Raw genomic sequence first — 57671 nt, 5'->3', positions numbered from 1 at the left:
GGCATCCACCGCCAGCGGCCGACCGCTGTGGCCGCTGGCCACGCGCGTGATCATGGCAATGAGCGTGCAGCCCAAATAGCCCATGGTCAAGGCATGCAGGGGCGCGAGGCCCAGGCCGTCCCAGCCGCTGAGTCGCAGCAGGTGACTGACGCCCATCAACAACAGGGCCGCGCCAAACCACACAAACCCGCCGTGCAGCATGGCCAGCAAGCGCAAGCTGGGGCCCCGCAGGCTGTCCACCAAGCCCCAGCGCACGGCCAGCCACAGCAACATCCCACCGGCAGGCAGTTGCACCAAGGCCTGCGCCCCCTGCAGGACCGCCGGCAGGGGCCCCCACAGGGCTTCCGCCACTTCGCCCAAACCCGTTACCGCCAGGGCTCCCACCATCAGACCGAGCAGCCAGTTGGGACGCCAGGCCTCCAAGTGGTTCAGCACCGCGGAAGTGAAGAACGGAATCATGCGGTGCGAGACGATGGCAAACACCGGCGCCAGAAACCCCCACAAGGCCAGATGAATGGCCGCCCGCACCAGGGCGCTGTTGTCCTGCAGCAGACCGAAGGCCGCCAACGCCAGCGCCAGCACCCCATAGACCGAGGCGCCCCCGACGCACTGGGCATGCAGGCGATCGGGTACGCGGCTCATGCGGACCAGACGCAAGAAGTCCCGCGTGATCCACGCCCAGCCGAGGCCCACCACGGCCACGCCCAGGGCCGCCAGGGCCGCGTGGGCATGGAACCCCAGCAGCGCCAAGGCCCAGCCGCCCTCGAGCATCACGACCGGACGCAGCAGGCTGCGCGCGTCCACCTCCCCCAAGCCCAGCCAGCGGGGCCCTGCGGTGAACAAAAAACCAACGATGAAGAGCGGCATGAAGCTCAGGGACAGCAGCAGCCCGTGCGCCAAACCCGGCTGCACCGCCCAAGGCAGGGCTTGCCCCGCTTCACGCGCCACCAGCACCCCGAGCCACCACAGGGCGCTGAGCGCCAACCACAGCGCGGCGCTGAAAAACCCCAGCCGGTGCGGCGCGCTGAGCAAGCGCGAGAGGCGCCACGCGCCCGAAGAAGGGTCGGGGGGCGGGGCAGCGGGGCGCAGCGGAATCGTGGCCATGGAGTCCTCGCGTCAATCAGGCGGCCGGCGCCGTACCGAGCGCAACCCCCGGGGTCAGGAGCCGCTCCATCAACTGGCGCACGCTGGCAATGTGCTCGCCAAAAGGCATGCCGCCCCGCCCGCGGAAAAAGAGCCCCTTGTCCGCGTCCCCGCGCAGGGCAGCCGCCAAGCGCTGGTCGATGCAGAACTGACCCCATCCCTTGAGCCCATCGCGCAGCCCGCACTGCTGCAAGCAATCGAACGCCAGGGTGCAGCGGCTCTTGAGCTGGGCGACGGCTTGCAAGCGGGGTTCAGCCTTCAAGTACTTGGCCAACCACGGCGTCAAGACCGCGCGCGCCGGCAAGCCCGCCACCGAGGTGATCTCCACCAGATCTTCTTCACGCGCACCGGCCAGCACCCGTTTGAATTCGGGGTGCGCGTCGCACTCGTCGGTGGCGACAAAGGCCGTACCCAACTGCGCCGCATCGGCGCCCAGGGCTTGCACACGCTGGATGTCTTCGCAGCGGCGAATGCCGCCCGCGGCGATCAAGGGCACTTGCCCCTCCACACCGGCCTCCCGCAAGAGCTGGCGCACCGCCGGCAGCACGGTCTCGAACTCAAAGCGCGGGTCGTCCAGGTCGGCGATCTTGGCCGCCCCCAAGTGGCCGGCGGCGTGGCGCGGATGCTCGATGACGATGGCATCGGGCAGGCGTTGCTGACGCTCCCATTTCTTCATCACCAGGGACACGCCCCGGGCGTCGCTCAGGATGGGGATCAGCGCCGTCTGGGGGTGGTCTTTGGCCAGCGTGGGCAGGTCCAGCGGCAGGCCGGCGCCCACCACCACGGCGTCAATGCCCTGTTCCAACGCCGTCTTGACCGAGGCCGCGTAGTCGGTCACGGCCCGCATGATGTTGACAGCCAGCAAGCCCATGCCGTCGGCCAGCCGGCGGGCCGCTTGAATCTCCCGCGCCAAGGCCTCTTGGTTGGCGGCTTGGATCGCGTCTTTCTTCTCTTGCGTGTCGGGCAAGCCTTCGCTGCGCGCCATCAGGTCGGGGTGGTGGCGGCGCAGGTCCACCGACGACAAAGTGCCCACGCCGCCGTGGGCCGCCACCGTGCCGGCCAAGCGGTGCGCCGACACGCCCACCCCCATGCCCCCCTGAACAATGGGCAACAACTGCCGCCCCGCCAGCGTCAGAGTACGCAAGCCGGCGCGGGCACGGGCAAATTCCAGGGAATCAAGTGGGTTCATGGGCATCTCGGTTGTGCGAGCGGCGAGCGTAGGGGGCAACGCCCGCGCTGTCCTTGACGCAATGCAAGACAAGGCGCGCGCAAGATTCGGGCCACCTCAGAGCCCATCGTCGCTGGGATCCCAAAAAGAGACAAAAACTCCACACGTGCCTCCTTCCGAATGGGGGCCACACCCTTCAAACCGCCGCCTCTTGACTCAAGTCAATTTTTTTACCCCCCCCCTCAGACTCACTTCTCCTTTTTCGCGCAAGTGGGTGGCTGCGATGGGTTTTTCTGCGTGGTTGAGTCGGCTTTCCCTGCGAGCAAAGTTTGCCGTCATTGCTCTTATTTCTGCGCCGCTGGCGCTGATTCCGACAGGCCGGATCCTGCAACAGGACTGGGCTCAGTATCAGAGCGCTCAAAGAGCCGATGATTCGATTGCCCCCTCCAGCAGTTTGCTGGAGTGGATTCGCCTCACCCAGCAGCATCGCGGCCTGTCGTCCGCCTTTTTGCAAGGCCAAAGCAGTGCAGCAGAAGCTCGAGGCAGCCGTGAAGCCGCCACGACGGCTGCGGCCGAAAAAGTGCTTCGATTGGCTGAGACACTGGACGCCACCGACCTGGGCAAAGCAACACGCGCCTTGCAGACGGATTGGAAAGATCTAGCCAAAGCGGTGGCCAGCCAACAAATCGACAGCAAGCAGAGCTTTGCTCGGCACAGCGCCTTGGTGAAAGGGCAGTTGGATCTGTTGGCACAGGTCGCTCGTTACAGCGGCGTCGCGACCGACCCCCGTCCCGTGGTTCAAGGGTTGCAGTCAGCGGCACTCGATGAGCTGCCGCGAGTGGCTGAAACTCTGGGGCAGCTTCGGGCTCAGGGCACGGCGGCGTTGAGCCGCGGCGCCGTCACCCCCGAGGAGAAGGGGCGTTTTGAGCTGCAGTTAACACTGTTAAGGGAGGTTAAAGAGCGTGCCGTCCGGTCCGTGGAGCAAGCCCGCCGGTTGGGTGGAAATGCACTCAAGGACCTGGGAGGTCCGCTTGAAAAGTCGAGCGCAGCCGCCGGATCGGCCCTCCAACTCGGTCAAGAGCAACTCGTCGCTAGCGCTGCAGAGCCCCTATCTGGGCCTGCTTTCTTTGACCAAATCACGCGCCACATCGATCCGCAGTACCAGCTCATCGACGTCACGCTCAAGAGCCTCAGCGAACAGCTCCACACACAAGCCCAGCAGGCTCAGCAGCGTTTTCTGGCGTTTTTGACGGGTCTGTTGGTTCTGGGCGCACTGGCAAGTTGGATCATGTGGGAAGTTTCCCGCCGAACGAGCCAGGCGCTGGGCTCGGCAGTGCAATTCGCCCAGGGCGTTGCCGCAGGAGACCTCAGTCAGCGGGTATCTGTTCAATCGCAAGATGAAGTCGGTCAGCTGCTGTTGGCGCTCAACCAGATGAGCGAACAGCTGGGTACCTTGGTCTCCGGGGTGCGCCAGAACGCCGACAGCGTGGCTACCGCGGCAGTTCAGATTGCACAGGGCAATCAGGACCTGTCTAACCGGACAGAGCAGCAAGCCAGTGCCCTGGAGCAAACAGCTGCCTCGATGGAGCAACTGGGCGCAACCGTGCGCCAGAACGCAGACCACGCCAAGAGTGCGAACACTTTGGCGCGCAATGCCACCGAGATTGCCGCGCGAAGCGGCGCCGTGATGGTGGAGGTCGTTCAAACCATGCAAGGCATCAACGAAAGTTCGCGCCGCATCGCGGACATCATCAGCGTCATCGATGGCATTGCGTTTCAAACCAATATCCTGGCACTGAACGCAGCGGTCGAAGCCGCCCGTGCCGGCGAGCAGGGGCGGGGATTCGCCGTGGTGGCCAGCGAAGTCCGGTCACTTGCACAACGCAGTGCCGAAGCGGCCAAAGAGATCAAAAGCTTGATCGGAAGCAGCGGCGCTCGCGTGGAGCAGGGTGCGGAACTCGTGTCCCGAGCCGGCGCCACGGTGGACCAAGTGGTGCAGTCCATCGTTCAGTTGTCCGACTTGATGGGGCAAATCAGCACGGCCACTCAGGAACAAAGCAGTGGCGTCCAGCAGGTTGGGCAAGCGGTGTCCGAGCTGGATCGCACCACGCAGCAAAACGCAGCCCTGGTTGAAGAGTCCGCTGCCGCTGCCGAGAGTCTTCAACAGCAAGCCCAGCAAATGGCTTCCGCGGTTTCGGTCTTTCAGGTACGCACTGACTGCTCCGCCGGTGAAGTAGCGTAGTCAATCACCTGTCGACGCAGCAGCGGCACGGATGGACCGATGGATCCATACTTCGCAAACGAGCCTGCCGGCGCACGCCACCTCCGTGCGCCTTCGCTTGCTGGTGCACCCGTGAGGCAAGGAGCTCCCGATGTCTTTCTTTGAATGGACACCCGACATGGAAATTGATGGCGGCGCAATCGATGACGATCATCGTCAACTCATTGCGTTGATCAATCAGCTGCACGAACACACGGTGGCAGGCCGGGGGCATGTGGTGGTGGGCCAAGTTCTGGAGAAACTGATTCGGTACACCCAAGAGCATTTCCAGCGTGAGGAGGCGGTGATGGCCACCGTGGATTACCCCTTGACGGCCGAGCACCACCACCAGCACGAACGGTTCGCCGATCGCATGCAGGAATTGCATCACCTGCACGCCTCCCACTCACTGGCCGTGTCCTCAATGCTCTCACTGGCGTGTCGCGATTGGCTGTCCTTGCACATTCGCCGCTCGGATCGGGATTTGGCCCAACACATTCAAGCGATCCGAAACCGCTCGGGTGACCCACGGTGAGCGGAAGCAAACCGGCTCGTTTCGAATGGGCGCTGCGAATAGGGATTCGCGGCGTCCAGGTTCTGTCGCTGCTCATCGGCGCATGCGCCGGCGCGCTGGCCGAGCCCGCACTCCGCGTGGGGGTGCTCGCAGTAGGGAGTCCGACGGAAGAAGGGGCCAAGTGGCAACCCTTGCTCACGCACCTCGCCAAGTCTCTCGCCGCCCCCGTTGAATTAACTGCATCAACCCATCAAGGGCTCAATGAGAAGCTGGCTGAGGGGGAGATTGATGTGCTCATTTCCCACCCGGGGCATGGCATTGAATTGCTCGAAAGCCGGGAGGCAATCGGCCCGATCGCAACGCGCCTCACGCGATGGGGGGGGAAACAGCGACTCCAATGCCATGAGCACGTTCGGTGGTGTGGTCTTTTCTCTTGAAGGACCCCATGCACCAACCTCGCTTGCCGACCTGAGCAAGTACGTCGTCGCCACCCCGGACACCCAGTGGCTGGGGGCCTACCAAATGCAGGCCTACGAGATGCTCGTTCAGGGGCTACAGCCCCCCGATGGCCGTGGCGTTCTGCGTGTCGGAGGGAATCAGCGTGATGTGGTGTATGCCGTACTCGACGGACGGGCTGCCGTGGGATTTGTTCGCACCGGATTGCTTGAGGAAATGGCGGCGCTGAAGCTGGTCGATCTCCAGAAGATCCGCATACTCAACGCCAAGACATGGCGAGGCTTTCATTTGCATGTTTCCACGACGCTATATCCGGAGTGACCGGTCTTGCTACACCCCAGCGTTTCAGCCGAGCGCGGGCGCCAGATCGCGACTGCGCTGTTGACCTTTACCCATGACGGCGATGCGGCGGTAACGGGGTTCACCATCCCAGCCGACTACCGAAGCGTTGCCACCGTATTGAAGGCCAACAACGCACCGCCGTTCGAAAACAAAGGCCAAGCCCTCCTGGCTGAAATTTGGCGGACCCACCAGGCGGGTGTCATCGGCGGGATATCCGCACTGGTACTGCTAATGACCGCAGGCGCCGTACTGGCATGGGAGCACCGGCGTCTGCGCCGCAGTTTTCAACGGCTCGGCATGCTGGCCAATGCTTCGCGCGACGCCGTCATCAGCTTGGATAGCCGGGGGGCCATCAAACTGTGGGGGCGAACCGCCGACAGGCTTTTCGGGCTACGCATGCGCCGGGGGGCGCGCTTCATTCAAGAGGCATTTCCGGACAACACCCACCCCACCCTTCTCAAACTACTTCGGCGCACCCTGGAGGAGCAAACGGCCGGGACTGAACAGCGATGCGAATCCCAGGCACTGGACGCCCAAGGACAGGCGTTCCCGGTGGAAGTGGTCCTGAAGCTGGTTCAGCCCAATGCCAAGGGACCGCAAACGGCGGCGCTGGCCTTTGTTCGCGACCTCAGACCCGAGCTCACGCAACTGCTGCGAACTCGCTTGATGACGAGTGTGTTCACCCATGCACGCGAGGGGATCACGATTACCGACCCCAAGGGAAACATCTTGGATGTCAACCCTGCATTTACAAGCATTACGGGATACGAACGCAGTGAAGTGCTGGGCCGAAACCCACGCGTTCTTCAGTCGGGGCGGCAGTCCGCTGAGTTCTTTCAAAACCTGTGGAACACCCTGCTCTCCGATGGACAGTGGAGCGGCGAAATTTGGAATCGACGCAAGTCCGGCGAGATTTACCCGGAAATTCTGAGCATCAGTGCTGTCCGAGACGAGCACGAAGAGCTGCACCATTTCGTTGCGGTTTTTACTGACATCACCGAACTCAAGCGTCACCAGCAACGGCTGGAGCAAGTCGCTCACTTTGACGCCCTCACCGGGTTGCCCAACCGGGCTTTGCTATCCGACAGGTTGAGCCAAGCCACGGCCCATGCCCACCGACAGGTTCGAACGCTTGGCGTGGATTTCGCGCTTGACGACTTTGGGACCGGCTATTCGTCCTTGGCTTACCTGAAGCATCTTCCGATTGGTACGCTCAAAATCGACCAGTCCTTTGTCCGCGGCATGGCGCACAGCGCGGGCGACCGGGCAATCGTTGAGGCGGTCATTAGCCTTGCCAAAGTCTTCGATCGAAGAGTGATTGCCGAGGGCGTGGAGAACGCGCACTTGGCGCAACTGCTAGTTGAACTGGGTTGCGAACTGGGCCAGGGCTATGCTTTTTCTAAGCCCATTCCTGCTGAGCAGATTCCCGGGTGGATCGCAGCTTTCGAGAACGCTGCCGCGCGAACTTAGGGGCAACGGGATCTGGACTTCGGTCCTTGACGTGCGTCAAGGCCAGCCCCGCCCTGATTAGAAAGAATCGTTTCCCCTCGCCAATTGGCCCGCACATGAGCCGCCTTCAACCCGCCACCGGCCGCGAGCACCGACTGCCCGACGGCCTGACCTTGGTCAGCGTGACCGACCTCAAGGGGCGGATCACCTACGCCAATCGCGCGTTCATCGAAGTCAGCGGGTACAGCGAGGCGGAATTGCTCGGCCAGCCCCACAACATCGTGCGACACCCGGACATGCCTGCCGCAGCGTTCAAAGATTTGTGGGACACGCTGCAAGCGGGCCGCCCCTGGACCGCCCCCGTCAAAAATCGACGCAAGAACGGGGACCACTACTGGGTGTTGGCCAATGCGACCCCCATGCGCGACGGTCCCCACATCACCGGCTACCTGTCCGTGCGGGTGGCCGCGCCCCGGGACATGATTGAGGCCGCTGAGGCCGGTTTCACCGCGCTGAAGGGGCCGAACCCCAGCCTGGTGCTGCGGGAGGGGCGCTTCTTCCGCAGCGGGTGGCCGGGCCGCCTACAAGCTTTGTGGCAGCACCGACCCGGGCGACACAGCTGGATTGCGGGGCTGGCGTTGGTGGGGTCCGGTGCCTCTGCCGCCACCCTGCTGCCCAGTCCGTGGGCCCTGCCGGCGGCCGGGGCCCTGGCACTGGCGGGGGCCTTGAGCATGGAGTGGTTGCTGGCCCGGCGCCTGCAAGACTTGGTTCACGATGCCCGCCGGTTGGGGGCGGGCGATCTGGCCCATGACGTGGGCCTGGCCTCGCACGGGCCTCTGCGCGATTTGCAGTTGGCCCTGCGCCAGGTGGGGTTGAATTTGCGCAGCGTCGTCTGGGACGCGCGGCAGGACATTGACGGTCTGCGCCAAGCCATGAAAGAGATCGGCGCCGGCAGCCTCGATCTGTCGGAGCGCACCGAGCGGCAGGCCGGGCACCTTCAGCAGACTGCCTCGGCCATGGAGGAAATTCACGCCACGGTGAGCCAGAGTGCCGACTCCGCCCGGGACGGCAGCGCGCGTGCGCGGGACACCGCCACCGTGGCCCAGCACAGCCACCGCGCGGTAACGGCCCTGACCCAGGGCATGAGCGACATTCAAGCGGCCACCGAACGCATCGCCCACATCATTCAAGTCGTGGAAGGCGTCGCCTTCCAGACCAATCTGCTGGCCCTGAATGCTGCGGTCGAAGCCGCGCGCGCCGGCGAGTCCGGCCGGGGCTTTGCCGTGGTCGCCGCCGAAGTCCGCACACTGGCCGGCCGGGCCGCCGATGCCGCCAAGCAGGTGCGCGACGTCATTCAAGCCTCGCGCGCCCTGGTCGATCAGGGCAGCCAGCATGGGCGCGAAGCCCAACAGCGCATGGACGACGCCCTGACTGCCGTTCGCGCCATGGACGAGGCGCTGCAATCCATTGCCGCCTCCGCTCAAGAGCAAGGCGCGGGCATCCGTCAGGTCAACGAATCGGTCACCGAGCTGGATGGGGTCACCCAACAGAACGTGGCGCTGGTGGAGCAGCTGAGCGCCGCCACCCAGGCCATGCTGGAGCGCGTGGAACAGGTCAGCATCGCCACCCGTTTGTTCCGCCTGCGCCCTGGGGAGCAAACCCTCAGTCAGCTGGATGCCGTGAGTTTGCGGCGAACAACGCGCTCAAACTAGCGGCCCATCGCGGCGCACGGTTACAGGCTGGGCACGCCGCTGGCGTCGAAGGCGTCGTCGGGCAAATCAAAGCGGTACGGCCCCGTACCGGCGTTCACGGCCTTGGAGGCGGGCACAAAGCCGCCAGTCTCCACATCAAAGACATGGACCTCCCCGTCCTCGATGACGTAGTGCCAGCCGTGCAGCGTCATCTGCCCGGCCTCCACGCGGCGGCGCACCATGGGGTAGTCCATCAGGCGTTCAAGTTGCAGCACGATGGCCCGCTGCTCGGTGCGGCGCAGCACGTCCGGGCCGGGCTCGGCCACGGGCAACGCCGCTTCACGACCGAGCTCCAACCACGCCTTGAGGTTTTGGGCTTCGTCCGGCGCGCCACCATAGAGAGCCCGAATGGCCCCGCAGTGCGTGTGCCCGCACACGATGATGCGTTTGACCTGCAGGTTCAGCACCGCAAACTCGATCGCCGCCGCCGTGCCGTGAAAGCCTTGGCTTTGATCGGACGGCGGCACAAAGGCCCCGACATTGCGCACCAAAAAGAGCTCGCCCGGTCCGGCCCCCGTCAACAGATAGGGAACCAGACGCGAGTCGGAGCAGCCGATGAACAACGTCAGCGGATGCTGGCCGTCCTCCACCAAGTGTCGAAACAGCGAACGCTGGGCCGGGAAGGCCTGGTCTTGGAATCGGCGCAAGCGCTCCAGCAGTTCGTCCGGCATGGCAGTCTCGGGTGACAGAGCCCTGAACCTTACTGCACCAGGGGCGTTTCGGCCGTGTCCAGCGGAACGCCCACGAGGTCGGCTTCGGACGCCAAACGCATCAGCGTGTGGCGCAGGGCGGTCGTGAAGGTTTGCTGGCGCAAACGCTGCTGCACCGCGGAACGCACCTGCTCGAACAGCGGCTGCGTGCCGGGCTTTCGGGCCAGCACTTCAACGACATGCAGGCCAAAGCGGCTGTGCACCAGGCGGGGCAACACGCCCACCTCGGGATGGCCAAAAATTTCCTTGGCAAATTCAGGAGCACAGTCCTCAGCGCGCAGCTCACCGAGCTGGCCGCCATGCTGCCCGCTGGGGCAGTTGGACCACTGGCCGGCAGCCTCGGCAAAGGCTTCAGGCCGGTCGGCCGCCCGCAGTTGCAGCAGCATGCGCTCGGCATGCTGGCGCAACAGGCTCACGTCCACTCCCTCGGTAACGGCAAAGAGGATGTGACGCAGGCTGACCTGCTCGCCCTCGCCGAATTGGGCCGCGTTGGCCGCGTGGTAGCGGCGGCAGGCAGCGTCGTCCGGTTCGGGCAGGGCGAGGTGGCGGTCCAGCCAGGTTTCAATGGCCTGGCTGGCCGCTTCGCTGAGCACCCCGTCCGGCGTGGGCTGGTCTTCGGCCCCCAAAAGCCCATCGCGTTGCGCGGCTTGGCGCAGCAGTTCGGTGTGGGCGCGCTGACGCAGGGTGTCGGCGTCCAGCTGTTCATCGGGGGTGGCGATGGCAACGCCGTTGACGGTCGGGGCATTCATCGATCAATCCTAGGGCTCTCGTTACGAATCGTCACAGCCGCCTATTCCCCCAAGCGGACACCGCGGAACCGGCTTGGCCGGGCCGCTGGTGTCGCCCCCTGGGGGGAGGCGGCGCAGCCGCTTCGGGGGGGGGCTTATCGCTGGGGCAAGTTCATGCGACGCGAACGCACCACTTGGTAGGGGCGCAGCACGTAGCCAATGGAAGCCAGACCGCTCCACACGTGCACCAAACGGCTGAAGGGGAACAAGAAGAAGATGGTCATGCCCAGCACCATGTGCACCTTGTAGGTCCAGTGCAGGTTCACCAGCCCGGCCGCATCCGGGTTGAAGGTGACGATGCGCTGCGCCCAGTCGGACAGTTGCAACATGACGGAGCCATCGGCGTGGGACATCGACGCCGGCAGGGTCAAGAGACCCAGGCTCAACTGCACCCACAGGATCAGCAGAATCGCCAGATCCGTGCGGTGGCTGGTCAGGCGGATGCGCGGGTCGCTCATGCGACGCACGATCAAACCGGTCAAGCCGATGAAGCAGATCACGCCGGCAATGCCGCCGGCCACCATCGCCAGCATTTGCTTGTTGGCCGGGCTGATGAAGTGCTCATACAGCGCGTGCGGGGTCAGCATGCCCACGGTGTGACCCATGAACAAGAACAAGATGCCCGCATGGAACATGTTGCTGGCCCAGCCCAGGCTCCCTTTGCGCAACATCTGGGAGGAGTCGCTCTTCCAGGTGTACTGGTCGCGGTCAAAGCGCGCCAAGCTGCCCATCAGGAAGACCGAGAGGCAGATGTAGGGATAGACGACGAAGAGAAAGTTATGAAGGCTCATGCTCGTGCTCCTTCGCCCGCCTTGCGGCGGTGGATTTGAATGGGTTGCGGGCCAGTCTGGCCCTTGCTGTTGCAGCCACCAAAGGGCTCGGGCTCCTGCCAGGCCTCGTCCATGGCCGGCTCGGGCGCGAGGGCCACCGCTTCCGTGGCTTCCCCGGCAAGGTCCAGCACCGCGGCCAGCACGCTGGCGTAGGGGCTTCGACGCTCCACCAGGGCCGTGTGAATGGCCTTGAGGATGTGCGAGAGCTCACCGAGGAAGGCGCGGGCTGCTTCGGGCGGCTGGGTGCTGGCGTACTCCAGCACCACGGGCAGGTGGTCGGGCAGTTCGCCCGGGTCCATCATGAGCCCGGCTTCTTCGTAGGTCTTGATGAGGTCCACCATGGCCTGACCGCGGTCGCGCGAATCGCCGTGCACGTGCTCGAACAGGTAGAGCGCCGTGCGGCGCCCGCGGTCGAACTGCTCGACGAACTCGGCCTCCACCTTGAGCGGGTCGGCGCTCAGCAGGTGATCGATGAGGGCATCAATCTCCCGCAGGCGCGCCGCGCCCAGCGCCGCTTCGGCGCGCAGGGCCGCTTGGAGCTCGGGCAACAGGTCACGCACCGCCTGATCGGGGTAGCGCACCAGCCGCGCGAGGACGCGCAGGCTGTGCACCATTTTGGAAGGCAGCGCCATGATCAGACCCCCACCTTGATGGGGATGGTGCGCTTCTTCTCCGAGCCAAACAGGCTGGTCTCGGTCACACCCTCGGAGCAGCCGTTGCCGAAGCTGAAGCCGCAGCCGCCGCGCACGTTGAACGCGTTCTCAGCGTACTCACGGTGCGTGGTGGGGATGACGAAGCGGTCCTCGTAGTTGGCGATGGCCATGATCTTGTACATGTCCTGCACCTGCGCCTCGGTGATGCCGACTTGCGTCAGCACCGCCGCGTTGCGCTGACCGTCCACGTGCACGCCGCGCTGGTAGGCGCGCATGGCGAGCATGCGTTCCAGGGCGCGCGTCACCGGGGCGGTGTCGCCGGCGGTCAGCAGGTTGGCCAGGTATTGCACCGGGATGCGCAGCTGGTTCACGTCGGGGATCTCACCGTTCTGACCCAGGTGCCCGGCGTTGGCGGCCGAGGTGATGGGCGAGAGCGGCGGGATGTACCAGACCATGGGCAGCGTGCGGTACTCGGGGTGCAGCGGCAGCGCGACCTTCCAGTCCACGGCCATCTTGTAGACGGGGCTGTTCTTGGCCGACTCGAGCCAGTTGTCGGGGATGCCGTCCTTGCGGGCCTGCTCGATCACCTTCGGGTCGTTCGGGTCCAGGAAGATGTCCAACTGGGCGCGGTACAGATCCTTGTCATTGGCGACGCTGGCCGCTTCTTGGATGCGGTCCGCGTCATACAGCAACACACCCAGGTAGCGGATACGGCCCACGCAGGTTTCCGAGCAGACCGTGGGCTGACCGGCTTCGATGCGGGGGTAGCAGAAGATGCACTTCTCAGCCTTGCCGCTCTTCCAGTTGTAATAAATCTTCTTGTACGGGCAGCCCGAGACGCACATGCGCCAGCCGCGGCACTTGTCCTGGTCGATCAGGACGATGCCGTCTTCCTCGCGCTTGTAGATCGAGCCCGAGGGGCACGAGGCCACGCACGCCGGGTTCAGGCAGTGCTCGCACAGGCGCGGCAGGTACATCATGAAGGTGTTTTCGAACTCGCCGTACATCTGCTTCTGGATGTGGTCGAAGTTCTTGTCCTTGCTGCGCTTGTGGAACTCGCCGCCGAGAATTTCTTCCCAGTTCGGACCCCACTCGATCTTCTCCATGCGCTGGCCGGTGATCAGCGAGCGAGGACGCGCCGTGGGCGAGGCCTTCATCTCGGGGGCCGAGTGCAGGTGGTCGTAGTCGAAGGTGAACGGCTCGTAGTAGTCGTCGATCTCCGGCAAGTTCGGGTTGGCGAAGATGCGCATCAGCAGCTTCCACTTGCCGCCTTGACGGGGCTCGATGGAACCATCGCTCTTGCGAATCCAACCGCCGTTCCACTTGTCTTGGTTCTCCCACTCCTTGGGATAGCCAATGCCGGGCTTGGTTTCGACGTTGTTGAACCAGGCGTACTCCACGCCGGGACGGCTGGTCCAGACGTTTTTGCAGGTGACCGAACAGGTGTGGCAGCCGATGCACTTGTCCAGGTTCAGCACCATGCCGATTTGGGCGCGAACTTTCATGTGTTTCTCCTCGCGTCGTGATCAGGGGTTCTCGCCTTGCGCTTGGTAGGCAGGCGCGAGGTGGTCGTCCGTGGGTGTGTCCAGCCAGTCCACGTTCTTCATCTTGCGCACGATGACGAATTCGTCGCGGTTGGTACCGATCGTGCCGTAGTAATTGAAGCCGTAGCTGTACTGGGCGTAGCCGCCGATCATGTGGGTGGGTTTGAGCACCACGCGCGTGACCGAGTTGTGGATGCCACCGCGGATGCCGGTGATCTCGCTGCCCGGGGCATTGATGATCTTTTCCTGCGCGTGGTACATCAGGGTCATGCCCGGGTTCACGCGCTGGCTCACCACCGCACGGGCCGCAATGGCGCCGTTGACGTTGAACAGCTCGACCCAGTCGTTGTCCTCGATGCCGGCCGACTTGGCGTCGTCCTCGCTCAGCCAGATCACGGGGCCACCGCGGTTCAGCGTCAACATCATCAGGTTGTCGCTGTACGTGCTGTGGATGCCCCACTTCTGGTGCGGCGTGATGAAGTTGAGCTGGATTTCCTTGTTGCCGTTGGGCTTGACGCCCAGCATTTCGCTGGTGGCCTTCAAGTCCACCGGCGGGCGATAGCTGCTGAAGCCCTCGCCGAAGGCCACCATCCAGGGGTGATCCTGGTAGAACTGCTGGCGGCCGGTCAAGGTACGCCATGGGATCAGCTCGTGCACGTTGGTGTAGCCGGCGTTGTAGGAGACCTTCTCGCTCTCGAGGCCCGACCAGGTCGGCGAGCTGATGATCTTGCGCGGCTGGGCCTGCACGTCGCGGTAACGGATCTTCTCGTCCTCGCGGTGCAGGGCCAGGTGCTCGTGGTCGCGACCGGTGTACTTGCTCAGCGCGTCCCAGGCCTTGACGGCCACGTGGCCGTTGGTTTCCGGCGCCAGTTGCAGGATCACTTCGCAGGCGTCGATGTCGCTCACGATGCGCGGGCGGCCTTCGCCGTCCACACCGTTCAACTCACCCAGCTGCGCGACTTCGGTCTTGGTGTCCCAGCCGATGCCCTTGCCGCCGTTGCCCAGCTTGTCCATCAGGGGGCCGAGCGAGGTGAAGCGCTTGTAGGTGTCGGGGTAATGGCGCTCGACCACGGTCATGGTCGGGGCGGTTTTGCCCGGGATGAGGTCGATCTGACCCTTCTTCCATTCCTGCACACCGAAAGGCTGGGCCAACTCGGCCGGGGTGTCGTGCATCAGCGGGTTCAGCACGATTTCCTTTTCCACGCCCAGGTGGCCGACGCAGACCTCGCTGAAGGCCTTGGCCAGACCCTTGTAGATCTCCCAGTCGGAGCGCGACTGGAACACCGGGTCCACGGCCGCCGACAGCGGGTGGATGAAGGGGTGCATGTCACTGGTGTTGAGGTCGTTCTTCTCGTACCAGCTGGCGGTGGGCAACACGATGTCCGAGTAGAGCGCCGTGGTGCTCATGCGGAAGTCCAGCGTCACCAAAAGATCCAGCTTGCCTTCGGGCGCTTTGTCGTGCCACTGCACTTCCAGCGGCTTGGCGTCGTCAGTCCCCAAGTCCTTGCCCTGCACGCCGTTGCTGGTGCCCAGCAAGTGCTTGCAGAAGTATTCGTGACCCTTGCCGCTGGAGCCCAGCAGGTTGGAGCGCCAGACGAACATGTTGCGCGGCCAGTTGTCCGGATGGTCCGGGTCCTCGCAGCTCATGGTCAGGCTGCCGTCCTTCAGGCCCTTGACGACATAGTCCTTGGGATCCATGCCGGCCTTGGCGGCGTCCTTGACGATTTGCAGCGGATTGGTCTTGAGCTGCGGGGCGCTGGGCAACCAGCCCATGCGCTCGGCGCGCACGTTCTGATCGATCATGCTGCCGCTGAATTCCTGGCGTTGGGCCTGGGTCGCCAAGGGCGACAGCACCTCGTCCACGCCCAGCTTTTCGTAGCGCCACTGGTCGGTGTGGGCGTAGAAGAAGCTGGTGCTGTTTTGCTGGCGCGGCGGGCGGCTCCAGTCGAGCGCGAAGGCGAGTGCCGTCCAGCCGGTCTGCGGACGCAGCTTTTCCTGGCCCACATAGTGGGCCCAGCCGCCACCGCTCTGGCCGATACAGCCGCACATCATCAAGAGGTTGATCACACCGCGGTAGTTCATGTCGCAGTGGTACCAGTGGTTCATGGCGGCGCCGATGATGATCATCGAGCGGCCCTGGGTCTTGTCCGCGTTGTCGGCGAACTGACGCGCCACGGTGATGACTTGATCACGCGGCACGCCGGTGATCTTTTCTTGCCAGGCCGGGGTGTAGGCCGCGTCGTCGTCGTAGCTCTTGGCGCCCGAACCCAGGCCGCGGTTGATGCCGTACTGCGCGACCTGCAGGTCGAACACGGTGGCGACGAGCACGTCCTTGCCGCCCAGGTGCATGCGGCTGGCCGGCACGCGCTGCACGTTGGCGTCGCCGTTTTGCTGGTTGGACTTGAAGTGCGGGTGCTCGGTACCGGCGAAGTAGGGGAAGGCCACGTCCACGACCTCATGGGCCTGCGCGCCGTCCTCGATGATCGACAGCTTGAGCTTGACGTCGCCGTCGCCCTGGGCTTCCTTGGACTCCAGGTTCCACTTGCCCTTGTCGTCGCGGCCGTCGGCGCCCCAGCGGAAGCCGATCGAGCCATTGGGCAGCACCACGCGGCCGCTGGTGTCAAAGGCGACCGTCTTCCACTCGGGGTTGTTGGCCTGGTCCAGCTTGTTGTCGAAATCGCTGGCGCGCACATAGCGCTGGGGTGCCAGCACCTTGCGGCCGTCGGCCAGGGTCTGCTCTTCGAGCATCACCAGCAGCGGCATGTCGGTGTAACGGCGCGCGTAGTCGTCAAAGTAGGCCGAACGCTGCTTGAAGTAGAACTCGTTCAGCGCCACGTGACCCATGGCCATCGCCAAGGCGGCGTCCGTGCCTTGCTTGGGGTGCAGCCAGAGGTCGGCCAGCTTGGCGACTTCGGAGTAATCAGGCGTGACCGCCACGGTCTTGGCGCCCTTGTAGCGCACCTCGGTGAAGAAGTGGGCATCCGGCGTGCGGGTTTGGGGCACGTTGGAGCCCCAGGCAATGATGTAGTTGGAGTTGTACCAATCGGCCGATTCCGGCACGTCGGTCTGCTCACCCCAGATCTGCGGGCTGCTCGGGGGCAAGTCGCAGTACCAGTCGTAGAAGCTCATGCAGACGCCACCGATCAGACTCAGGTAGCGGCTGCCGGCGGCGTAGGACACCATGGACATGGCAGGGATCGGCGAGAAGCCAATCACGCGGTCCGGGCCGTGCTTCTTGATCGTGTAGACGTTGGCCGCAGCGATCAGCTGGTTCACTTCGTCCCAGGTCGAGCGCACAAAGCCACCCATGCCGCGCACCTGCTGGTAGTCGCGGCGTGCGGCGGGGTCGTCTTGGATCAGGGACCAGGCATCGACCGGGCTCTTGGCCACGGCCAGGGCTTCGCGCCAGCGCTTGAGCAGGCGGCCGCGCACCATCGGGTACTTCACGCGGTTGGCGCTGTACAGGTACCAGCTGTAGCTGGCCCCGCGCTGGCAGCCGCGCGGTTCGTGGTTGGGCAGGTCCGGGCGCGTGCGCGGGTAGTCGGTCTGCTGGGTTTCCCAGGTGACGATGCCGCCCTTGACGTAGATCTTCCACGAGCAGGAGCCCGTGCAGTTCACACCGTGGGTCGAACGCACGATCTTGTCGTGCGCCCAACGGTTGCGGTAAGCGTCTTCCCAAGTCCGGTCCTCACCGGTGGTGACGCCATGGCCATTGGCGAAGCCTTCTTTGGGCAGCGCAAAGGCCGTGAGGCGGTCAAGGAAATGCGACATGGAGTCTCTCCTGTTGAACCCTTAACAGGGCATGGGCGCGTGGCGCCGGCTGTAGAACCACCAGGTGATGGCCAAGCAGCTGACGTAGAACGCAATGAAACAGATGAGCGCGGCCTCGGCGCTGCCCGTGAGGGCAATCGAGGTGCCGTAGCTCTTCGGAATAAAAAAACCGCCGTAGGCACCCACAGCGGAGCTGAACCCCAGCACCGCCGCCGCCTCCTTGTTGGCGTCCCGCACCGCTTGGTCCTGGGCGGCCACGTGCGGGCCCGCGGCCCGCTGGTGCAGGGTCAGAAAGATCACGGGGATCATGCGGAAGGTGCTGCCATTGCCCACCCCGGAGGCGGCAAAAAGCAGCAAGAAGGCGCTCAAAAAACCGGCAAAGGAACCGGCGCGACCCGCGCCAGGCAGCGTCATCAGTACCGCCAGCACGCCCAAGGCCATGACCGCAAAGGTCCAGAAGGTGACCCGGGCACCACCCACGCGGTCACTCAGCCAGCCACCCAGCGGTCGACTCAGGGCCCCGACGAGCGGACCCAGCCACGCCACTTGCAGGGCATTCACGCCGGGGAACTGGCTCTGAATGAGCAGCGGAAAACCCGCCGAATAGCCAATGAAGCTGCCAAAGGTACCGATGTAGAGCCAGCACATCAGCCAGTTGTGCCGGCGCGTGAAGATCACCGCTTGTTCGCCAAAACTGGCGCGGGCGTCGGCCAAATCGTTCATGCCCAGCCACGCCGCCAGGCTGCTGGCCACAATGAAAGGCACCCACACAAACCCAGCGTTTTGCAACCACAACGGGCCTTTGTCCGTCGGGGCCGGTGCGCCCCCCACGGTGCCAAAAACGCCGGCAGCCACCACCAGGGGCACCACCACTTGAACCATGCTCACGCCCAGGTTGCCCAAGCCCGCGTTCAGGCCCAGGGCCGTCCCCTTTTCCGCCTTCGGGAAGAAGAAGCTGATGTTGCTCATGGAGCTGGCGAAGTTGCCGCCGCCCAGGCCGCAGAGCAGCGCCAGCAGCACCATCACTTCGTAGGGCGTGGCCGGGTCTTGCACGGCAAAGCCGATGCCCAGGGCCGGCAGCAACAGGCTGGCTGTGGACAGGGCCGTCCAGCGCCGCCCGCCGAAAACCGGTACCGCAAAGCTGTAGAAGATGCGCAGCGTGGCCCCGCACAGGGCGGGCAGGGCCGCCAACCAGAAGAGCTGGTTGGTTGAATACCGAAAGCCCGCGGCTGGCAGGTTGACCACCACCACGGACCACACCATCCACACCGCAAAAGAGAGGGCCAACGCCGGGATGGACAGCCACAGGTTGCGGCGCGCCACGGCCCGGCCCTGGCCGCGCCAGAAGGCGGCGTCCTCGGGGTTCCAGTGCTGAATCAAAGCGGTGGCGCTCACGGCAAGCAGGGGCAAGTTGACACCTTGCACTGTTGCCGCTCTTGGTCTCCCTCACCATCCTGCCGGCAGGCGAGCGGCCGGCATCGGTGGAAGGAGGGACGAACCCAGGCGTCTACTCCTTTGGTACTAGTGACGATATCTATCGATGCATTTGATTCAATCGATTGGATTTATTCGGCAGCAAGAACGACCCTATCGCCATTGCCACTCGGAGTCCCGTCATGACCCATCCCTTGACCCAAGGCCTCAGCCAGCTGCTGGCCGACACCCACACGCTGTACCTGAATACGCACAACTTTCACTGGAACGTCACGGGTCCGCTGTTTCCCTCGCTGCACGCGCTCTTCATGACGCAGTACACGGAGCTGTGGAACGCCACCGACCCCATCGCCGAGCGCATCCGGGCGTTGGGCGCCCGGGCCCCGGGGTCGTACCGCCAATTCCAGCAACTCACGGTCATTGCAGAAGCGCCAAGCGAGCCGCTCAAAGCGCTCGACATGGTGCGCCACCTGCTGGCGGGGCACCAGTTGCTGATCCAGTCGCTGGGTGAACTGCTCGCATTGGCCGAGCACACGCCGGACGCCGCCACCGCGGACTTGCTCACGCAGCGTTTGGATGCCCACCAGAAAACCGCCTGGATGCTGCGCGCCCTGTTGGAGGATTAATCCCAACGAAAGAAAAAGGGCTCCCGCAAGGGAGCCCAAAAAAGGGACCCGCCAGGGCCCCAGGCGCAAACAAGGTCAAGACCGCGGCAACAGGCGACCGCCTGTCTTCACCTTGATCAGGACTGTGCCCAACGCCGACCCGCGGCGCCATCCTGCCGTTGGGCAGCGGCCAACGCTCCTTGGCAGGAGGAGCCGGCCGCCGCGCCTAGTTCTTTTGGGTGGCGCCAGTCACTGCAGCAAGGACCACGCCCCGTAGCCGGCAATCAGCAGGCCCAGGATGAGATTCAGCGGACGGGACTTTTCGCCGGCATCCGGAATGAAGAGCGAGTCGATCCGCAGGGCCTCGGTCAAGGGCGTGCGCACAAAGACGGCCGCCACCAGGAGCAGGCCGTAAACGACGGCACCGATGTGAACCAGAGAAGTCATTCGAGATCCGGGAGAGTCCATGGAAAAACGGCCGAAGCCAGGCGGCGTTCGGCCGTTTGAGTGTGCGGCAATCAATCAGGCTTGCTTGAGGTCGATGCGGCGCATCTTGTCTTTCTCGGGTTCACTCAGTGCATCCCACCACGTACCACCGGCGTTGCCGTAATCGAACCGTTCAGCGCCCTTGCGGGTGTAGTACCACCAGTTCACCACCAGCGAGTAGGCGTAGAACACCGCCGCACCGACGAAGAAGGCCGTCACGGTGCCCGTCTTGTCCAGTGAGGTGCCAATCAGCGCGTTCCAGACGAAGGGCCCAAAGGCCGCCCAGGCGCCCGTCCAACCGAGCATTTGCGCGCCCTTGGCCGGCGAGTAGGCGAACACGATGGGGTACTGGCGGAAGGTGGCCGCGTTGTTGATGCCGCTCATCAGGAAGATCCACAGCATGCCCCAGAGGAAGCCGTCAAACTGCGCCACGCTCGTGGGTGTCAGGCTGCCGCTCATGACCAAATACACCACCCCCAGGATCTGGCCCAGCGTCGTCCACTGCATGCCCTTGGAGCCACCGATCTTGTCGAAGAAGCCCCCGGTGAGCATGCGCACCAAGCCCCCAATCAGCGGGCCCAGGTAGGCGTAGGCCAGCGGGTCCGGCGCGCCATCAAAGCCGCCGTACAGCGTCTTGATCAGCATGGGGAAGGCGGCCGAGAAGCCCGAGAACGAACCGAACGAGCAGATGTAGGTGATCGTGCAGTTCCAAGTGTGCGTGCGGGCCCGGTTGCGGCTCGAAAGGATCTCGAACTGACCCATGAACCCCCGCGTGGGCAACTGCAGGCTCTTGAGGAACAGGGCGGACAAGATGAAGGCCAGCACCAGGAAAGGTACCCAGATGAAGGCGGCGTTCTGCAACCACATGCCCTTCTTCACCACGTTCTTCAGGCTGACATCCGTAATCGCCCCGTCCGGATTGCGCTTCACTTCCAGCGCCACACCCTTGGTGGTGTTGACCTGGGTGATGACGCCGTTCGCATCCTTTTCCACATCCGCCTTGATGGCCTTCACGGTGTCGGTCTCTTTGAACACCACATCCTTGATTTGGCCGTCTTCGCCGCGCACGACTTCAACCGCTGCCGCGTACTCGGGTTTGACCCCCACATCGGTGACCTTGCCCTCGGCCTTGGTCACGGTCAGCGCCCCCTTGATGGCGTCGCCTTTGGTGAAGACTTGGGGGCCGCCCACGCTGGCCCCGAGTGCCGCAAAGCCAATGATCCACGGCGCCACAAACTGCACCACCGAGACCCCGAAGTTGCCGATGCCGGCCTGGATGCCCATGGCCGTGCCCTGCAGCCGCTTCGGGAAGAAGATGCTGGTGCTGGGCATGAAGGACGAGAAGTCGCCCCCGCCCATGCCGCACAGGAAGGCAATCATCAGGAAGGTCATGTAGGGCGTATTCAGGTCTTGAATCGCATAGCCCAGCCACACCATGGGGATGACTTTGATGATGGTGGAGATGCTGATCACCGGCCGCGTCCCGAGCACCGGGATGAAGTTCGAGTGGATCAAGCGCAGGATGCCCGAAGCCAGGCCCGGCATGGCCGCCAGCCAGAACAGCTCGGTGGTGGTGAATTTGAAGCCAATGGCCGGCATGCGCACGACCACCGCGCTCATCACGAACCAAGTCGCGAACGAGAAGATCAGCGAGAACGTGGTGATGGCGCAGGTGCGCCAGGCCAGCGCACTGCCCTGCTCTTGCCAGAAGGTGGGATCCTCCGGCTTCCAGTTTTGAATTTTTGCCATGATGGGCTGCCTTGTGGGCTAGAGAAAGGGGGCAGCGAGCCTCACGAACAATCGGGCCCGCTGCGAAAGGTTCAAGCGGTGACGGTCTTGTTCATCACCTCGGTGCCGCGCACCTCGGTCCAGTACATCCAGATCAGCGAAACCCAGACCACGCCGTACATCAGCATGAAGGCGCTGGATCGAATACCCGTGAAGTCCAGCAAGGCGCCAAACATGATGGGCAGGACGAAGCCGCCCAGGCCGCCAGCCAGACCGACGATGCCGGAGATGGTGCCGATGTTGTGCGGGTACTCGTCGCCGATGTACTTGAAGACGCTGGCCTTGCCGAAGGCCCAGGCCACGCCCAAGATGCCCATCAGCGCGGTGAAGGCATAGACGTTCAAACCAATGTGGAAGGTCTGCGGACCATTCACCGTGATGACGGTGAAGTCGGTTTGGGGGTAGCTGAGCAAGAACAAGCAGATCCAGCTCACCCACATCACCCACCAGGTGACCTTGTGCGCGCCGTACTTGTCCGACAGCACCCCGCCGATGGCGCGCAGCACGCCGCCGGGCAACGAGAAGCAGGCCGCCAACAGGGCGGCGACGCGGATGTCCAGACCGTACTCACCCACGTAGTACTGCACCATCCACAGGGCCAGGGCCACGTAGCCGCCGAACACGATGCTGTAGTACTGGCAGTACTTCAGCACCTTGGGGTCTTTCAGCGCCTTGAGCTGCTCCATGAAGCTGGCATTGCTCTGCACCGTGTGCGCCGGGTCGTGGTGACTGAAGAACCAGAACAGCAGCACCGTTCCGGCCATGATGGCCGCGTACACCTGCGGCACCATCGTCCAGCCAAAGGCCACCACCAGCACCGGAGCGATGAACTTGTTCACCGCGGCGCCCGAGTTGCCGGCGCCATACACCCCCATGGCCATGCCCTTGCGGTTGGCTGGGAACCAGCGGGCCACGTAGGGCGTGCCCACGGAGAACGAACCGCCCGCCAGGCCAACGAAGAGGCCGATGACCAGGAAATGCCAGTACTCGGTGGCGTAGGCCATCAACCAGATGGCCGGCACCGTGGCCGCCATCAAGAGCGCCATCACAATGCGGCCGCCGTACTTGTCCGTCCAGATGCCCAGCGGCACGCGCACCAACGAACCGGTCAGCACCGGCGTGGCGGTGAGCAGGCCAAATTCGGTGGCATTCAGACCCAGCTGCTTCTTGATGGGGATGCCGATGACGCCGAACATCATCCAGACCATGAAGCACACGGTAAAGGCCAGCGTGCTGACGATCAGCACCGACCACGCTTTTCGACTGTTGGGGATCGCGCCGGAAACCATGACAGGCTCCTCTTCTTTTGGGATACCCGTCACTGTGCGCCGCCAGCCCCTTCGCAACCATTCAACCGTGGGGGGAGGCCCGCCGCCGCGGAAGGAGGACGGCAGGGCGGTCCCGGGGTACTACTTTGGGACTAGGGGGCAGTCCCCGTTCGATGGGGCGGCTGGCACGCGCAGACACCAGAACTCCCCATGCGTCAGCCGCAGCAGCGGCGACGACCCTACGCGCCCCGCCACATCGACATGCAGCAGCCGAAACTCCAGTCCCTTGAGACCTGTGCGCAAGCTGCCCTCGGCCGGCAGCCAGTAGCGCCCAAACTCACGGGACACCACCGCAAAGGCGCCAGGTACATCAGCCTCCAGGCGCCAGCGCAGCACGCCGGCCTGCAAGCTCCACTGCGCTTGCAGGGCAACCTTTCCTTCCAGGGCCAAGCGCTGGCGCACCTGTGCGGGATCCAGCACCCGCATGTGACCGGCCTCGTAGGCACGAACAGCTGCAGCCCCCGGGGCAGGAAGGTCGTGACCCAACATCAGTGCTGTTGGACAGGTGACACCCGCTTGCGCTTTGATGCGGCAGAGTTGGTCCGCATACAAGTAAGTATTGAGCAGGACTTCCGAGGGAATGTAGGTTTCGCCGTCTTCATGGGCCCACAGGTAGCGCCCCTGCACGTCGTACTCCTGCGCAAGCGCCCCTCGCGCCTGCGCCTGACGGGCCTCGTGCACAGCCGTCGGTACGCCCCATGCGAGCCCAAAGAGCACTCCCAGCGCCCAGCGTGCACGCTCTGGCAACGCAGCACAGGCCTGCCCGACGAGGCTCAGCACCCCTACGTTGAGCAGAAAGACGGGCAAGAACAGGTAACGGTCCGGCGCCGTGACCCCGGGATAAATCGACAAAGGCAAGAGCGGTGCCACCGCAATCAGGCCCAACACCATTGCGGGTACCGCACGGCGGAGGCGGCACCCAAGCACCCAGAGGCTGGCGAGGAATGTCAACCCCAGGGGCACACCCCACCACTCGCCCCACATCAAAGCGGGCAGGCGCTGCAACGTGTGGCCGAACGCCACCAAGGCAGACTCCACCAACCAAGTCTCGGACGCGGCATAGCCCCCTGAAACCACCCCCAGCATCAACCTGCGCCAACCCAAATAGAGACCCAGGATCACCCAAAACGGCAGAACCCGAAGCCCCCGTCGGTCAGTACGCATGGGCCACACCAGGAGCAACAGCGGCAGCGGCGCATAGACCTCTTTGGCAGTGAGGGCCACGACGTAAGCCACCCACGAGACGACCTGCCAGGACCAGATCACGGCCGAACGCGCGCCCAGCGACCGGGCCTCGTCGGCGCGCACAAACGCCCACAAAGCAAGCAGGGCCGCCAGCAGCCCCTCCAGGTAATGGCGCGTCATCAACGCCTCCACCACCGAAGCCGTAGGCGGCGCGATCACGAACAGGCCCAACCCCATCGCCACCCAAGGCAGCGGCACCCAACGCTGCAGCAGCCGCACGGCCACACTCAGCAGTGCCGCCATCGCCAGCAACTGGTGCGCGTAGAAGGCCGAAGGGTTCAGGCCAAACAGCGCCAGATCCAGCTTCAACGAGAAAATGAGCCAGGGCGTCAGATTGCTACCGGAAATCTGGTGCCAACTCGCCGGGTCGAGGAACGGTGCGGCCCACGAGGTCTGCATTGCATAGTGCAACAAGGCTGGGTCGTCCGCCCGCCAGTACGCCACCCACAAGCCGTGGTACTTGAGCACCAGCACGGCCATCAGCAGCAGCCAGGTCACCCAGGCTCCCGCTGAACCCGCCCGGCCGTTCGGCTTCAGCGAGGTGTCGCGAATGTCCATCGCCGGTTGAGAACGAAATTCAAACAAGGCGGCACCCAAATCAGTGCGATCTGCGCCTGCAGGTAATGCAACTGCACGCCATGCACCAGAACAAACAACAGGCCGCTGTTAACAGCCAATGCAAACAAAGCAACGGCTGTAAACCGCAAGAAGCCTTTTGCAACCGGGCCACCTGTCCTGAAAGTCCAGCACCGGTTCAGGGCGTACGAGATCACGAGCGCCGCGACAAACCCCAGCACACCCGCCGCCACCGGATCCCAGTCACCGATCTCAACGGCCGCGACCATCAACAAGAAATGCGCGGCAGTTCCGATCAACCCCACCACCCCATACCGGGCGACCTGCTTCAACATCAGAGCAGCCGCTGGGTGGTCTCGGCGACCAAATAGCGGGGCCGCTGTTTGACCTCGTCGTAAATGCGCGCGATGTAAGTGCCGATGATGCCCAGCCCCGCCATCAAGGCGCCACCCACGATCAACTGCAGCAAGATCACCGTGGTGAAACCATCTACCGCATGCCCGGAGAACTTCCGAGCCAGGGTTTGGAGCCCTAGGCCCAGGGCGAAGACCAGAAAGCCCAAGCCAAAGATCGAAATCAGCTGCAGCGGTGCCGAAGAAAACGCAGTGAGCGCCCGGATGCCCAGCCGGCAGAGTGCCCAGCCTGACCAGGTACTAGCCCCCGCAACGCGCGACGCCACATCAAAAGGAACCTGGACCCGGCGAAAGCCCAACCAAGCGTGCATCCCCCGAAAGAACAGGTTGCGCTCACCCAGTTGCATCCAGGCATTGCGCACCCGGCGGTCCATGAGCTTAAAGTCCGAGGCCCCCTCCAGGGGCTGGCCCGTCAACCGGGTGAAGGCGGCGTAAAAAAGGCGCGCCGTCCAACGCTTGAACGGCCCTTCGTCGCCCCGGTCCCGCTTGACCGCTTCCACCACCTCGGCGCCAGCGCGCCAATGGGCGACCAGCGTGGCCAACAGCTCGGGGGGATGCTGGAGATCACCATCCAGCACCGCGACCGCATCGCCGTCCGCCCGCTCCAAACCGGCCGCCAGCGCCGCCTCCTTGCCAAAGTTTCGGCTCAAGCGAATCCCTTGAACTCCCGGGGCACGCACCGCGATTTGCTGCAGCACTTCCCAGGTCGAATCAGTGGATCCATCGTCCACCAAGATCCACTCCGTCTGCAGCCCCAGCTCCTCGACACTGGCGGCAAGGCGAGCAAACGTCGTCTCTAGGTGAGCCGCTTCGTTGAACAAAGGAACAACGATCGACAGTCGCTGACCAGCCTCAGACTTAGCCTGCTGCACAGTTCAGACCCCAGTCGACCCAAGCCGCAAGGTCCCGATCGGGGCCGGACCATCACACCGGCAGGCCAGTCCGGTCAGCGTCGGGGGGGGGAGGATTTCCCTGATTCGAAAGCTCTCTTTGATGCGCATGGAACCCATCATGCCGCATTCCTTCCGCTCACCCCCCCACCAACGCCCCGAACAAGGTCTGCCCACCCCAGGTCATCGTGGCCTCCAGGCCATTGGCCACACCCATGAGCTCGATCTGCTGCGTGGTCGCCGCGTCCAGCGCCATGGCCTCAATCGCCGCTGCCCATCCGGTCTGGCTGCTTTGGCCCCCGTTGGCGTCCATGATGGCGTAGAGCTGCGCTGCAGTCTTGGTGGTGCCCGGGGTGTTGGCCAATAGCGTGGCCACCAGCTCTTGTGCGGTCTTCTCAGGCCGGAAGATCAGCGCCACCTTGCACAGGTCGTTCAGGCTGTAGCCGTATTCGTTCAGGTAGAAGCTCAAGCCGGCTGAGAAGAGCTCGGGCACCTGGATGATGGCCGGGTTCCACAGCACAAAGGCCACGCGCGCCACGTCTTCAGCGCGCTGCCCAAAGCCCACCACCCGGTCTTGGAAGACCAGGAGTTCGATGCTGTTCAGGCTGTCCGTGCCGTCCGCCCCGTTGTTCTTGTGGCTGACGGTGACTTCCATGGTGCCGGCTTTGCGGGTGACTTGGTAGTCACTGAACTTGCCGCTGTATTCAGCGCGGTCGATGCCGGTGCCGCCATTGATGGTGTCGTTGCCCCCGGCGCCACGGAAGACTTCTCCGGGCAGCTTGTCGGTGCCATCCAGGCCAGTGAAGGTGTCGGCGCTGCTGCTGCCGCGGATGGCTTCGATGCCGCTGAGGCTCAAGGTGGCACTGCCCAGGGTGCCGATGCCGGTCTTGAGGTTGAAGTTGGCGGCCGTGCTGCCGCCAACGTAGGCAATGTCAAAACCGCTGCCGCCGTCCAGGGTGTCGTTGCCCGCGCCGAGGGTGAGGCGGTCGTCGCCGGCCAGGCCTTGCAGCAGGTCGTCGCCCGTCGTGCCGGTCAAGGTGTCGGCGCCTGCACCGCCCATGATGGTGTCCACCACGGGGGTGATGGTCAGGCTCTGGGTGTAGGTGTTGCTCGCGCCGCTGGGATCACTCACCGTGAACGTGAAGCTGTCGCTGCCAAAGTAGTTGGCCGCGGGGGTGTAGGTGTAGGTGCCGTTGGCGTTCACCACCACGGTGCCGTGGCTGGGGTTGGTGGCTTTGGCGTAGGTGAGGGTGTCGCCATTGGGGTCGACCGCGGTCGGCAAGTTGCCCGCCAGGCTTTGGTCTTCGGTCCCCGTGGCCGATCCCCCCGCGCCAACGGGCGGGACATTGGGGCCCGCCAACACGGTCACCGTGATGCTGTAGGTGTTGCTGCCCCCCAGCCCGTCACTGATCCCGTAGCTGAAGACGTCGGTGCCCACAAAACCCAGGGTCGGGGTGTAGGTGAGCCGGCCGCTGCTGCTCACGCTGGCCACCCCATGCGAGGGGTCTTCGCCCAGGCTGTAGACCACCGCGTCGCCATCCGCATCGGTGGCCACCGGCAGCGTGGCGGTCAGCGTGGTTGCAGCCTCCACCGACATCTGCACGGCCTGCGCCACTGGGGCGGCGTCATTGATCGGCAGCACTTGGACAAAGGCCAGGTATTGGTTGGCACCCGTGGCGGCCACCACCTCAAAGGCCACCCAATCCCAACCCCAATAGTTGCTCGTGGGGGTGTACTGCAAGGCCCCCGTCGAACTCACCGTGGCCGTGCCATGCGCAGGGTTGCCCACCAGGCGATAGGTGACGGTGCTGCGCTCCACGCCCGCCGGGTCGGGCAGTTGGCCCTGCAGGGCGGCATCTTCATCCACGCTGAACCGTCCGTCAGAGCCGAGCCCCGTTGCGGCCAGCGTCAAGGTCAGGTCACTGAACTGAAGTCGTTCGATCGAAATGAGGGTGTCAAAGCCCGAGTTGCCGTCCCGGCTCTTGACGTAGAGCTTGCTGAAGGCATTCGACAACTCGTAGTCGCTGCGCTTCCCTTCAAAAACGGCGGTGTCCGTTCCCGCCCCGCCATCGATCCAATCGTTTCCCGGTCCGCCTTGGATGCGGTTGTCCGAAGCGTTCCCCAGCAGCACATCGTCAAACGAAGAACCGATGGCGTTTTCAATGACCGTGGTCGCCACCAGCCCTAAGTTGTCCACCCCCACAAAGCCCTGGCTGGACATACCAATGCTGGAGAGGGCGCCGCTGGCAAGGTTCAGGCTCACGCCCGTGACATAGGCCGAGGCATCCAGCGTGTCGGTGCCCCCATCGTCCACGAGGGCGGTCTGGGCATTGGCTTGGCTGCTGCCCAGGGTGTAGACCGTGTCGCCGGAGCCCACCGTCCGCGTCCCGTAGAGGTAGCGCAGCGCCAGCACATCCAGGGGGCCCCAATCCGCGCGGAAGAGCCCATCCGGGGACAGCGAGCTCGACATCACCGTGAGGGCCGTGCGGTCGTCTTGTAATCTCAACTGCGTTGCCCAGGCGTCACCACCTTCGGTATTGCGCGGATGCCGCAGCCCCAGCGCATGCCCCACTTCATGCAGCAGGGCCTGATAGCCCTCAGTCCCAGGGGCCAGCGCCAGCATGGACTCGAGGTCCATCCAAACATCCCCCGCGGCCTCGCCAGCGCCGGCCTGGAACGGGAGGTAGGCCAGGCCCTTGGTGGCGGCCTGCTGGCTCACACCAAACCGCATTTGGCCTGTCGAGCCGCCCGTCTCGCTCACCTCGACAAAGGTGATCTGTGTGAGGGCTGCGGTCTGGGCCAAAAGATCTCTCACCACCTGTCGTTCCGCTGGGGAAAACGGTCTGAACCCCGTGGCCCCCGGCCCGCTGGCCGGCGCTACTTCCACAAAGCTGTAGCTCACGTTGACCGCCGTGCCCACGGGACCACTCGCGTTCCAGCGATTGGCGTCGGCCGCCAACAGGCCTTGTCGGGCCAGCGTGTCAGGTGTGATCAGATCTGCAAGCCAATAGGTGTACTCCCGGTTGCTCTGGCTATCCCACCAAGTGATTTTTTCGACGTTCGTCAGGGTGTACGAAAACCCAATACCGAACTTGGGGCGAACTGTGGCCACAGTGCCGTCCGACGACACCTGGATGTCCAACTCATCAAACGTCGGAGAGCGCCAAGGCTGTCCCGGCGCGGGCTCAAACCAAGACAAGGCAACGGTATCCACCCCATCCCCGCCATTGACCGTGTCAGCGCCACCATTGCACCAGAAGAAGTTGTTCAGCGCATTGCCAATAAATGTGTCCGCAAAGCCTGTGCCATGGATGTCAACGAAATTACCAATTAACGTATCTACCGTTCCCCATCCGTCCTGGGCGATGCCACTCGCCAAATCCACCACGACTCCGGTTGGAGAGTCCCAATAGGCAACACCGACAGTGCGCCAACTTTCGGTGGTCGGCAGCTGCTCAATGCGGTCGTTTCCCTGCCCGCCCATCGCCACGCCCTGGTAGAGCTTGATGATGTCGTTCCCTTTTTGGCCCCAAATGGTGTTCCACGCCACGGCGTCGCGGTCAGCAGTGGACTGTTCATATAGGTCGTCGCCATCTGTTAGCTTGATGTCGGCCATGGTGTCCCTTCAAACTTTGAGCAAGGGCAAGATCTTTTGACTAAAGGCCCCCAGCAGCGGGAACGCTTCGCTGAACAGAGATTGGGGAAGGCCCATCCACTGCATTAGGGTGGCCGCGACCTGGTCGGTGGCTATTCCAGGCACCAGGCGCCCGTTCTGCCCCCGATCGCCGTCATCCACCCCCCCGAGCACCAACTGGGGGAAGGTGCCCACCACCTGACGCCCCTGCACCGGGCCCCCCATCGTCCACCAGTGGCTGCCCCAGCCATGTTCGCTCCCCCCCCCTGAACCCGGGCGCAGGGTGCGGCCGAACTCACTCATCACCAGCGTGACGACGTTCGAATCCAGCCCGGCCGCGCGGTTGCTGTCATCAAAGGCCTTCATGGCCCGGGCCAAAGCGGCCAACTGGGTGTCTTGGGTATTCGACCCCGAGCCGCGTTGCCCCGTGTGCGTGTCAAACCCGCCCCACTGCACCATGAACACTTGGCGCCTCAGGCCTTGCGACCGAAACACCGGCATCAACTTGGCCAGCAGGCGCAGGTAGCCGCCGATGCTGTAGTTGTCACCGCCATCGCCGAAGTCCGCCGCAGGCTCGGCCGCGCCCTGAATGGCGCTCGTGAACCGCTTGGCATCCTCAACACCCTGCCCAAACGTGCGGGCGTACTCCGCCTCATAGGGGTTGGAGAACTGCCATTGCGCCATGCGGCTGAGTTCCTGCACCGATTCGTCCGCGGGGCGAGCCATGTCCGCCCAGTGCCAGTAGCGCGAACCATCCGGCTCCAAATAGGACACCGAAGAGCGCTTGCCCTGCACCAGTTGTCGGTTTCGATTCAGCGTGACGGCCGCAATGTTGTTCCGCAGGGAAGAAGGCAAAAGCTCCAGCCCCCGTCCCGCCCAGCCGCTGCTGTCGTCGGACCAGGTCCACCCTTGGGTGATGGAAACCTGTTCGCTGTGCGACAGCAGGAAGGGCGGTACTTCGACCGCCAAGTCCAAAACCTTTTGAGCCGTGGAGGGCTCCACCAAAGGGCCAACATTGGCGATGAAGTTCAACCGTTCTGACTCAAACAAGCCGGCCAACGGCGCAAGCGCGGGATGCACCGCCAACGAGCGCCCTCCGTGCATGCCGACCAAACCCGCCAGGCTATCTTTGGCAAAAGCCAAGTGCTGGCGGGACTGCGCATAGTCGGTGTAGCCCCCATCTGTCGGCACCAGGACGTTGTTGCCGTCGTTGCCCCCATCCAGAAAGATCACCACCAAGGCCCGGTAATCCCCGGCTGCCTGGGCGGGCTGCAAAAGGGGGACCGAAGACCCCAGCAAACCACTGGACCAAGCCCCCAATCCGGCCAAACCCAGCCCCCCTAGAAATTCACGACGGCGGTTCATTTCTGCACTCCGTAATAGGGGGTGGTTAAGGCAAAGCTGGTCAACACCATGGCGCCACTGGCCGGGAAGTTGACGTTCCAGGTGGGGTTGCCCTTCATGCGCTGCGCCAAGTTCGCGCGCAAGGTGGGGGGCATGGCGCCCCGGAAGAACCGGTTGCTCAGAAGGTCGGCAAAGGCCTGGGGCGAAGTCTGGAACGACTGCGTAAACAACTGAATTTCACACCCTGCATCCGACAGGTTTTTCTCCGTCGGGCCCGATCCGTTCGGTCCGGCCAACCACCAATCCAGACGCCCGAGCCGTTCCCGCATCTCAGCCGGCACGGCGAGGCGCTGCTCCGGTGCCAGCAAATTGCTTCCCGGCGCTCGATCGGTGGGGAGGTAATAACTGAACACGTTGGGCGCTTCAGCAAACGCCTGTGGCGTCCAGAGGTATTGGCCGTTCGAGAGAATGTTTTTGGTGCAGCCCAACCCGCGCCACGCCCCCACGAACCAAAGCATGGGCTCACGGAACTTCCCCGCACGGGACACCAGTGTGGGGTCATCGGCCCGACGCGCCTCGGGGTCAAGCAGCACGGCCTTGACCGTGGCTTTCATATCGCCCGCAACGCCCTTGCCGTTGTCTTGAAAGACGGTGGCCACCCGCCGCACATAGTCGGGTGACGGGTCGCTCATGACCAAGTGCTGAATCAAGCGCAGTGCCACAAAGGGAGCGGTGTTGGAGTGGCCCATCAACAAGGCGATGGCGTCATCCAAATCCTTGTCGTGAGACTGCCCCGCGGGAAAGGTCCGCCCCAACACCTTTTTTTGACCAGAGTCTCGATCCAGCGGCCAAGTGGAAGGCACCATGGGCTTGGCCCAATTGCCCCAGTTGTATTCCTTTTGCACACCTGTGTAATCCTGGTTGTGAATCCACCCGGTCAGCACCCGCGCCATCTCTTCCACATCCGTCTGGGTGTAGGTTTCCAGAATGCGGCCCCGGTGGTCACGTTTGGGGGTGCCGTCCAAGTTCAGCTGCTGAACCCCAAGACTAAAGAGCTGCATCAGCTCACGGGCGTAGTTCTCGTTCGGGGCACACCAGGGACATTCAGTGCTTTTGGGGCGGTTCTGGTTGTTATCCAAAAAGTACGCCATGCCCGGGTCCACCGACACCGCCCGCAGAAGCGGCCCGTATTGGCCGAGCGCATGGGTCTGTAGCAGGTTGAACCAGAACGGACGGGACTGCACGTCCGACTTGCGACCGATCACCACCCATTGGCTGATGGCCCAACTGACCCGCAACCGAAGCTGATCGGGCGCCCCGATGTACAGGCGCTGCACCTCACGAGCCGGATAGCTGAACTCCCAATCGGTCAATGGCGTGACCATGAAGTTCCGATAAATCTGGATGGGAGCCGGGTCCATCAGTGTCGGGGCCAGCGCAAATTGCTCGTCAATCCACTGCTCGAAGCCTTTGGTGCGGAGTTCTTCCACCAGAGCCGGCGTCGGTCCAAAACTCGCCTGTTCGGCGAACCGGCTAGCAGCGTAGAAGCTGACCTTGTAGGTCTTAGCGGCGCCCACCTGCCCCGCGGAGGGAGCGGCGGGAGGAACAGGCGACGTCGCTTCGGGCGTTTCGGTCCCGCAGCCGGCAAGCATGCCGACCATGACCAGCCCAGTCAGGAGCCGGGCAACACCCTTACCCACCACTTGAATATTGCACTGCTTCATCAAAGCGACTCCTCGGAACCCACACTGCCCCTATATCGGCAGGCCGAGGATCTTGATGCAGCCACCAACGGTTTGTCTACCCTCATTCGAAGCGAGGGAAAGCCCGACTTACCCCCCCACCAACGGCCAGAAGCACGGTTGCGTGCCCCAGTTGTAGGTAGCCGCCAGTCCGTTCTGCGCCACCCCCATCAGGTCCAGTTGGGCCGAGGTTGCGGCATCCAGCGCCATGGCTTCAATCGCCGCTGCCCAGCCCGTCTGGCTGCTCTGGCCCCCGTTCGCATCCATGATGGCGTAGAGCTGCGCTGCGGTCTTGCTCGTCCCCGGGGTGTTGGCTAGAAGCGTGGCTACGAGTTCCTGTGCCGTCTTTTCGGGCCGGAAGATCAACGCCACCTTGCACAAGTCGTTCAGCGTGTAGGCGTACTCGTTCGTGTAGAAGCTCAAGCCCGCTGCAAAGAGCTCCGGCACGTTGTAGATGGCCGGGTTCCACAGCACAAAGGCTACACGGGCCACTTCTTCGGCCCGCTGTCCGAACCCAATGACCCGGTCTTGGAAGACCAGCAGCTCAATGCTGTTCAGGCTGTCGATGCCGTCCGCCCCACCGTTCTTGTGCGTGACGGTGATCTCCATCGATCCGGGCTTGCGAGTGATTTGGTAGTCACTGAAATTGCCGCTGAACTCCGCCCGGTCGATCCCGCTGCCGCCACTGATGGTGTCGTTGCCCCCGGCGCCTTTGAAGACTTCGCCAGGCAGGTTGTCCGCACCGTCCAAGCCTGAGCAGGTATCGTCCCCCGTGCTGCAGCGAACGGCCTCGATCCCAACAAGGCTCAAGATGGCGCTGCCCAGGGTGCCGATTCCCCCCTTCAGATCGATCTGGCCAGCGGTGCTGTCGCCGATCCAGACGACGTCAAAACCAGCGCCGCCATCCAGGGTGTCATTCCCCCCCGACCAAATGAAGATGTCAGACCCGCCGGCCCCCAGCAGGTGGTCATTGCCCAGGCCGCCATCCAGCCGATTGGCCGCGTCATTGCCCTGCAACCAATCATTCCCCGAGCTGCCGATTGCGTTCTCAATGATCACCGTGTCGTAGATCAACACGGTCTCCAGGCGCGTGTATTGGGCAAGCGGGCCTGTCACCACCAACTTCTCATCACGCGCGGAATAGGTGAGCGGCAGGCCCAGTTGGCTCCAGCTTCCGGGCGTCAAATCAATGCGAACTGAGCGCTCTCCAACCGCCACCAAGGTGTCAATGCCCCCACCGTCCCAAATGGTCTGGTTGTAAGGCAGAGCGCCATCAAATGTGTAAACCGTGTCACCCGCGTTGAATGCCAAGTTGGGGCCGTACAAATACTGGAGCGCAGCGATGTCGTAACGCATCGGCGTGGTCGGCGCGAAGTCAACTTTCGGCGCGTCTGCATTTGGGACGTCGTTGTAGGCCATCACCATGTCCTGCACCGAAAAATTCACCAGCGTGTCATCACCCACCTTTTCCAAAATGACCGGTGTTGCAGGCCATCCCTCCAGACCAGCCAAAAGGCCATCGTGGGGGTGTTTGAGTCCCAGCGTGTGGCCAATCTCATGGAGCAAGGTCAAGAAGTTCTGCGTGCCAGCCGCCCAGCCCTCTGGAAACACAAAGCCTGAGTTGATCCACATGTCCCCGGCAATAGCCACATCCAGCGGGATAGCTGCAAAGGCGTAGGTCGTTGCGCCTATCTGGTTCGTTTGTCCGTATCGCAGGGTCCCACCATCGTCCGAGCTGGCGTCGACCTCGGTAAACGTCAGTTGCGCAACGGCGGCGAAAGACTGCAAGGCTTGGCGAACTGCACCTTGCATGGTCTCCGACAAGGGACTGAAGCCGTCCAAGGCTTTTGAAAAATCAGCAAAAGCCTCCAAGAGCGTGCCGGTCGGCAAGTTTTCAGCCTTGTAATTTCCTAAAACACCCGCCGAGTTATCGAATTGGGCAGGCAAAGAGGGGAATGAAAAACTCAGTTCTGCGCCTGCCCCTGCCGGTCCCGAACCCCATTTGGAACCCCCGATCAATGCATCGGTCAGGCGAACGCCAGAAAGGGGAACCATCGCGGTTCTAGAACCGGTCAACGTTGTTGGAGAAGTCGCCATGGTGATCACACGCCTCGCTCACAAAGGGGGTTGAGGGCCGATCATGTACTGGAGCCGGCTCCCTGTCTACAAAAGGCCTGCCCCCCGAAGATCACCCCCCCACCAACGGCCAGAAGCAAGGCTGCGTGCCCCAGTTGTAGGTAGCCGCCAGTCCGTTCTGCGCCACCCCCATCAGGTCCAGTTGGGCCGAGGTTGCGGCATCCAGCGCCATGGCTTCAATCGCGGCTGCCCAGCCCGTCTGGCTGCTCTGGCCGCCGTTCGCATCCATGATGGCGTAGAGCTGCGCTGCGGTCTTGCTTGTCCCCGGGGTGTTGGCTAGAAGCGTGGCTACGAGTTCCTGTGCCGTCTTTTCGGGCCGGAAGATCAACGCCACCTTGCACAAGTCGTTCAGCGTGTAGGCGTACTCGTTCGTGTAGAAGCTCAAGCCCGCTGCAAAGAGCTCCGGCACGTTGTAGATGGCCGGGTTCCACAGCACAAAGGCCACACGCGCCACTTCTTCGGCCCGCTGTCCGAACCCAATGACCCGGTCTTGGAAGACCAGCAGCTCTATGCTGTTCAGGCTGTCGCTGCCGTCCGCCCCACCGTTTTTGTGCGTGACGGTGATCTCCATCGTTCCGGGCTTGCGAGTGATTTGGTAGTCACTGAACTTGCCGCTGTATTCGGCGCGGTCGATCCCGCTGCCGCCACTGATGGTGTCGTTGCCCCCGGCGCCTTTGAAGACTTCGCCAGGCAGGTTGTCCGGGCCGTCCAGGCCGGTGAAGGTGTCGGCGCTGCTGCTGCCGCGGATGGCTTCGATGCCGCTGAGGCTCAAGGTGGCACTGCCCAGGGTGCCGATGCCGGTCTTGAGGTTGAAGTTGGCCGCCGTGCTGCCGCCAACGTAGGCAATGTCAAAACCGCTGCCGCCGTCCAGGGTGTCGTTGCCCGCGCCGAGGGTGAGGCGGTCGTCGCCGGCCAGGCCTTGCAGCAGGTCGTCGCCCGTCGTGCCGGTCAAGGTGTCGGCGCCTGCACCGCCCATGATCGTGTCCACCACGGGGGTGATGGTCAGGCTCTGGGTGTAGGTGTTGCTCGCGCCGCTGGGGTCGCTGACGGTGAAGCTGAAGCTATCCGTCCCAAAGTAGTTGGCCTCGGGGGTGTAGGTGTAGCTGCCGTTGGCGTTCACCACCACGGTGCCGTGGCTGGGGTTGGTGGCCTTGGCGTAGCTGAGGGTGTCGCCGTTCTCGTCCGTGGCGGACGGGAGCGTGGCGGTGAGGGGCGTGTCCTCCGCCAGCGTGCCGCTGCCACTGCTGGCCATCGGGGCATCGTTGATGGCATCCACGCGCACGGTGCGGACGCTGCTGGCCGGTCCCGTGAGGCCAAACCGGTTGGTCGCGTGGGTGCTGAAGCTGTGCAGCCCTTCGGCCAAGGCGGCGGTGGTGAAGCTCCAGTTACCGCTGCCATCGACCGTCGTCGTCCCAAGCACGGTGTTGCCGTCGCGCACGGTGACGGTGCTGCCAGCTTGGGCCTTGCCGCTGATCGTGAGGGTGTTGTCGTCGGTGCGGGCGCCCTCGGCCACCGGGCCGGTTACGGCGCCCACGTTGTCGGTGATGGCTTCCAGCGTGGGCGCATAGGGGGTGCCGATGAGCTCCACGAGGTCAAAGGTCTGGTTGCCGAACTTGAGCTTCTCAATGCCTTGAACCACATCCACCGAACCCGCGGGGGTGGCGGAAGCGCTGAAGCTGAAGGTCGCCATCATCGCGCCGCCCGGCGCCGTGACGGTGGCCGTGCCCGGGCCGGTGCCCTCGATCACGTAGTCGGACCGTGCGCCCGGGAAGACGGCCGTGTCTTCGCCGGATCCGCCGACCAGGGTGTCGTTGCCCGCGCCGCCATCCAGCGTGTCGTCGCCGTCACCACCGTCCAGCACGTCGTTGCCGTCGCCGCCGTTGCCGCTGTCCGCCCCTGTGCCCAGGGGCAGGTAGTCGTCAAACGCGCTGCCCGTGACGGTGTCATCGCCTGCCGTGCCAGGGAACTCTTGCGCCAGGCCCCCGCCGGCGTAGCTCACGGCGCGCAGGTTGGCGATGAGGAGGGCCGAGTCGTAGATCTGGTCCCCGGTGTCGCCCACCGCGAAGCGCAGGGTGTTGACGCCCGGCTGAACCGCGGCGATGACGGTGAGCTTGCGGGAGAAGCCGTCGTACTCGAGGGCCACATGACCATCGGTGTTGTCTTGGAACGCACCGGCGTCCAGGTTCTGGCTGATCACGCTCAAGGGGCGATCCGCCCGCCCGCCAAACAGGGCGACGTTCACGCCGTTGACGAACACGGCGCCAATGTCCACGTAGTCGCTGTCGACGTACTCGGGGTATTCGTCTGAGGCGAACACGAGGTCGAACTGGATGTAGCGCAGGGCGGGGTCGGTGACGGTGAACTCAAAGCCCAGCCAGGTGACGTCTTGCACATCGGGGGCATCGGGGAAGCCGGCGTGCACCGCCGCCAGCAAAGCGGCGTCATCCAGGGGGCGCCCATCGGGAGCATCCAGCGGCACGCTGTACCCGCTCTCGGTGTTGGTGTTGGGCGGGGTGGGGTCGCCAGAGGTGAGGACGATGCCGGCCCCCAGCCCCAAGGCGGTAATGCGCCCGCCGTAGTAGCCCAGCGAAGCCTCGCTGACCCCACTCCAATCCTGCCCAATGCCGTACTGGGCCAGAACTGAGCTCGCACGGATCTGGATGCCACTGCCGGGCGCCAGGAGCGCATCGGTCAGGGCACTCAGGGGCTCCAGCGCGGGGTCATAGGCGCGGAACTGCGGCGCCATAGCGGCCTGCACCTCGGCGATCTGGGTGAGCGAGGTGGCGGCCCGCACGCTGGCGTTGGCGCTGGCCAGCCCGTCCGCACCGTCGGTCGAGGCGCCCGCGCTGCTGAGCAGGCTGCTCACGGTGGCAGCCTGCGAGAGGTCCACAGGGCCGGCGCCGGTGACCAGGGTGGCCAGGGCATCGACCATGCCCACAGTGTTGCCGCTGAGGGCAGCCAACAGGGCAATCTGGGCATTGGCCTTTTGCACCGCCACGGCCGTGGGGTCAGTGGCGGTTTGGTCCAGGGGGTCGTAGTTCAGCAGGTCCAGGGAGGTGCTGAGCCCGAAGGCGGCTTGCACGGCCGCCTGGGCAGCCGCAGCCGATTGCCCCTTGTCGATCAGGGTCTCGATCAGGGTGCTCAGCGGGCTGATGACGGTGCTGCCGGCGGGGGCTCGCAGCGCCACGGTATTGGGCAAGCCGGTGTCGGTGTTGGTGCCGCCCACCGCAATGAGGGTGTGGCCGCCGGTGAGCAAGCCGCTGTAGTGGCCCTGAGCGTCGGTCACGAGGCCCGTGAACTCATCGGCATCGGCTTGGTTGTTGCCATTGCGGTCTTCGTAAATACGAGCCCCTGCCACCCAGCCATCCACCACGTCGCCGGACTGCGGGCTGCTGGGCGCCGGGCCAATGGTCCAGGTGAAGATGGTACTGGTGCTGGAATGGCCGTCACTGATCGTCACGCGAATGGTGTGGGTCTTCTGAGCGTCAGCGGTGGGCGTGCCGGAGAACGCCCGCTGATCGGCCTGGAAGGTGATGCCAGCCGGTAGCGGTCCTCCATCCGCCGACGCGGCCGTCCAGATGAGGTCATCCCCATCGGCATCCGAGAACGCTGTGACGGGCAAGGGCACGTACACCGGCACCCCCACCGCGCCTTGCAAGCCAGGCAGCGGCAGGCCCGCCACCGGGGCGTCGTTCACGGGCGTGACCGAGATGGTTTGCCAGTAGGTGTGGCTGCCGCCCTTGCCATCGCTCACCGTGAAACTGAACAGGTCCTCGCCGCTGAAGTCCGGATAAGGGGTGTAGGTGTAGCTGCCATTGGCATTAACGGTGACGCTGCCGTAGTCGGGATGGGTGTCCAGCGCATAAGTGACCGTGTCCCCGTCTGGGTCAGTCGCCGCCGGCAGGTTGCCAGTGAGCGCCGTGTCCTCGGCCGTCGTGGCGCTGCCGTCTGCGCCAATGGGAGCGTCGTTGACCGCCGCCACCGTGACGGTTTGCGTGTAGGTATTGCTGCCGCCCTGGCCATCGCTGACCGTGAACGTGAAGCTGTCCGTGCCATTGAAGTTGGGGGGCGGGCTGTAGACGTAGCTGCCGTTGGCATTCACCGTCACCGACCCGTGCGCTGGATCGCTGGCCTTGGCGTAGGCAATGGCATCGCCATCAGCATCGGTTGCGGCGGGCAGGGTGGCACTGAGTAACGTGTCCTCGTCGGTCGAGGCGCTGCCGTGGCTGGCCACCGGCGCGCGATTGCTGAGGTTGACCGAGACGTCCGAGAACTGCAGCCACTCGACGCCCTGCAGCTCATCCACCCCTTCGGCCGTGCTGCTGACGGTGAAGCCGCTGGTCGTCGTCGTGACGGTGTAGTTGGCCCGCGGCCCCGAAAACACGGCGGTGTCGGTGCCGTCGCCGCCGAGCAGCGTGTCGCTGCCGGTGCCACCGGTCAACGAGTCGTTGCCGGCTTGGCCATCGAGTCGGTCAGCACCCGCCCCGCCCTCCAAGCGATTGGCCACGGCATTGCCCACGAGCACATCCGCCGCACTGCCCCCGATGGCGTTCTCGATCACCGCGCCGAAGGCAATGGCCAGCATGTTGCTGCCATCGTTGAAGGCGCTCTTGGGGCGCACACCTTCATTCGCAACTGCCCAACTCACCAACCAGTCCGGGAAGCCGTCGTAGGGGTCGCGGTAGGCGATGGTGCTGTAGGCCCCTTCCTTCAGCGTGATGTAGTTGGGGTCGGTTTGGTTGGACACGTCAATCGTGTCGTTGCCCGCGCCGTCCCAAATCGTTCGGTAAAAGTTCGGGCGAACGTCGAAGGTATAGACCGTGTCCCCCGCTGCTGTTGCCGTGTTGGCCCCGTAGTTGGCCTGCAGCAGAGCGATGTCCAACAGCATCGGCCCCTGGGGGTCGAAGATCAGCTTAGCCCCGCCTTGGGTATCCGTCGCATACAAGTAATACGGCTTGGGCTGCAAGCGCTGATCCACCACGGAGTAGAGGCGGCTGCCCGTGATGCCAAAGCTCTCAATCGTGGGCTTGCTCCCGCCGTCATAGGCGTGCGCAATGCCCAAGGCATGGCCGATTTCGTGAAAGGCCAGGTAGCGGTTGCTGCCATCCGCGGGAAAGGAGGCGACATCCAGAAACACATCGCCCTGCTTGGGGTAGTAGGCATAGCCCGAGGCCGTGAGCGAGTTGGAGAGGAAGAGGTTGATGTCCGCCTGATCCGCGCTGGCCACTGGCACAAACACCAGGTTGGCCACCTGCGCGTAGGAAGCAAAGACCGCCTCCACCGTCGCCTTTTGCGCCGCCACCCAGGCCACGGCCGAAGCATTGGTGTAGCCGTTGGCGGTTTCGGTGTAGCTGGGCGGTGCGTCGCTGAAAAAGTACTTCACCGTCACACCCGTCCCCAGCGCCGCCGCGTCATTCCAACGCGGGCCCGTGGCCAGTGAGCCCGTGGGCATCACCGCTTGAACGGCCGCGTAGGGCACCTCAATGGGCGTCAGGGCCGCGATGTTCGGGGCCGTGATGGTTCCGGGAGTCGTGACGGTGATTGCAAAAACATCGTTCGCACTCAAACTGCCATCGCTGGCAACGACCTTGACGTTCAACACTCCGGCATCTCCAGCCGTCGGCGTACCCGTAAACGTGCGGGTACCAGGATTGAAGCTCAGCCAACCGGGCAGCGCAGCACCGTCGCTAAGAGAGGCGGTGTATGTCAAGACGGCCGTCTCCACGTCAGCAAATGCACTGCCCGGTACGCTGTAGCTGAAGGCGACGCCGGCAGCCGCCACTTGGTCAGCAAGAGCCGCCACCAGCGAGGGCGCGTCGTTCACCGACGTGATGGTGATCGTCTGCGTGTACGTGTTGCTACCCCCCTGGCCATCGCTTACCGTAAAAGTGAAGCTGTCGGTGCCGTTGAAGTTGGCATTGGGCGTGTAGGTGTAGCTGCCATTGGCGTTGACGACAACCGAGCCGTTGGTCGGGTTCGTGGCCTTGGCGTAGGTGATGGGGTCGCTGTTGCTGTCGGTGGCTGCCGGCAACGTCCCCGAGACCGCCGAGTCTTCAGACGTGCTTGCGGTGCCGTTGGCACCCACCGGAGCACTGTTGGCTGGAGGCGCGTCCGCCAACAGCATGGTGCCCTGCGCGCGCAGATCGGAATGGTCGTCCAGGGGAACGGATTCAAGCTTGAGCGTGTAGCTGCCGGTGTCCACGGTGCCCGTGATGGACGCAAAGGAACGCATCTGCGCCAGCACGTAGTAGGTGCCGGTGCTCGGGGCTTGGTAAGAAATGACCGCCGCGCCATAGCTGGTGGTCGTGGCGTCTGCCACCGACTGCTCACCCGCGGTCGACAGCAGGGCCAAGCTGATGATTGGCCCAGTCAAGCTGCCCCCGGTGGCGGTCGGGTTCAACGTCAACAAGTAGCGCTCGCCGGCGGTCAGGTTGATTTTGAAATAGTCGAAATCCGCGCGGTAGTCAAAGGCCCCATTGAGTGTGGCCCCCACGTTCAGGACGGTCCCAGCGCTGTAGAAATCAGCATGGTCGTCCAGCGCTACCGCTTGGGCCTTCAAGGTGTATGCACCGGTGTCCTTGACCGTCACGCTGCCGGCCCCAGTAGCCAGGTACATCGAGTTGGTCTCGGCACGGATCGTGTAAGTACCAGCGATCGGTGCCGTGGCCACAAAGACCGCCTTGGCGACGGTAGAGCTTGGGAAGCCTGGAATGGAGAAGCCCAAATCAAATCCGACCTGGGCATCCATGTTGACAAAAGTCCCAGAGGAATCCTCAAGCGTGATCCAGGCGCCGTTCACCGGCGTAGCGCCCGTACCCTCCATCGTCACCACGACGCGCTGATTGGCCGCCAGGGTGATGCGGTAGTAGTCGACGTCGTAACGCTGATCAATCTGCCCACTGAAGGCCTGACCGATCGTCAAAGTCGTGCCGTTGGCGGACAGATCGGAGTGGTCATCCAATGCCAATGACGACACAGCCACGGTGTAGGTGCCCCCATCCGGAGTACCAGTGGCACCCTGATCCAGCGTAGCGCGCAGGGCGTAAGTGCCACTGGTAGGGGCCACGAAGGAAAACTTGGCGCCGCCGTACGTCGTACCCAGGCTGTCCGTCAGCGCAAGCTCACCGGTGGGATCGAACAGGCTCAGCACCCCGTCGGCAATGGGGCTGGCGCCAGCGCCATTCAGTGTGAAGAGGTAACGTTGGCCTGCCGTCAACGTGACCCGAAAATAGTCCAGGTCATGCCGCAGGTCAAATGCCCCAGAGGCTGTGGCCCCCACAGCCAGGGCCGTACCCGTTGCCGAAAGGTCGGAATGATCGTCCAGGGCAACAGCTGCTGCAGCCACGGTGTAGGTGCCCGTATCGATCGGTGTGCTGGCACTGATGGTCGTCGAGGTCTGGGCCTGGAGGACGAAGGTGCCCGTTGTCGTTGCGACAAAGGCGATCTTGGATCCGCCGCTGGCGGTCGTGGAGATGTCACTCACAACCGCCTCGCCACTGGGGTCCAGCAGAGTCAGTTCGGTCCCAACAATGGGTTGGGCCCCGGTGCCCACAAGGGTAAAGAAGTAACGTTGCCCCGCCGTCAGCGTGACCCGGAAGTCGTCCAGGTCCGCGCGCAAATCGAAAGCACCGGTGGCACTGGAGCCAACAGCCAGCGCAGTTCCTTGCGCAGGCAGATCCGAGTGATCGTCCAGTGCCACGGTCGCCGCCGTGATGGTGTAACTGCCCGTGTCGACCCGCTCGCCGCTGGTGCTGGTGCCATAGCCATAACCGTTGGTGGCCAACAAATAAAAGGTACCGCTGGTGGTGGCCACGAAGGAAAACGCGGCGCCCCCAACGCTGGTGAGCTGCGTGTCCTGCACCACCGGGAAAAAATCGTTGTTCGGGCTGCTGGGATCAAACAGGCGAATATGGGCCCATTCCGTCGCACTTGCGCCCGTCCCGGTCATCGTGAAGTAATAGCGCTGACCGGCTACCAGGGTGACCTTGAAGTAGTCCAGGTCGTAACGAAGGTCAAACGATCCGGTCAAAGACGAAGTGGCCATGCCTCAATTCCTCCGATGCGCTGAATGGGTAATCCTGACACGGTCAGCGCATCGTGACAGCCCGTCAAATGGGGGAAGCTAGATCGAAGTCAACGGTGCCTGGACCTCAAAGTCCGGGGGCAGAGAAAACCCTCACCGGTGATTCGCCACCCACACCGCCGCTTGCACCCTCGACTCCAGGCCCAGCTTGCGCAGCAGGTGCTGCACATGGATCTTGACCGTGGTTTCGGCGATGCCCAACTGGCGGGCGATTTCCTTGTTGCTCTTGGCCTCACCAATCAGCGCCAGGATCTCGCGCTCGCGCGGGCTCAGGCCCTCCATGGGGTCCGGCGGCGGGGCAGGCTCGGGCAGGGGTTCGGCGCGAAAGGCCTGGGCCAGCTTGCCCGCCATCTCGGGGCTGAAGCTGGACACGCCGCGGCTGGCGCGCTCGATGGCGTCGGTCAGCTCGGCGTTGTCGGCCGTCTTGAGCAAATAGCCGCAAGCCCCGGCTCGCAACGCCGCCGCCAAGTCCGCTTCGTCCTCGCTCATGGTCAGCATCAGCACCTGGGCTTTGGGGGCCACGCCGCGCAAGGCGGGAATGGCCTGCACGCCGTTGACGCCCGGCAGGTGGTTGTCCAGCAAGATGACGTCCGGTTGCAGTTCAGCGGCCAAGCGCTCGGCTGCGTTCGCATCCCCGGCTTCACCCACGATGCTCAGCTGGGGCTGACTGCCGAGCAAAGCGGTCAGCCCGCGGCGGAACAGGGTGTGGTCGTCGACCACCAAAACTCGAATCTTTGCGTCCATGGCCGCCATCATGCCGCGCTCAGGCCGCGATTGCTTCACCGCGGGGCAAGGACAGCACCACACAGGTGCCTTGACCCGGCACCGACGCCACCTCGACGCGCGCGCCAATGCGGGCGGCCCGCTCCCGCATGATGCGCAAGCCCACGTGGGTGTCATCGGCACCGGGCAGGTGCTCGAAGCCCTCGCCATCGTCGCGCACCTCAAAGCGCCACTGCGGTTCTTGCTGCACCTCCACCCAGACCTCCCGAGCCTGGGCATGCTTGCGCACATTCGACAGCGCCTCTTGCACCACGTGCAGCACCTGCACCTGCACATCGGGATCGAGCGGCAACCCATGGCCCTCCACCTGCAGGTGAGAGGTCATGCCACTCTGTTTTTCGAATTTCTGCAGCGTGGTGCGCAAAGCCGGCACGATGTCCTCTTGGTTGGTCCGCGTGCGGAAGTGCACCAGCAGTTCGCGCACATCGGCCGTGCACTCTTTGAGGCCAACATCCAACTCCTGCAACGGCGCCGCGGCGGCCTGCCAATCGCCCTGGCGCTGGGCCTGGCTCAACATTTGGGCTTGGATGCGCAAGAAAGCCAGGCTTTGGGCGATGGAGTCGTGCAGTTCACGGGCCAAGTGGCTGCGCTCCTCGGCCACCGCCGCCTCGCGCTCCAACGCGTGGGCCCGCAGGCCTTCCATGGCGGTCGCCAAATGCGCCGCCAGACTGTCGAGCAAGGCCCGGTCTTCATGATCCAACCGAACCGCGCGACGGAACAACAGGTCCACCTCGCCCAACAGTTGCTCATGCGCCCGCACCGGTACCGTGACCAACGCCACAAACCCGTTGCGTTCACAAGCGCTGGGCTGGGTTCCCGCATGGATGGGAATCACGCGCGTGAATCGTTGGCTCTCTTCGCTGCCGCAGTGGCAGTCGCCGGCACGCAGGCATCGCTCCTCATCGCTCATGTCTTCCGGCAAGCCTTCAGCCGCAAGCAGCAAGAACCGCTGACGGCCGCTGTCCGTCCAGCGCAGCACGGCGGCATCGGCGTGCAGGGCCCGGCGGAATTGCTGGACAAAGCCTTGCGCCAGTTCTTCCAGGTTTTGCGTGCGTCCGGCAAATTCGCTGGCGTCATACAGCAGGCTCAGTCGCTGCTGTTCGGCGCGCAGGTCTTGTGTCTTCGCTTCCACCTTGGCTTCCAAATCACGGTAAAAGCCCTTCAGCGTCCGCGCCATGGCATTGAAGCCGCGCCCCAGGCTCCCAAACTCGTCCTGCGTGTCGATGTGGACTTGCACCTCCCAGTCCCCCGACTCCATGCGGGCCAGGGCGCTGTGCAGCCGCTTCAAGGGATTGAACACAAACAGATGGCCGGCGTACAGCATGGCCACGGCGCCGCCGATGGCCAGCGCCATGATGGCGAACTGAAACAGGCTCAGCACCGTCGTCCACAAACTGAGCTTGGCTTCCACGGCACTGACCAGTCGGTCCACATCGGTCACCAGCCGTTCGGCGTCTTGAGCCAGCGACTCCGGGGGCTGTGCCGACCCCCACCCCCGGTTCAGTTGCGCCCAGCTGCCCTCCACCTCCGCAAACGCACTCCGCGTTTTGGCATCCGACGGCATGAACAGCGGACGGGCCGGATCACCGCGCCGCAGCAGTGCCAAGGAGGCATTGAAAGCTGCCCGCTGCTGCTGCACCCGCTCGGTGTCCGACTGCGAGGCCAGGTACACCAAACGCCAGGTCTGCATGCGCAACCGGCCGGCTTCATTCACGGCCGCCGCACCGCCTTCGAGCTGCCAGCTCACCCACAGGGTCAGGCCGATGGACACCAGGGCCATCACCAGCAAACTGACGCCGATGAGCATCAGCTTGGTGGAAAGGGGGCGTCCCGCGATGGGGGCATGGTCCGGGTGGTTCACGGCGTGCAGGTGCAATCAGCAGGATCGCTATTGTGAAGACTTGTTGAAAATCAAGTTTTGGTCGCGCAGCGCGTTGAACGGCGTTCGCGCAGCACCTGAGCTTGACGCAGTTCAACCCCGCCGCCCGTCGCGTCCCGCACACTGCCCCCCACCATGCTTGAGCCCACCCCTGTCGCCCTTGTCTTGCGCGGTCTGCGTTGCCAGCGCGGCGGGCGGGTGCTCTTTCCTGCGCAAGATCGGAGCCTGACCACCGGGTCGGCCGTGTGGCTGCGCGGAACCAATGGCAGCGGCAAAACCACGCTGCTGCGCGTGTTGGCGGGCCTGGGCCAAGCGGCGCAGGGCACGTTCGAGTGCCGGCTGCCCCGTCTGTACTTGGGGCATGCGAATGGCCTGAAGGAAGACCTGACCGTGGGGGAGAGCCTGCGCTGGGCGTCCGCCCTGGCGGGCTTGACCCCAGCCCCGGCCGCGATCGAGGGCGCGCTCTCGGCGTTTGGCCTGCGTCGACTGCAGCACCGGCCCGTGCGGACCTTGAGCCAGGGGCAGAGGCGGCGCACCGCGCTGGCCCGGCTGGCCCTGCCCTCGCCACGACCCGCCCTGTGGCTGCTTGACGAACCCTTTGACGCGCTGGACACCGAAGGCGTGGCCGCCCTGGTCACCTGCATGCGCGAGCACTGCGCCCAGGGGGGCGCGGTCCTGTACACCAGTCACCTGGTGGTCCCCAACCTGCCCAGCGCCCCGTGGGATTTGCAGGCCCTGGCCGGGGGCGCACCGTGAGCCGTGTCATGGTCGCCCTGGTGCTGCGGGATCTGCGCCTGAGTGCCCGTCGCCCGGTCGAGGCCTTGCTGCCCGTCGTTTTCTTTGTACTCGCGGCCAGCCTGTTTCCGCTGGGCGTGGGGCCCGAGCCCGAGACGCTGCGCCGCATCGCGCCGGGCGTGTTGTGGGTCGGTGCGCTGCTGGCCACGCTGCTGTCGCTCAACACGCTGTGGGCGGGCGACTGGCAAGACGGCTCGCTCGACCACCTGCTGCTGTGCGGCGAACCTGCCTGGGCCCTGGCCCTGGCCAAGGCCGCCGCCCACTGGCTGAGCCACGGCCTGCCCCTGCTGGTGGCGGCCCCGCTGCTCGGGCTGATGTTCGGCTTGCCCGCAGCCAGCCTGGCCGTGCTGCTGGCCAGTCTCCTGTTGGGCACACCCATCCTGAGTCTGCTGGGCGCTTTCGGCTCGGCCCTGACCCTGGGGCTTCGGGCGGGGGGGCTTTTGACCTTGCTGATCGTGTTGCCGTTGACGATCCCCGCGCTAATCTTCGGCAGCGGGGCCGTCAGCAGCTGGGAAGCCGGGCTGTCCGTCGAGGGGCATTTTTCGCTGCTCGGCGCCCTGTTCATTGCCACCCTACTTGGTGCGCCGCCGGCCACGGCGGCCGCCTTGCGCATTGCCACCGCATGAAAGACCTGCTCGCCTCGCCGCTGCGGCTGTTTACCTTCTCAGCGCCGGTGCGCTTTTACGCACTGTCGGGCCGCTTGATTCCGTGGCTGTGGGCTGCCGCGCTGATCTTCGGCACCTGGGGCCTGTACCAGGGCTTTTTCGTCGCACCGACCGACGCCACGCAAGGCGAGTCGTACCGCATCATCTACTTGCATGTGCCCACGGCGTGGATCTCCATGCTGCTCTACCTGGTGATGGCATTTTGGGCCGGCATCGGTTGGGCGTTTCGGGCCCGCATGGCGTCCATGCTGGCCCGGGCCATTGCCCCCACCGGCGCCAGCCTCACCGTGCTGGCCTTGGTCACCGGGGCCTTGTGGGGCCAGCCCACCTGGGGCACCTGGTGGGTGTGGGATGCACGGTTGACCTCGTCGCTGATCCTGCTCTTTCTCTTCCTGGGCTACCTGGCCCTGGTGAACGCCATCGACGATGTGCAGCGTGCCGACGCGGCCGGGGCGTTGCTCGCGGTGGTGGGTGCCGTCAACGTGCCCATCATTTATTTCTCGGTGCGCTGGTGGAACACCCTGCACCAAGGCGCCAGCGTGAGCCTGACCGCAGCGCCCAAGATGGCCGAAACCATGCTCAGCGCGATGCTGCTCACCAGCCTCGCGTGCTGGGCCTACGCCATTGCCGTGGTGCTGACGCGCGCCCGCGCCCTGGTGCTGGAGCGCGAGCGCGACGCCGCTTGGGTGCAGGCCCTGAAGGAGGACACACCATGAACTGGGGCAGTGCCACCGACTTTTTCCACATGGGGGGCTACGGGCTGTACGTCTGGGGCTCCTACGGCCTGGGCCTTGCGGTGTTCGTGATCGAACCCCTGCTGGCGCGCGGGCGCCACCGGCGCGCCTTGGCCGCCTTGCACGACGACTTTGACGACGAGCTGAACGACGAGACGCAAGCATGACCTCCACCCTCAAACCCCGTCACAAACGCCTGGCCCTGCTGGGGCTGATCGTGCTGGGCGTCGCCGCCATCGCCGCCCTGGTGTTCAACGCCTTCCAGAGCAACATGGTGTTCTTCTACTCGCCCAGCCAGGTGGCCGCGCACGAAGCCCCGCAAGGCCGCAGCTTTCGCATCGGGGGTTTGGTGGAAGTGGGCAGCCTGCAGCGCGAGGGCGTGCGGGTCGTGTTCCGCATCACCGACAACGTGAGCCAGGTTCCGGTGCGCTACGAAGGCGTGCTGCCCGACTTGTTCAAGGAGGGCAAGGGCGTGGTCGCCCAGGGCAAGCTCGAAGGCGGGCAGTTCGTCGCGCGCGAGGTGCTGGCCAAGCACGATGAGAACTACATGCCGCCCGAAGCCGCCGATGCGCTGAAGCAGGCGGAGCAAGCCCGCGAGCGCTCCACCCACACCCTGGGGAGCGGGCGTTGATTCCGGAGATCGGGCACTTTGCGCTGTGGGTGGCGCTCGGACTGGCGCTGCTGCTGGGCAGCCTGCCGCTGGCGGGCGCCCAGCGCCAACGCGCGGACTGGATGGCCTTGGCCGCCCCGCTCAACCGCGCCCTTTTTTGGGCGGTGCTCCTGGGGTACGGTGCGCTGACCTGGGCCTTTGTGCAGCACGATTTCTCGGTCACCTACGTCGTCCAGCACAGCAACACCGAGCTGCCGCTGCCTTACCGCGTGGCGGCGGTGTGGGGCGGGCATGAGGGCTCATTGCTGCTGTGGGTGATGCTGCTGGTGGCCTGGATGCGGGCCGTGGAATTCAAAGGGCATGACCTGCCGGCCACGCTGCGGGCGCGGGTGCTGGGGGTGATGGGCTTGCTGGCGGCGGGGTTCTTGCTCTTCATGCTGCTGTCTTCCAACCCCTTCGAGCGGGTGCTCCCGGGCTTGGACGAGGGACGCGACCTCAACCCCCTGCTGCAGGACCCGGGCATGGTGCTGCACCCGCCCATGCTCTACATGGGCTACGTGGGGTTTGCCGTGGCCTTTGCCTTTGCGGTGGCCGCCCTGCTCGGGGACGAGCTCAACGCCGCCTGGGCCCGCTTTGCCCGCCCCTGGACCAGTGCCGCCTGGGTCAGCCTCACGATCGGCATTGCTCTTGGGAGCTGGTGGGCGTATTACGAGCTGGGCTGGGGCGGCTGGTGGTTTTGGGACCCGGTGGAGAACGCGAGCTTCATGCCCTGGCTGGCGGGCACCGCGCTGCTGCATTCCCTGGCCGTGACCGAAAAGCGCGGAGCCTTCAAGAACTGGACCGTGCTGCTGGCCATCGTGGCGTTTTCGCTCTCGCTGCTGGGCACCTTCCTGGTGCGCTCGGGCGTGCTGTCGTCGGTGCATGCCTTTGCCACCGACCCGCGCCGCGGCCTCTTCATCCTGGCCTTTTTGGTGGTGGTGGTGGGTGGCAGCTTGAGCCTTTATGCCGCCCGCGCAGCCCGCGTGGGCCTGGGCGCCAAGTTCTCGCTGCTCAGCCGCGAGACCACGCTGCTGGCCAACAACGTCATGCTGCTGGCCGCCTGCGGCGCGGTGCTGCTGGGCACGCTGTACCCGCTCTTGCTCGACGCCCTCACGGGCCAGAAGATTTCCGTCGGCCCGCCGTACTTCAACGCCGTCTTTGTGCCGCTGATGGCGCCGGTGCTGCTGCTGATGGCCGTGGGGCCCTTGGTGCGCTGGAAGGAAGGCGAGAGCGGAGCCCTGCTGCGGCAACTGCGAGGGGTGCTGGCCCTGGCCTTGGCGCTGACCGCCAGCCACGGAGCCTTGACCGGTGCCGGCCACTTGTCCGCCAGCGCCTGGGCGGGTCTGGCCCTGGCGTGGTGGGTGCTCGGCGGCACGCTCTTTGACTTCGCCAGCCGCTTGCGCCCGCAGCACGGCCAGAGCCTCTTCAGGCGCTGGCAAGGGCTGCCGCGTTCGGTGCTGGCCATGTTGGTGGCCCATGCCGGCATCGGCGTCTTCATCATCGGCGTCACCCTGGTCAGCAGCTTGCAGGTCGAGCGGGATGTGCCCTTGAAGGTGGGTGAGGCGGTGGAGGTCGCCGGCTACCGGTTTCAACTGAGTCGCTTGCAGCGCCTGGAAGGGCCCAATTACAGCGGCGTGCAAGGCGAGGTGCGCGTCACCCGCGGCGGCCAGCACGAGGTCCAACTGCGCCCCGAAAAGCGCCTCTACCGCAGCTCGGAGATGCCCATGACCGAGGCGGCGATTGACGCGGGCTGGCTGCGCGACCTGTACGTCTCGCTGGGTGAGCCCATCGACGACGGCAAGGCCTGGATCGTGCGGGTCTACGTCAAGCCCTACATCGATTGGATCTGGGCCGGCTGTCTGCTGATGGGCCTCGGCGGCCTGCTGGCTGCCACCCAAACACGGAGGCGCGCATGAAGGCCAAGGCCTGGATTCCCTTGCTGCTCTTTGGTTTGTTGGCGGTCTTTCTCGCCCGCGGGTTGCAGCTCAACCCGCGCGAGATTCCTTCGCCCCTGATCGGCAAACCCGTCCCCGCGTTTGAACTGCCGGCCCTGCACGAAGGCCAGCCCGCGCTGACCGCTGCGGCGCTGCGCGGCCGGGTCACGGTGCTCAACGTCTGGGCCAGCTGGTGCGGGCCCTGCATCGAAGAGCACCCGCTTCTGGTGGACCTGGCGCGGCGTCACCCCGGGCTGAACCTGGTCGGCCTGAACTACAAGGACGACCCCGCCCAGGCACGCGCCTGGCTGGTGAAGTGGAAGGACCCGTTCACCGCCATCGGCGCCGATACGAAAGGCCGCGCTGGGCTGGACCTCGGGGTCTACGGCGTGCCGGAAACCTTTGTGGTGGACGCCCAGGGGGTGATTCGCTTCAAACACGTGGGACCGCTCACCGCCGAGGTGCTGCGCCAGAAGATCGAACCCCTGCTCGGAACGCCGTGATGCGCCGCTTGCCCGTTCGCCTGACCGCCGTGGTCACCCTGTTTGCCGTGGTCGGCGTGGCGGCCCTGGCGGCCCCGCCCTCGGGCACCGCCTCGGCCCCAGCAGCGTCCGCCGAGGCCCTGGAAGCCCGCACCCAACAGCTCGCCGCGCAGCTGCGTTGCTTGGTGTGCCAGAACCAAACCATTGCGGACTCACACGCCCCGCTGGCCCTGGACCTGAAGCAGCAGGTTCGCCTGCAGCTCGAACAGGGGCGCAGCGAGGCGGAGATCCTGCAGTACATGACCGAGCGCTACGGCGACTTCGTGCTCTACAACCCACCGCTCAAGGGCAGCACCGCGCTGCTCTGGGCCGCGCCCGCGCTCTTGATGGCGCTCGCCTTGGGCGGCCTGGCCCTGGCTTTGCGCCGCCGCGCCCGCCAGCCTGACACCGCGTTTGAACCCGACCCGGAAGCCGACGATGCGTCTGCCGCTGACTGAACTTTCACGCCTGCGCGCCCAGGGCTTGGCGCTGCGCGCGCACGCGGCCCATGCGGATGCAGCCGCTCAAGCCGAGTTGGCCGCCGTCGAGCGCCAGATCCTGGACTGCGTGCTGGCCCCCGAGCCGCCGCGGCCCGCCCCGCGCTTGCTGCTGCTGTGTGCCGGCGCGGCGCTGCTGCTGGCCCTGGCCGGGTATGCCTGGAAGGGCCGCCCCGACGCGCTGCGCACCGCAGCGCCCCCCGACCGCACCGAAGAGATGGTGCAGCGCCTGGCCCAGCGCTTGGCGGCTGAACCGCAGAACGCCGCCGGCTGGGCGATGCTGGGGCGCTCCTACGCCGTGCTGGGGCGCAGCGAGCCGGCGATTGATGCCTACCGCAAGGCCCTGGCGCTGGAGCCGGAGCGCGCCGCATGGCTGGCAGACCTGGCAGACGTGCTGGCCACCACGGCGGGCGGGCAATTGGCTGGTGAGCCGGCCACTTTGCTGGCCCGGGCCCTGCAGCTCGAGCCCACCCATCCCAAGGCCTTGGCGCTGGATGCCAGCCGCGCGGTCCAGGCCAACGACCCCGAGGCCGCCCGCCAGCGCTGGCAGACGCTGCTCGCCAACACCCCAGTCGATCACCCCTTGCGGCGCTCGGCCGAAGAAGGTTTGGCGGCCCTGCCCGCCGCCCGCTGAGCGGCGCGCTGTCACCGCCCCCTGCCGGCCCTCAGGGCTTGCCCTGAGCCCCGGCCGATCCGCTGGCTTTCCCCCCTGGGCCAGGACTATGCTGGCTGCCTCGCCCTCGGGCTTGAAGACTTCGCCGCCTTGCGCTCTCCGCTGCTCACTGACCGCCGGTTTTCACTGAACTGGACTTACCTGGATGGCATTGCCAACGGGCAGTCCGCGATTGACCTGGGCGCCCTGGCCTTGCGCAACCGAACCGACGCCGAGCAATTTGCCCGCGAGTACGGCTACGACTTGAGCCAAGGCGGGGTACGGGACTACGTTCAGCGCATCCAGCAAGAGGCCCTGGCCTTTGTGCAAGGGACCTTTCTCACCCCCGAGCAGCAGGTGCTGGTGCCCGCCGCGGTCGCCCACCCCGAGGACCCGCTGGACCTGCTGCTCCTGGCCTCCCAGCGCACCCACTGCTTCAACCCCGAACGGCTCTGGGCCTGTGCGCTGCTCAAGGTCATGCACGGCCTCTTTTACATCGACAACAACCTCAAGCTGCGCCACTTTGCCGCCATCCGGCAGCAGGTGTTTGAGGGCTTGGATGCGGTGATCCGCACCGAGGGCGACCAGGCGTATTTGACCGATGGCCTGCTGTGGCTGCCCTTGGTGCACCTGGACCGCAAACGCAACAAGGGCCGGCACAGCATCCTGCTCAAACTCCTGCAAAAACCGGAGTACGTGGCAGCCGACATTCACGACCACCTGGGCGTGCGCCTGACCCTGGCCACCCGCATCGAATGCCTGCTGGCCCTGGAGCTGCTGCGGCGTGCCCACATCGTCTCGGTCATCAACCTGGAAGCCAGCCGCACGCGCAACACCTTGCTCGACCTGCCCGCCGCCAAGGCCGTGTTCACCCGCTACAAGGCCCTGCTCGACCGCGCGCCCGGCTACCCGCGCGAGGTCATCGACCGCATGGAGGCCGAGCTGCTGGCCACCGCCCACGAACAGCACCGCACGGAGAACCCGCACAGCGGCAGCGGCTTCAACAGCCTGCAGGTCACGGTGCGCAAGATGATCCACCTGCCCGCCAACGCCATCACGCCGCTGCCGGGTGAGGCCAGCGTGGGCGACGAAGGCGTGAGCTTCTTTTTTGCCTACGAAGTCCAACTCATGGACGCCGCCAGCCACGACCGCAGCCTCAAGGGCCCGGCCAGCCACGAGGCCTACAAGCAACGCCAGATCGAAACCGCCCGCGCCCGTGTGTTCGGGCCGGAGTTCGAGCGCTGGGTGCGGGTGCAGGCGGAGCGGGGCTAGGGCGAACGCGCGCTCAGGCGCACGGGAATCCGCCGCGGCCCGAAAGTCCCGGCTTGCGCCCCCCAACGGCCGGCCAGGACGGTGCCGCAGTGGCGGCAGGCACCGGACTCCGTGAGCTCGTAGCGCAGCAGGCGGTACCAGTCGCGCACCACCACCGCCGTGCCGCAGCCCGGGCACAGCGTGCTGCCACCGGCTGGATCGTGCACGTTGCCGGTGTAGACGTAGCGCAGGCCAGCATCCAGGGCGATGCGGCGGGCACGGGTCAGGGTTTCGGGCGGGGTCGCTGGGCGGTCGCGCAGCTTGAAGTCAGGATGGAAGGCGCTGAAGTGCAGTGGCACGTCGGGGCCCAGGTGCTCGTGCAGCCAACGGCTTAGGGCCGTCAGTTCGGCGTCACTGTCGTTCAGGCCCGGGATGAGCAGGGTGGTGATCTCCAGCCAACAGCGCGTCTCGTGAACGATGAATTCCAGGGTCTCCAACACAGGCGCGAGGTGGGCGCCGGTTTGCTGAAAGTAGAAGGCCTCGGTGAAGCCCTTGAGGTCGACATTGGCGGCATCCATGCCCGCAAAAAAGGCCCGCCGCGGCTCGGCATGGATGTAGCCCGCGGTCACCGCCACGGTCTTGAGGCCGAGCTCATGGCAGGCGGCCGCGCAGTCCAGCGCGTACTCGGCAAAGATCACCGGGTCGTTGTAGGTGAAGGCCACGCTGGTGCAACCCGTTTGGCGTGCAGCCTGGGCCAGTTGCGCCGGGCTGGCTTGGTCCATCAGCCGGTCCATCTCGCGGCTCTTGCTGATGTCCCAGTTCTGGCAGAACTTGCAGGCCAGGTTGCAGCCCGCGGTGCCAAAGCTGAACACCGGCGTGCCGGGGTGGAAATGGTTCAGCGGTTTCTTCTCGATGGGGTCAATGCAAAAGCCCGAGCTGCGCCCATAGGTCGTGAGCACCAGGGCGTCGTGCTCCCGCTGGCGCACAAAGCACAGGCCGCGCTGGCCCTCGTGCAGCTTGCAGTCGCGCGGGCAGAGGTCGCACTGGATGCGGCCGTCGTCCAGCCGGTGCCACCACTGTGCCGCGTGGGTCATGACTTCGCGGCCACGAACTTGCGCACACGGTAGCGCTGCAACTGCAGGTCGGGGGCCCAAAAGTCCGGCGCCAATCCCGCCTTGCGTTTGAGCGCAGCCAAGAACTCGCGCGGGTTGGGGATCTGCTCCCACACCTGGGGCAGGAAGGTGGACCGGTGCGGGCCCCAGCTCAGGATCACCCCATCCACCCCGGGTTGGAGGCGGGCGCAGGCGTCGGCTTCGTCCGCGACGGGGAAGGGCTCGGGCGGCGCCAAGAGGGAAATCTCAACCTCGGTGTCCGGCCACTCGGCCGCCGTGAGCGGCGGGAAGCGCGGGTCTTTAAACGCAGCATTGCGCGCGTGCTGGCGCACGTCCTCGCCCAGGGCCCTTGTGGCCACGAGCGAGCCGATGCACCCGCGCAGACGCCCCTGGCGGGTCAGCGTCACAAAGACGGCGCCGGGCTGGGCGAGCGCCGGGTGATCGGTGGGCGGCGCGCTGGGCTGGCCCAGGGCACGCGCAATCTGGTGACGGGCCTGCGTGAGCAGGGCACGACCCAAGGCCTGCAGGTCGTCGGTCATCGCTGGCGGGACGGAGGCCGGCTCCAGCACCAGCGCGGCGTAGCCCACCACCCGGTCCTTGTCGCCCGCGGTGTCGCCGCTGGTGCGGGCGTCGATCAGGCGCGGCTGCAGGCCATGCGCGCGCGCCGCCACCAAGGCCCCCGCGAGCGGCGTGGCCCCGCAGGCTTGATCGTGGGTGAGCGCGGGGTCCAGGCGCAGCACCTGCGCCAGCGTGTCGCGGTCCTTGGCTTGCGCTTCGCCGTAGGGCAGGTAGTGGCTGAGATCGGTGCTGATGACGATCAGGGTTTCGTCGCCGCCCCACAGCCGCTCCAGCAGCTGGGCCACCTGCTGCGGGCTGACGCGCCCCACCACCAAGGGCAGCAGGGTGAAGCCGGCCGGCAGCACGCGCTGCAAAAAGGGCAACTGCACCTCCAGCGCATGCTCTTGGGCATGGGCGGCATCGCTGGCCCCCGCAAAAGGAAGGTCCCGCAGGGCCGCAATCGCGGCCTGGTCGATGGCGATGGCGCCCAGAGGGGAGTCAAAGGCGGCCACACTGGGCCAGGCAATGCCCGTGAGCGCCACGCGGTGCGCCGGCCCCAGCAGCAGCACGCGCCGAATCCGGCTCGCGGCTTCGCCCAGGCTGGCGTAGCCCTGGGCGGCGGTCGGGCCCGAGTAGATGTAGCCCGCATGGGGCACGACGAGGATCTTGGGCGCGCGCACCGGCACGGGCGGCTTTGGCACGGCCGCGAACAGTTCGTCCAGGGTATGGCGCAGCGCGGCCGCTTGCGCGGGGTAGAAGCGGCCGGCCACGGCGGTGGGGCGGAGGTCTGGGCTCATGCCCAGAAGCATAGGCGGTGGGGCCGAATCCAGGGCCCCGTCGTGGGCGGCACAATCGGCCCCCATGCGAGCCGTGTTCCCCCTGCTGGTGCTGATGAGCGCCTGCACCCCCGCCAGCCTGCCCCTGGTGGGCAGCAAGCCGGAAGCCCCGGTGTACACCCAAGAGACCTTTCAGGCGGACGAGAAGTTCTCCCGCCTCATCGACGCTCCGCAGGCGGAAGCTTGTGAAGCGGCACGGCGGGCGCTGCTCAGCCAAGGCTATGTCATCGCGCGCTCCGACACCAAGGAAGTGCAGGGCGCCAAGCGCTTTCAGCCCGAAGGGGAAGTGCACGTGGAGATCAGCTTCCACATCGTCTGCGCGAAGGAAGATGAGCGCACGGCCACCCTGTTCGTCAGCGCCCAGCAGGACCGCTACACCTTGAAGAAGAACCAATCGGCTGCGTCGATTGGGGTCAGCGCCATCGGCTCCATATCCGTGCCCCTGGGTGCCAGTGGAGATTCACTGGTCAAAGTGGCCAGTGAAACCATTCCCGCGGGCAATTTCTACGACCGTTTCTTCATGTTGGTTCGCAGCTTGGTGCGCATGCAAGCTGAAGAGCGGGCCCTGCGACCCGAAGCGGCAGCGTCAACCGGAACCCCGGCCTCAGCCGTTCAGCCCTGATCATTCCCTGGAGCTTCCTATGAAACGCCTTGTCGCCTTCAGCGCCTTGACGGCCACCGCCTTGACCGCTCTGGCGGTGGACGTTGGGGTGTCCATCTCCATCGCCCAACCCGGCGTCTACGGCCGCATTGACATTGGGCGTTTTCCGCAGCCCGTGCTGATGCAGTCCGCACCGGTCATCATTCAACCCATCAAGCACCGGGTTGATCCGGTGTACCTCTGGGTGCCCCCCGGCCACCAAAAAAACTGGGGCAAGCACTGCCACCGCTACAACGCCTGCGGCGTGCCGGTGTACTTCGTCGAGGAAGCCTGGTACCAAAAGCATGTCGTCGGTGGGCAGGGCGGCCACGAGCCGGAGAAGGGCCACGGCAAAGGGCACGGCAAAGGCCACGGTAAGGGACGCGACAAAGACTGACGGTCGCACGGCGGGGCGCTTTGGCCCTATGCTCAAGCCATGCGCCGCGCCCCGATCATTGCCGCGTTGATGCTGAGCCTGAGCGGTGCAGCCTGGGCCGCGCCCTGCCCACAACCCCTGCGCATCGCCTTTCTCGACAAGCCCTTGCCGCCCATGTTGATGGGTGAAGGGGCGCGCTTTCAAGACCCACCGGGTAGCTTCGTACTCTGGACGCGCCAAGCCTTGCAACGGGTGGGCTGCGCGGCCGAGTTCGTGCGTGTTCCCCAACGTCGGTTGATCACCGACACCGCGGCCGACGTCAACCAACTCACGCTGTTTTTGGCCCACACACCGGATCGGGGCGGCGTGCTGGCGTTTCCCCATCGTCCGGATGGCCACCTGGACACCCAACTGGCCTTGGGCACGTCAGAGCTGGCCCTGTACGTGCGGGAAGACCGCCGGCAGGGCGTTCAGTGGGATGGCAGGCAGTTGATGCCGCCCGGCCTCAAAGTGGGCGTGGTGGGGGGCGGCGTGGAAGAGCCCTTGGCCCGTGCGGCGGGGTGGCCCCTGGACTTGGCGCTCAGCCATGCCGGCAGCATCGTCAAGTTGCGCCGCGGCCAGGTGGATGTGGCCGTGCTGCCCACCGTCAGCTTCAACCCCCAGAGTCTGGCGGAACCCCCGGCCCTGGTGGCCCTGCAGCCCATGC

At 65.0% G+C, this 57671-nt stretch carries 44 protein-coding genes (2 of these 44 cut by a window edge); 20 read left to right on the top strand and 24 right to left on the bottom strand.

Translation table 11 applies throughout. The features are described from left to right. Together I7X43_RS04385 and I7X43_RS04380 are read right to left on the bottom strand one after the other, a co-directional pair. Window positions 1–1104 carry the 5' portion of an NnrS family protein gene (locus I7X43_RS04385; RefSeq protein ID WP_198099661.1) on the bottom strand. The gene continues 189 nt to the left of window position 1, outside the view, so 1104 of the gene's 1293 nt are visible here — the first part of the coding sequence; its start codon is at window positions 1102–1104; the stop codon falls past the left edge of the window. Window positions 1105–1120: 16 nt separating this feature from the next. Next, window positions 1121–2332, bottom strand: coding sequence for an NAD(P)H-dependent flavin oxidoreductase (locus I7X43_RS04380; RefSeq protein ID WP_375140379.1), 1212 nt, complete (start codon window positions 2330–2332; stop codon window positions 1121–1123). A gap of 433 nt (window positions 2333–2765) precedes the next feature. On the opposite strand from I7X43_RS04380, the gene I7X43_RS16540 reads away from it, so the two are divergent. The 6 genes from I7X43_RS16540 to I7X43_RS04350 all read left to right on the top strand — a co-directional run bounded on the left by I7X43_RS16540 (window position 2766) and on the right by I7X43_RS04350 (window position 9044). Then, entirely contained in the window at window positions 2766–4553 is a 1788-nt protein-coding gene (locus tag I7X43_RS16540) for a methyl-accepting chemotaxis protein (RefSeq protein WP_310737515.1), read from the top strand. 130 nt (window positions 4554–4683) lie between these two features. Beyond that, on the top strand, window positions 4684–5106 hold the full coding sequence (locus tag I7X43_RS04370; RefSeq protein WP_198099659.1) for a bacteriohemerythrin: 423 nt from the start codon (window positions 4684–4686) through the stop codon (window positions 5104–5106). Beyond that, entirely contained in the window at window positions 5103–5522 is a 420-nt protein-coding gene (locus tag I7X43_RS16610; RefSeq protein WP_198099658.1) for a PhnD/SsuA/transferrin family substrate-binding protein, read from the top strand. The genes I7X43_RS04370 and I7X43_RS16610 overlap by 4 nt, the downstream gene beginning before the upstream one ends. Beyond that, on the top strand, window positions 5488–5862 hold the full coding sequence (locus I7X43_RS16500; RefSeq protein WP_198099657.1) for a PhnD/SsuA/transferrin family substrate-binding protein: 375 nt from the start codon (window positions 5488–5490) through the stop codon (window positions 5860–5862). Before I7X43_RS16610 ends, I7X43_RS16500 begins: the two co-directional genes overlap by 35 nt. Window positions 5863–5868: 6 nt before the next feature. After that, a complete protein-coding gene (locus I7X43_RS04355) occupies window positions 5869–7353 on the top strand; it encodes a PAS domain-containing protein (protein ID WP_198099656.1) in 1485 nt (494 codons plus the stop codon). Between the two features lie 95 nt (window positions 7354–7448). Beyond that, window positions 7449–9044: a methyl-accepting chemotaxis protein gene (locus I7X43_RS04350; RefSeq protein WP_198099655.1), complete on the top strand. Its 1596-nt coding sequence runs from the start codon at window positions 7449–7451 to the stop codon at window positions 9042–9044. Between the two features lie 20 nt (window positions 9045–9064). Here I7X43_RS04350 and I7X43_RS04345 read toward each other — a convergent pair whose 3' ends face one another. The 7 genes from I7X43_RS04345 to I7X43_RS04315 all read right to left on the bottom strand — a co-directional run bounded on the left by I7X43_RS04345 (window position 9065) and on the right by I7X43_RS04315 (window position 18774). Then, window positions 9065–9754, bottom strand: a complete 690-nt coding sequence (locus I7X43_RS04345) for a carbonic anhydrase (protein WP_198099654.1) — start codon at window positions 9752–9754, stop codon at window positions 9065–9067. Window positions 9755–9783: 29 nt separating this feature from the next. After that, complete coding sequence (locus tag I7X43_RS04340; protein WP_198099653.1) at window positions 9784–10542, bottom strand: peptidylprolyl isomerase; 759 nt, start codon at window positions 10540–10542, stop codon at window positions 9784–9786. 134 nt (window positions 10543–10676) lie between these two features. Beyond that, window positions 10677–11372 (bottom strand): respiratory nitrate reductase subunit gamma, encoded by a 696-nt coding sequence (gene narI / locus I7X43_RS04335; protein ID WP_198099652.1) that lies wholly within the window; start codon window positions 11370–11372, stop codon window positions 10677–10679. Beyond that, the gene (gene narJ, locus I7X43_RS04330) at window positions 11369–12043 is read right to left on the bottom strand and encodes a nitrate reductase molybdenum cofactor assembly chaperone (RefSeq protein ID WP_198099651.1); all 675 of its coding nucleotides are present in this window, start codon (window positions 12041–12043) and stop codon (window positions 11369–11371) included. The genes narI and narJ overlap by 4 nt, the downstream gene beginning before the upstream one ends. A 2-nt stretch (window positions 12044–12045) precedes the next feature. Next, window positions 12046–13569: a nitrate reductase subunit beta gene (gene narH / locus I7X43_RS04325; RefSeq protein WP_198099650.1), complete on the bottom strand. Its 1524-nt coding sequence runs from the start codon at window positions 13567–13569 to the stop codon at window positions 12046–12048. Window positions 13570–13590: 21 nt separating this feature from the next. Further along, window positions 13591–17379, bottom strand: a complete 3789-nt coding sequence (locus I7X43_RS04320; RefSeq protein ID WP_198099649.1) for a nitrate reductase subunit alpha — start codon at window positions 17377–17379, stop codon at window positions 13591–13593. Between the two features lie 21 nt (window positions 17380–17400). Then, window positions 17401–18774, bottom strand: coding sequence for a NarK family nitrate/nitrite MFS transporter (locus I7X43_RS04315; protein WP_310737514.1), 1374 nt, complete (start codon window positions 18772–18774; stop codon window positions 17401–17403). Window positions 18775–18995: 221 nt separating this feature from the next. On the opposite strand from I7X43_RS04315, the gene I7X43_RS04310 reads away from it, so the two are divergent. Further along, the gene (locus I7X43_RS04310) at window positions 18996–19439 is read left to right on the top strand and encodes a Dps family protein (RefSeq protein WP_198099647.1); all 444 of its coding nucleotides are present in this window, start codon (window positions 18996–18998) and stop codon (window positions 19437–19439) included. 228 nt (window positions 19440–19667) lie between these two features. Here the strand turns inward: I7X43_RS04310 and I7X43_RS04305 are convergent, their stop codons facing one another. From I7X43_RS04305 to I7X43_RS04245, 13 genes are all read right to left on the bottom strand, one after another. Then, entirely contained in the window at window positions 19668–19865 is a 198-nt protein-coding gene (locus tag I7X43_RS04305; protein WP_198099646.1) for a hypothetical protein, read from the bottom strand. 75 nt (window positions 19866–19940) lie between these two features. Next, window positions 19941–21653, bottom strand: coding sequence for an MFS transporter (locus tag I7X43_RS04300; RefSeq protein ID WP_198099645.1), 1713 nt, complete (start codon window positions 21651–21653; stop codon window positions 19941–19943). A 71-nt stretch (window positions 21654–21724) separates the two neighbouring features. Then, on the bottom strand, window positions 21725–22981 hold the full coding sequence (locus tag I7X43_RS04295; RefSeq protein ID WP_198099644.1) for an MFS transporter: 1257 nt from the start codon (window positions 22979–22981) through the stop codon (window positions 21725–21727). 120 nt (window positions 22982–23101) lie between these two features. After that, the gene (locus I7X43_RS04290; RefSeq protein WP_198099643.1) at window positions 23102–24823 is read right to left on the bottom strand and encodes a hypothetical protein; all 1722 of its coding nucleotides are present in this window, start codon (window positions 24821–24823) and stop codon (window positions 23102–23104) included. Then, a complete protein-coding gene (locus tag I7X43_RS04285; RefSeq protein WP_198099642.1) occupies window positions 24799–25176 on the bottom strand; it encodes a GtrA family protein in 378 nt (125 codons plus the stop codon). The genes I7X43_RS04290 and I7X43_RS04285 overlap by 25 nt, the downstream gene beginning before the upstream one ends. Continuing rightward, on the bottom strand, window positions 25176–26126 hold the full coding sequence (locus I7X43_RS04280) for a glycosyltransferase family 2 protein (protein WP_310737513.1): 951 nt from the start codon (window positions 26124–26126) through the stop codon (window positions 25176–25178). The genes I7X43_RS04285 and I7X43_RS04280 overlap by 1 nt, the downstream gene beginning before the upstream one ends. A gap of 157 nt (window positions 26127–26283) precedes the next feature. After that, window positions 26284–29760, bottom strand: a complete 3477-nt coding sequence (locus I7X43_RS04275; protein ID WP_198099641.1) for an Ig-like domain-containing protein — start codon at window positions 29758–29760, stop codon at window positions 26284–26286. A 9-nt stretch (window positions 29761–29769) separates the two neighbouring features. Then, window positions 29770–31143: a DUF1501 domain-containing protein gene (locus I7X43_RS04270; protein ID WP_198099640.1), complete on the bottom strand. Its 1374-nt coding sequence runs from the start codon at window positions 31141–31143 to the stop codon at window positions 29770–29772. Beyond that, complete coding sequence (locus I7X43_RS04265; protein WP_198099639.1) at window positions 31140–32846, bottom strand: DUF1800 domain-containing protein; 1707 nt, start codon at window positions 32844–32846, stop codon at window positions 31140–31142. Before I7X43_RS04265 ends, I7X43_RS04270 begins: the two co-directional genes overlap by 4 nt. Before the next feature lie 108 nt (window positions 32847–32954). Beyond that, window positions 32955–34676, bottom strand: coding sequence for a hypothetical protein (locus I7X43_RS04260; RefSeq protein WP_198099638.1), 1722 nt, complete (start codon window positions 34674–34676; stop codon window positions 32955–32957). Window positions 34677–35052: 376 nt separating this feature from the next. Next, complete coding sequence (locus tag I7X43_RS04255) at window positions 35053–43044, bottom strand: tandem-95 repeat protein (RefSeq protein ID WP_198099637.1); 7992 nt, start codon at window positions 43042–43044, stop codon at window positions 35053–35055. Window positions 43045–43176: 132 nt separating this feature from the next. Continuing rightward, the gene (locus I7X43_RS04250) at window positions 43177–43827 is read right to left on the bottom strand and encodes a response regulator (protein WP_198099636.1); all 651 of its coding nucleotides are present in this window, start codon (window positions 43825–43827) and stop codon (window positions 43177–43179) included. Between the two features lie 19 nt (window positions 43828–43846). Beyond that, entirely contained in the window at window positions 43847–45742 is a 1896-nt protein-coding gene (locus tag I7X43_RS04245; protein ID WP_310737512.1) for a type IV pili methyl-accepting chemotaxis transducer N-terminal domain-containing protein, read from the bottom strand. A 138-nt stretch (window positions 45743–45880) separates the two neighbouring features. On the opposite strand from I7X43_RS04245, the gene ccmA reads away from it, so the two are divergent. From ccmA to I7X43_RS04195, 10 genes are all read left to right on the top strand, one after another. After that, the gene (ccmA, locus tag I7X43_RS04240) at window positions 45881–46501 is read left to right on the top strand and encodes a heme ABC exporter ATP-binding protein CcmA (protein ID WP_198099635.1); all 621 of its coding nucleotides are present in this window, start codon (window positions 45881–45883) and stop codon (window positions 46499–46501) included. Beyond that, a complete protein-coding gene (gene ccmB / locus I7X43_RS04235) occupies window positions 46498–47166 on the top strand; it encodes a heme exporter protein CcmB (protein WP_310737511.1) in 669 nt (222 codons plus the stop codon). Before ccmA ends, ccmB begins: the two co-directional genes overlap by 4 nt. After that, entirely contained in the window at window positions 47163–47921 is a 759-nt protein-coding gene (gene ccmC / locus I7X43_RS04230) for a heme ABC transporter permease CcmC (protein WP_198099634.1), read from the top strand. Before ccmB ends, ccmC begins: the two co-directional genes overlap by 4 nt. Then, window positions 47918–48106: a heme exporter protein CcmD gene (gene ccmD / locus I7X43_RS04225; RefSeq protein WP_198099633.1), complete on the top strand. Its 189-nt coding sequence runs from the start codon at window positions 47918–47920 to the stop codon at window positions 48104–48106. Before ccmC ends, ccmD begins: the two co-directional genes overlap by 4 nt. After that, window positions 48103–48570, top strand: coding sequence for a cytochrome c maturation protein CcmE (gene ccmE / locus I7X43_RS04220; RefSeq protein WP_198099632.1), 468 nt, complete (start codon window positions 48103–48105; stop codon window positions 48568–48570). The genes ccmD and ccmE overlap by 4 nt, the downstream gene beginning before the upstream one ends. Then, the gene (locus I7X43_RS04215; RefSeq protein WP_198099631.1) at window positions 48567–50504 is read left to right on the top strand and encodes a heme lyase CcmF/NrfE family subunit; all 1938 of its coding nucleotides are present in this window, start codon (window positions 48567–48569) and stop codon (window positions 50502–50504) included. The genes ccmE and I7X43_RS04215 overlap by 4 nt, the downstream gene beginning before the upstream one ends. After that, entirely contained in the window at window positions 50501–51025 is a 525-nt protein-coding gene (locus I7X43_RS04210; RefSeq protein ID WP_198099630.1) for a DsbE family thiol:disulfide interchange protein, read from the top strand. Before I7X43_RS04215 ends, I7X43_RS04210 begins: the two co-directional genes overlap by 4 nt. Continuing rightward, complete coding sequence (locus I7X43_RS04205) at window positions 51025–51501, top strand: cytochrome c-type biogenesis protein (RefSeq protein WP_198099629.1); 477 nt, start codon at window positions 51025–51027, stop codon at window positions 51499–51501. The genes I7X43_RS04210 and I7X43_RS04205 overlap by 1 nt, the downstream gene beginning before the upstream one ends. After that, window positions 51482–52174: a tetratricopeptide repeat protein gene (locus I7X43_RS04200; RefSeq protein WP_198099628.1), complete on the top strand. Its 693-nt coding sequence runs from the start codon at window positions 51482–51484 to the stop codon at window positions 52172–52174. The genes I7X43_RS04205 and I7X43_RS04200 overlap by 20 nt, the downstream gene beginning before the upstream one ends. A 129-nt stretch (window positions 52175–52303) precedes the next feature. Further along, entirely contained in the window at window positions 52304–53464 is a 1161-nt protein-coding gene (locus tag I7X43_RS04195; RefSeq protein WP_246480117.1) for a TIGR04552 family protein, read from the top strand. Here I7X43_RS04195 and amrS read toward each other — a convergent pair. Together amrS and amrB are read right to left on the bottom strand one after the other, a co-directional pair. Beyond that, window positions 53461–54537 carry an AmmeMemoRadiSam system radical SAM enzyme gene (gene amrS, locus I7X43_RS04190; protein ID WP_198099627.1) on the bottom strand — a complete coding sequence of 359 codons (1077 nt, stop codon included), beginning with the start codon at window positions 54535–54537 and terminating at the stop codon, window positions 53461–53463. The genes I7X43_RS04195 and amrS overlap by 4 nt on opposite strands. Further along, complete coding sequence (amrB, locus tag I7X43_RS04185) at window positions 54534–55910, bottom strand: AmmeMemoRadiSam system protein B (RefSeq protein ID WP_198099626.1); 1377 nt, start codon at window positions 55908–55910, stop codon at window positions 54534–54536. Before amrB ends, amrS begins: the two co-directional genes overlap by 4 nt. Window positions 55911–55974: 64 nt before the next feature. Between amrB and I7X43_RS04180 the strand changes: the two genes are divergently transcribed. The 3 genes in view from I7X43_RS04180 to I7X43_RS04170 are tightly spaced (at most 39 nt apart) and all read left to right on the top strand, a layout consistent with a single transcriptional unit that may run on beyond the window. Continuing rightward, window positions 55975–56571: a DUF2242 domain-containing protein gene (locus tag I7X43_RS04180; protein ID WP_198099625.1), complete on the top strand. Its 597-nt coding sequence runs from the start codon at window positions 55975–55977 to the stop codon at window positions 56569–56571. A gap of 19 nt (window positions 56572–56590) precedes the next feature. Further along, window positions 56591–56986: a hypothetical protein gene (locus I7X43_RS04175; RefSeq protein WP_198099624.1), complete on the top strand. Its 396-nt coding sequence runs from the start codon at window positions 56591–56593 to the stop codon at window positions 56984–56986. Window positions 56987–57025: 39 nt separating this feature from the next. Continuing rightward, on the top strand, window positions 57026–57671 hold the 5' portion of the coding sequence (locus I7X43_RS04170) for a hypothetical protein (RefSeq protein WP_198099623.1). The gene runs 131 nt beyond the window's last position; 646 of the gene's 777 nt are visible here — the first part of the coding sequence; the start codon lies at window positions 57026–57028; its stop codon lies off the right edge, out of view.

This window comes from Inhella gelatinilytica, assembly GCF_016093295.1.
Classification (GTDB): Bacteria; Pseudomonadota; Gammaproteobacteria; order Burkholderiales; family Burkholderiaceae_C; genus Inhella; species Inhella gelatinilytica.
Note: the sequence above shows the minus strand (reverse complement) of the source record. Positions and strands in the feature narration are given on the sequence as shown.

Coding starts and splice junctions, on each gene's coding strand:
- I7X43_RS04380 (WP_375140379.1), bottom strand. CDS start 2,332: ATGAACCCACTTGATTCCCTGGAATTTGCCCGTGCCCGCGCCGGCTTG.
- I7X43_RS04370 (WP_198099659.1), top strand. CDS start 4,684: ATGTCTTTCTTTGAATGGACACCCGACATGGAAATTGATGGCGGCGCA.
- I7X43_RS16500 (WP_198099657.1), top strand. CDS start 5,488: ATGAGCACGTTCGGTGGTGTGGTCTTTTCTCTTGAAGGACCCCATGCA.
- I7X43_RS04350 (WP_198099655.1), top strand. CDS start 7,449: ATGAGCCGCCTTCAACCCGCCACCGGCCGCGAGCACCGACTGCCCGAC.
- I7X43_RS04345 (WP_198099654.1), bottom strand. CDS start 9,754: ATGCCGGACGAACTGCTGGAGCGCTTGCGCCGATTCCAAGACCAGGCC.
- I7X43_RS04340 (WP_198099653.1), bottom strand. CDS start 10,542: ATGAATGCCCCGACCGTCAACGGCGTTGCCATCGCCACCCCCGATGAA.
- narI (WP_198099652.1), bottom strand. CDS start 11,372: ATGAGCCTTCATAACTTTCTCTTCGTCGTCTATCCCTACATCTGCCTC.
- narJ (WP_198099651.1), bottom strand. CDS start 12,043: ATGGCGCTGCCTTCCAAAATGGTGCACAGCCTGCGCGTCCTCGCGCGG.
- narH (WP_198099650.1), bottom strand. CDS start 13,569: ATGAAAGTTCGCGCCCAAATCGGCATGGTGCTGAACCTGGACAAGTGC.
- I7X43_RS04320 (WP_198099649.1), bottom strand. CDS start 17,379: ATGTCGCATTTCCTTGACCGCCTCACGGCCTTTGCGCTGCCCAAAGAA.
- I7X43_RS04310 (WP_198099647.1), top strand. CDS start 18,996: ATGACCCATCCCTTGACCCAAGGCCTCAGCCAGCTGCTGGCCGACACC.
- I7X43_RS04305 (WP_198099646.1), bottom strand. CDS start 19,865: ATGACTTCTCTGGTTCACATCGGTGCCGTCGTTTACGGCCTGCTCCTG.
- I7X43_RS04300 (WP_198099645.1), bottom strand. CDS start 21,653: ATGGCAAAAATTCAAAACTGGAAGCCGGAGGATCCCACCTTCTGGCAA.
- I7X43_RS04295 (WP_198099644.1), bottom strand. CDS start 22,981: ATGGTTTCCGGCGCGATCCCCAACAGTCGAAAAGCGTGGTCGGTGCTG.
- I7X43_RS04290 (WP_198099643.1), bottom strand. CDS start 24,823: ATGGACATTCGCGACACCTCGCTGAAGCCGAACGGCCGGGCGGGTTCA.
- I7X43_RS04285 (WP_198099642.1), bottom strand. CDS start 25,176: ATGTTGAAGCAGGTCGCCCGGTATGGGGTGGTGGGGTTGATCGGAACT.
- I7X43_RS04275 (WP_198099641.1), bottom strand. CDS start 29,760: ATGGCCGACATCAAGCTAACAGATGGCGACGACCTATATGAACAGTCC.
- I7X43_RS04270 (WP_198099640.1), bottom strand. CDS start 31,143: ATGAACCGCCGTCGTGAATTTCTAGGGGGGCTGGGTTTGGCCGGATTG.
- I7X43_RS04265 (WP_198099639.1), bottom strand. CDS start 32,846: ATGAAGCAGTGCAATATTCAAGTGGTGGGTAAGGGTGTTGCCCGGCTC.
- I7X43_RS04260 (WP_198099638.1), bottom strand. CDS start 34,676: ATGCAAGGTGCAGTTCGCCAAGCCTTGCAGTCTTTCGCCGCCGTTGCG.
- I7X43_RS04255 (WP_198099637.1), bottom strand. CDS start 43,044: ATGGCCACTTCGTCTTTGACCGGATCGTTTGACCTTCGTTACGACCTG.
- I7X43_RS04250 (WP_198099636.1), bottom strand. CDS start 43,827: ATGGACGCAAAGATTCGAGTTTTGGTGGTCGACGACCACACCCTGTTC.
- ccmA (WP_198099635.1), top strand. CDS start 45,881: ATGCTTGAGCCCACCCCTGTCGCCCTTGTCTTGCGCGGTCTGCGTTGC.
- ccmC (WP_198099634.1), top strand. CDS start 47,163: ATGAAAGACCTGCTCGCCTCGCCGCTGCGGCTGTTTACCTTCTCAGCG.
- ccmD (WP_198099633.1), top strand. CDS start 47,918: ATGAACTGGGGCAGTGCCACCGACTTTTTCCACATGGGGGGCTACGGG.
- ccmE (WP_198099632.1), top strand. CDS start 48,103: ATGACCTCCACCCTCAAACCCCGTCACAAACGCCTGGCCCTGCTGGGG.
- I7X43_RS04210 (WP_198099630.1), top strand. CDS start 50,501: ATGAAGGCCAAGGCCTGGATTCCCTTGCTGCTCTTTGGTTTGTTGGCG.
- I7X43_RS04205 (WP_198099629.1), top strand. CDS start 51,025: ATGCGCCGCTTGCCCGTTCGCCTGACCGCCGTGGTCACCCTGTTTGCC.
- I7X43_RS04200 (WP_198099628.1), top strand. CDS start 51,482: ATGCGTCTGCCGCTGACTGAACTTTCACGCCTGCGCGCCCAGGGCTTG.
- amrS (WP_198099627.1), bottom strand. CDS start 54,537: ATGACCCACGCGGCACAGTGGTGGCACCGGCTGGACGACGGCCGCATC.
- amrB (WP_198099626.1), bottom strand. CDS start 55,910: ATGAGCCCAGACCTCCGCCCCACCGCCGTGGCCGGCCGCTTCTACCCC.
- I7X43_RS04180 (WP_198099625.1), top strand. CDS start 55,975: ATGCGAGCCGTGTTCCCCCTGCTGGTGCTGATGAGCGCCTGCACCCCC.
- I7X43_RS04175 (WP_198099624.1), top strand. CDS start 56,591: ATGAAACGCCTTGTCGCCTTCAGCGCCTTGACGGCCACCGCCTTGACC.